The 55,932-nt window shown below is 73.9% G+C and carries 51 protein-coding genes and 1 pseudogene (2 of these 52 cut by a window edge); 30 read left to right on the forward strand and 22 right to left on the reverse strand.

Annotation, left to right across the window (positions count from 1 at the left end; genetic code table 11):
• The 4 genes in view from ACFY93_RS21475 to ACFY93_RS21490 are tightly spaced (each overlapping or abutting the next) and all read right to left on the reverse strand, a layout consistent with a single transcriptional unit that may run on beyond the window.
• Window positions 1-537: the 5' portion of an ATP/GTP-binding protein gene (locus tag ACFY93_RS21475; RefSeq protein ID WP_391361344.1), read on the reverse strand. It extends 126 nt beyond the left edge of the window; the window shows 537 of its 663 coding nt (coding positions 1-537); it begins with the start codon at window positions 535-537; its stop codon lies beyond the left edge, outside the window.
• On the reverse strand, window positions 518-865 hold the full coding sequence (locus ACFY93_RS21480) for a DUF742 domain-containing protein (RefSeq protein ID WP_391361346.1): 348 nt from the start codon (window positions 863-865) through the stop codon (window positions 518-520). The genes ACFY93_RS21475 and ACFY93_RS21480 overlap by 20 nt, the downstream gene beginning before the upstream one ends.
• Window positions 862-1,269 (reverse strand): roadblock/LC7 domain-containing protein, encoded by a 408-nt coding sequence (locus ACFY93_RS21485; protein WP_391361348.1) that lies wholly within the window; start codon window positions 1,267-1,269, stop codon window positions 862-864. Before ACFY93_RS21485 ends, ACFY93_RS21480 begins: the two co-directional genes overlap by 4 nt.
• Window positions 1,266-3,020 carry an ATP-binding protein gene (locus tag ACFY93_RS21490; RefSeq protein WP_391361350.1) on the reverse strand — a complete coding sequence of 585 codons (1,755 nt, stop codon included), beginning with the start codon at window positions 3,018-3,020 and terminating at the stop codon, window positions 1,266-1,268. The genes ACFY93_RS21485 and ACFY93_RS21490 overlap by 4 nt, the downstream gene beginning before the upstream one ends.
• A gap of 235 nt (window positions 3,021-3,255) precedes the next feature.
• Between ACFY93_RS21490 and ACFY93_RS21495 the strand changes: the two genes are divergently transcribed.
• The 11 genes and pseudogenes from ACFY93_RS21495 (at window position 3,256) to ACFY93_RS21545 (ending at window position 18,849) form a co-directional block, all read left to right on the forward strand.
• Window positions 3,256-6,159 (forward strand): FAD-linked oxidase C-terminal domain-containing protein, encoded by a 2,904-nt coding sequence (locus ACFY93_RS21495; protein WP_391361352.1) that lies wholly within the window; start codon window positions 3,256-3,258, stop codon window positions 6,157-6,159.
• Between the two features lie 127 nt (window positions 6,160-6,286).
• Window positions 6,287-6,855, forward strand: a pseudogene (locus ACFY93_RS21500) (hypothetical protein).
• Window positions 6,856-7,210: 355 nt separating this feature from the next.
• Window positions 7,211-8,221 (forward strand): EamA family transporter, encoded by a 1,011-nt coding sequence (locus tag ACFY93_RS21505; RefSeq protein WP_391361353.1) that lies wholly within the window; start codon window positions 7,211-7,213, stop codon window positions 8,219-8,221.
• A 173-nt stretch (window positions 8,222-8,394) separates the two neighbouring features.
• Window positions 8,395-9,309, forward strand: a complete 915-nt coding sequence (locus ACFY93_RS21510; RefSeq protein ID WP_391361355.1) for a TIGR03084 family metal-binding protein — start codon at window positions 8,395-8,397, stop codon at window positions 9,307-9,309.
• Window positions 9,306-11,090 carry an acyclic terpene utilization AtuA family protein gene (locus ACFY93_RS21515; RefSeq protein ID WP_391361357.1) on the forward strand — a complete coding sequence of 595 codons (1,785 nt, stop codon included), beginning with the start codon at window positions 9,306-9,308 and terminating at the stop codon, window positions 11,088-11,090. The genes ACFY93_RS21510 and ACFY93_RS21515 overlap by 4 nt, the downstream gene beginning before the upstream one ends.
• Window positions 11,087-12,685 carry a carboxyl transferase domain-containing protein gene (locus ACFY93_RS21520; RefSeq protein ID WP_391361358.1) on the forward strand — a complete coding sequence of 533 codons (1,599 nt, stop codon included), beginning with the start codon at window positions 11,087-11,089 and terminating at the stop codon, window positions 12,683-12,685. The genes ACFY93_RS21515 and ACFY93_RS21520 overlap by 4 nt, the downstream gene beginning before the upstream one ends.
• A gap of 11 nt (window positions 12,686-12,696) precedes the next feature.
• Window positions 12,697-14,559, forward strand: coding sequence for a biotin carboxylase N-terminal domain-containing protein (locus ACFY93_RS21525; protein WP_391361360.1), 1,863 nt, complete (start codon window positions 12,697-12,699; stop codon window positions 14,557-14,559).
• Window positions 14,556-15,746, forward strand: a complete 1,191-nt coding sequence (locus ACFY93_RS21530) for an acyl-CoA dehydrogenase family protein (RefSeq protein WP_391361363.1) — start codon at window positions 14,556-14,558, stop codon at window positions 15,744-15,746. Before ACFY93_RS21525 ends, ACFY93_RS21530 begins: the two co-directional genes overlap by 4 nt.
• 108 nt (window positions 15,747-15,854) lie before the next feature.
• Window positions 15,855-17,420, forward strand: a complete 1,566-nt coding sequence (locus ACFY93_RS21535; RefSeq protein WP_391361569.1) for an AMP-binding protein — start codon at window positions 15,855-15,857, stop codon at window positions 17,418-17,420.
• A gap of 50 nt (window positions 17,421-17,470) precedes the next feature.
• A complete protein-coding gene (locus tag ACFY93_RS21540) occupies window positions 17,471-18,196 on the forward strand; it encodes an enoyl-CoA hydratase family protein (RefSeq protein WP_391361572.1) in 726 nt (241 codons plus the stop codon).
• Complete coding sequence (locus ACFY93_RS21545) at window positions 18,184-18,849, forward strand: TetR family transcriptional regulator (protein WP_391361365.1); 666 nt, start codon at window positions 18,184-18,186, stop codon at window positions 18,847-18,849. The genes ACFY93_RS21540 and ACFY93_RS21545 overlap by 13 nt, the downstream gene beginning before the upstream one ends.
• 16 nt (window positions 18,850-18,865) lie before the next feature.
• Here the strand turns inward: ACFY93_RS21545 and pdxH are convergent, their stop codons facing one another.
• Entirely contained in the window at window positions 18,866-19,504 is a 639-nt protein-coding gene (gene pdxH, locus ACFY93_RS21550) for a pyridoxamine 5'-phosphate oxidase (RefSeq protein ID WP_391361575.1), read from the reverse strand.
• 485 nt (window positions 19,505-19,989) lie between these two features.
• Here pdxH and ACFY93_RS21555 point away from each other — a divergent pair, with 485 nt between their 5' ends.
• Together ACFY93_RS21555 and ACFY93_RS21560 are read left to right on the forward strand one after the other, a co-directional pair.
• Entirely contained in the window at window positions 19,990-21,090 is a 1,101-nt protein-coding gene (locus ACFY93_RS21555; RefSeq protein ID WP_391361368.1) for a citrate synthase, read from the forward strand.
• 573 nt (window positions 21,091-21,663) lie between these two features.
• The gene (locus tag ACFY93_RS21560; protein ID WP_391361370.1) at window positions 21,664-23,082 is read left to right on the forward strand and encodes a PAS domain-containing protein; all 1,419 of its coding nucleotides are present in this window, start codon (window positions 21,664-21,666) and stop codon (window positions 23,080-23,082) included.
• Window positions 23,083-23,168: 86 nt separating this feature from the next.
• On the opposite strand, the gene ACFY93_RS21565 is transcribed toward ACFY93_RS21560, so the two are convergent.
• Window positions 23,169-23,924, reverse strand: coding sequence for a sugar isomerase domain-containing protein (locus tag ACFY93_RS21565; protein ID WP_391361374.1), 756 nt, complete (start codon window positions 23,922-23,924; stop codon window positions 23,169-23,171).
• Window positions 23,925-24,140: 216 nt separating this feature from the next.
• Between ACFY93_RS21565 and ACFY93_RS21570 the strand changes: the two genes are divergently transcribed.
• Complete coding sequence (locus ACFY93_RS21570) at window positions 24,141-24,833, forward strand: iron dependent repressor, metal binding and dimerization domain protein (protein WP_391361376.1); 693 nt, start codon at window positions 24,141-24,143, stop codon at window positions 24,831-24,833.
• A 594-nt stretch (window positions 24,834-25,427) separates the two neighbouring features.
• Complete coding sequence (locus tag ACFY93_RS21575; RefSeq protein ID WP_391361379.1) at window positions 25,428-26,384, forward strand: alpha/beta fold hydrolase; 957 nt, start codon at window positions 25,428-25,430, stop codon at window positions 26,382-26,384.
• 69 nt (window positions 26,385-26,453) lie between these two features.
• Here ACFY93_RS21575 and ACFY93_RS21580 read toward each other — a convergent pair whose 3' ends face one another.
• A complete protein-coding gene (locus ACFY93_RS21580; protein WP_391361382.1) occupies window positions 26,454-27,134 on the reverse strand; it encodes a bifunctional DNA primase/polymerase in 681 nt (226 codons plus the stop codon).
• A 399-nt stretch (window positions 27,135-27,533) separates the two neighbouring features.
• On the opposite strand from ACFY93_RS21580, the gene ACFY93_RS21585 reads away from it, so the two are divergent.
• Together ACFY93_RS21585 and ACFY93_RS21590 are read left to right on the forward strand one after the other, a co-directional pair.
• Window positions 27,534-28,919: a transcriptional regulator gene (locus ACFY93_RS21585; RefSeq protein ID WP_391361385.1), complete on the forward strand. Its 1,386-nt coding sequence runs from the start codon at window positions 27,534-27,536 to the stop codon at window positions 28,917-28,919.
• A 240-nt stretch (window positions 28,920-29,159) separates the two neighbouring features.
• Window positions 29,160-30,782: a hypothetical protein gene (locus ACFY93_RS21590; RefSeq protein WP_391361386.1), complete on the forward strand. Its 1,623-nt coding sequence runs from the start codon at window positions 29,160-29,162 to the stop codon at window positions 30,780-30,782.
• Window positions 30,783-30,828: 46 nt separating this feature from the next.
• Here ACFY93_RS21590 and ACFY93_RS21595 read toward each other — a convergent pair whose 3' ends face one another.
• Window positions 30,829-32,127, reverse strand: a complete 1,299-nt coding sequence (locus ACFY93_RS21595; protein WP_391361389.1) for an ABC transporter substrate-binding protein — start codon at window positions 32,125-32,127, stop codon at window positions 30,829-30,831.
• Window positions 32,128-32,244: 117 nt separating this feature from the next.
• On the opposite strand from ACFY93_RS21595, the gene ACFY93_RS21600 reads away from it, so the two are divergent.
• Both ACFY93_RS21600 and purU read left to right on the forward strand, forming a co-directional pair.
• Window positions 32,245-32,745 (forward strand): hypothetical protein, encoded by a 501-nt coding sequence (locus tag ACFY93_RS21600; RefSeq protein ID WP_391361391.1) that lies wholly within the window; start codon window positions 32,245-32,247, stop codon window positions 32,743-32,745.
• Between the two features lie 46 nt (window positions 32,746-32,791).
• A complete protein-coding gene (gene purU, locus ACFY93_RS21605) occupies window positions 32,792-33,673 on the forward strand; it encodes a formyltetrahydrofolate deformylase (RefSeq protein WP_391361393.1) in 882 nt (293 codons plus the stop codon).
• Window positions 33,674-33,704: 31 nt separating this feature from the next.
• Here the strand turns inward: purU and ACFY93_RS21610 are convergent, their stop codons facing one another.
• Entirely contained in the window at window positions 33,705-34,919 is a 1,215-nt protein-coding gene (locus tag ACFY93_RS21610) for a zf-HC2 domain-containing protein (RefSeq protein WP_391361396.1), read from the reverse strand.
• The gene (locus tag ACFY93_RS21615) at window positions 34,916-35,506 is read right to left on the reverse strand and encodes a sigma-70 family RNA polymerase sigma factor (protein WP_391361398.1); all 591 of its coding nucleotides are present in this window, start codon (window positions 35,504-35,506) and stop codon (window positions 34,916-34,918) included. Before ACFY93_RS21615 ends, ACFY93_RS21610 begins: the two co-directional genes overlap by 4 nt.
• Window positions 35,507-35,868: 362 nt before the next feature.
• On the opposite strand from ACFY93_RS21615, the gene ACFY93_RS21620 reads away from it, so the two are divergent.
• The 3 genes from ACFY93_RS21620 (at window position 35,869) to ACFY93_RS21630 (ending at window position 37,945) form a co-directional block, all read left to right on the forward strand.
• Window positions 35,869-36,252 (forward strand): anti-sigma factor antagonist, encoded by a 384-nt coding sequence (locus tag ACFY93_RS21620; protein ID WP_391361400.1) that lies wholly within the window; start codon window positions 35,869-35,871, stop codon window positions 36,250-36,252.
• 92 nt (window positions 36,253-36,344) lie between these two features.
• Window positions 36,345-36,857 carry an EF-hand domain-containing protein gene (locus ACFY93_RS21625; protein ID WP_391361403.1) on the forward strand — a complete coding sequence of 171 codons (513 nt, stop codon included), beginning with the start codon at window positions 36,345-36,347 and terminating at the stop codon, window positions 36,855-36,857.
• Between the two features lie 545 nt (window positions 36,858-37,402).
• A complete protein-coding gene (locus ACFY93_RS21630; protein ID WP_391361406.1) occupies window positions 37,403-37,945 on the forward strand; it encodes an ATP-binding protein in 543 nt (180 codons plus the stop codon).
• 642 nt (window positions 37,946-38,587) lie between these two features.
• Here the strand turns inward: ACFY93_RS21630 and ACFY93_RS21635 are convergent.
• Entirely contained in the window at window positions 38,588-39,601 is a 1,014-nt protein-coding gene (locus tag ACFY93_RS21635; protein ID WP_391361409.1) for a helix-turn-helix domain-containing protein, read from the reverse strand.
• Window positions 39,602-39,671: 70 nt separating this feature from the next.
• On the opposite strand from ACFY93_RS21635, the gene ACFY93_RS21640 reads away from it, so the two are divergent.
• A complete protein-coding gene (locus ACFY93_RS21640; protein WP_391361411.1) occupies window positions 39,672-41,027 on the forward strand; it encodes an MFS transporter in 1,356 nt (451 codons plus the stop codon).
• Window positions 41,028-41,040: 13 nt separating this feature from the next.
• Here the strand turns inward: ACFY93_RS21640 and ACFY93_RS21645 are convergent, their stop codons facing one another.
• Window positions 41,041-42,309, reverse strand: coding sequence for an NAD(P)-binding domain-containing protein (locus ACFY93_RS21645; RefSeq protein ID WP_391361413.1), 1,269 nt, complete (start codon window positions 42,307-42,309; stop codon window positions 41,041-41,043).
• A gap of 245 nt (window positions 42,310-42,554) precedes the next feature.
• On the opposite strand from ACFY93_RS21645, the gene ACFY93_RS21650 reads away from it, so the two are divergent.
• A complete protein-coding gene (locus ACFY93_RS21650; RefSeq protein ID WP_391361415.1) occupies window positions 42,555-43,157 on the forward strand; it encodes a GNAT family N-acetyltransferase in 603 nt (200 codons plus the stop codon).
• Between the two features lie 35 nt (window positions 43,158-43,192).
• On the opposite strand, the gene ACFY93_RS21655 is transcribed toward ACFY93_RS21650, so the two are convergent.
• Window positions 43,193-43,849, reverse strand: a complete 657-nt coding sequence (locus tag ACFY93_RS21655) for a pyridoxal 5'-phosphate synthase (protein ID WP_391361418.1) — start codon at window positions 43,847-43,849, stop codon at window positions 43,193-43,195.
• Between the two features lie 157 nt (window positions 43,850-44,006).
• Window positions 44,007-44,642, reverse strand: coding sequence for a TetR family transcriptional regulator (locus ACFY93_RS21660; protein ID WP_391361577.1), 636 nt, complete (start codon window positions 44,640-44,642; stop codon window positions 44,007-44,009).
• A gap of 239 nt (window positions 44,643-44,881) precedes the next feature.
• Between ACFY93_RS21660 and ACFY93_RS21665 the strand changes: the two genes are divergently transcribed.
• Window positions 44,882-45,787: a VOC family protein gene (locus tag ACFY93_RS21665; protein WP_391361421.1), complete on the forward strand. Its 906-nt coding sequence runs from the start codon at window positions 44,882-44,884 to the stop codon at window positions 45,785-45,787.
• Between the two features lie 172 nt (window positions 45,788-45,959).
• Entirely contained in the window at window positions 45,960-48,320 is a 2,361-nt protein-coding gene (locus ACFY93_RS21670; RefSeq protein WP_391361424.1) for a PQQ-binding-like beta-propeller repeat protein, read from the forward strand.
• Between the two features lie 34 nt (window positions 48,321-48,354).
• Here ACFY93_RS21670 and ACFY93_RS21675 read toward each other — a convergent pair whose 3' ends face one another.
• From ACFY93_RS21675 to ACFY93_RS21695, 5 genes are all read right to left on the reverse strand, one after another.
• On the reverse strand, window positions 48,355-49,353 hold the full coding sequence (locus tag ACFY93_RS21675) for a hypothetical protein (RefSeq protein ID WP_391361427.1): 999 nt from the start codon (window positions 49,351-49,353) through the stop codon (window positions 48,355-48,357).
• 137 nt (window positions 49,354-49,490) lie between these two features.
• Window positions 49,491-49,904, reverse strand: coding sequence for a PIN domain-containing protein (locus ACFY93_RS21680; protein WP_391361430.1), 414 nt, complete (start codon window positions 49,902-49,904; stop codon window positions 49,491-49,493).
• Entirely contained in the window at window positions 49,904-50,224 is a 321-nt protein-coding gene (locus tag ACFY93_RS21685) for a type II toxin-antitoxin system prevent-host-death family antitoxin (protein WP_391361433.1), read from the reverse strand. The genes ACFY93_RS21680 and ACFY93_RS21685 overlap by 1 nt, the downstream gene beginning before the upstream one ends.
• Window positions 50,225-50,336: 112 nt before the next feature.
• Window positions 50,337-50,615 carry a DUF397 domain-containing protein gene (locus ACFY93_RS21690; protein WP_391361436.1) on the reverse strand — a complete coding sequence of 93 codons (279 nt, stop codon included), beginning with the start codon at window positions 50,613-50,615 and terminating at the stop codon, window positions 50,337-50,339.
• Window positions 50,596-51,450: a Scr1 family TA system antitoxin-like transcriptional regulator gene (locus ACFY93_RS21695; RefSeq protein ID WP_391361438.1), complete on the reverse strand. Its 855-nt coding sequence runs from the start codon at window positions 51,448-51,450 to the stop codon at window positions 50,596-50,598. The genes ACFY93_RS21690 and ACFY93_RS21695 overlap by 20 nt, the downstream gene beginning before the upstream one ends.
• Before the next feature lie 228 nt (window positions 51,451-51,678).
• Between ACFY93_RS21695 and ACFY93_RS21700 the strand changes: the two genes are divergently transcribed.
• The 4 genes from ACFY93_RS21700 to ACFY93_RS21715 are packed head-to-tail and all read left to right on the forward strand — an operon-like array spanning window position 51,679 to window position 52,945.
• Window positions 51,679-52,005 (forward strand): ATP-binding protein, encoded by a 327-nt coding sequence (locus ACFY93_RS21700; RefSeq protein WP_391361579.1) that lies wholly within the window; start codon window positions 51,679-51,681, stop codon window positions 52,003-52,005.
• Window positions 52,002-52,301, forward strand: a complete 300-nt coding sequence (locus ACFY93_RS21705; RefSeq protein ID WP_391361441.1) for a hypothetical protein — start codon at window positions 52,002-52,004, stop codon at window positions 52,299-52,301. The genes ACFY93_RS21700 and ACFY93_RS21705 overlap by 4 nt, the downstream gene beginning before the upstream one ends.
• A 27-nt stretch (window positions 52,302-52,328) precedes the next feature.
• On the forward strand, window positions 52,329-52,571 hold the full coding sequence (locus ACFY93_RS21710) for a type II toxin-antitoxin system prevent-host-death family antitoxin (RefSeq protein ID WP_391361581.1): 243 nt from the start codon (window positions 52,329-52,331) through the stop codon (window positions 52,569-52,571).
• On the forward strand, window positions 52,571-52,945 hold the full coding sequence (locus ACFY93_RS21715) for a PIN domain-containing protein (RefSeq protein ID WP_391361443.1): 375 nt from the start codon (window positions 52,571-52,573) through the stop codon (window positions 52,943-52,945). The genes ACFY93_RS21710 and ACFY93_RS21715 overlap by 1 nt, the downstream gene beginning before the upstream one ends.
• Before the next feature lie 104 nt (window positions 52,946-53,049).
• Here ACFY93_RS21715 and ACFY93_RS21720 read toward each other — a convergent pair whose 3' ends face one another.
• From ACFY93_RS21720 to ACFY93_RS21730, 3 genes are all read right to left on the reverse strand, one after another.
• The gene (locus ACFY93_RS21720; RefSeq protein ID WP_391361446.1) at window positions 53,050-53,196 is read right to left on the reverse strand and encodes a hypothetical protein; all 147 of its coding nucleotides are present in this window, start codon (window positions 53,194-53,196) and stop codon (window positions 53,050-53,052) included.
• A gap of 128 nt (window positions 53,197-53,324) precedes the next feature.
• Window positions 53,325-53,537 carry a hypothetical protein gene (locus ACFY93_RS21725; protein WP_391361448.1) on the reverse strand — a complete coding sequence of 71 codons (213 nt, stop codon included), beginning with the start codon at window positions 53,535-53,537 and terminating at the stop codon, window positions 53,325-53,327.
• A gap of 214 nt (window positions 53,538-53,751) precedes the next feature.
• Window positions 53,752-55,932, reverse strand: partial view of a BTAD domain-containing putative transcriptional regulator gene (locus ACFY93_RS21730; RefSeq protein WP_391361451.1) — the 3' portion only. Its footprint extends 768 nt past the window's final position; the window shows 2,181 of its 2,949 coding nt (coding positions 769-2,949); its start codon lies beyond the right edge, outside the window; its stop codon occupies window positions 53,752-53,754.

Consider the following 55,932-nt stretch of genomic DNA (forward strand, 5'->3'; position numbering starts at 1 on the left):
CTTGCTGGACTCGCGCGAGCGGGCGTCGCAGTCGAGCAGCGGGACGTGCGGGTCGAGGTCGAGCGCCTCGCGGATCTGCGCGTGGGTGTGGGCGGGGCCGCCGAAGTCGTTGCAGGCCACGATGAACGGCGTGCCGTGGTGCTCCAGGCGGTCGATGGCGTACCAGGAGTCGTCGATGCGGCGGGTGTCGACGAGGACGACGGCGCCGAGCGTGCCGGAGAACAGCCGGTCCCAGAGGAACCAGAACCGTTCCTGGCCGGGCGCGCCGAACAGGTACAGCACGTTGTGCGCGTCGAGGGTGATGCGGCCGAAGTCGAAGGCGACGGTGGTCGCGGACTTGCCGCGCACCTCGCTGATGTCGTCGATCGCCTCGCCGGCCCGCGTCATGGTCTCCTCGGTGTTGAGGGGACGGATCTCGCTCACGGAGCGGACCAGGGTCGTCTTGCCGACGCCGAATCCGCCGACGACGACGATCTTGAGACCGTTGTCGGCGGTGGCCCCCAGCGGGGTTCTCGCGTCAGAGGTTGCGGAGTCCAACGAGCACCTGCTCCAGGATGTCGGGGTCGGGAAGAGCGGCCTTGCGCGGGTGGCGTGCGCTGACGCGGCCCGCGGCGAGGAGGTCGGAGAGCAGGATCCTGGTGATGCCGACGGGCAGCCGGAGTTCGGCGGCGATCTCCACGACCGCCGTCGGCCGCTCGCACATCCGCAGGATCGCCGCGTGCTCGGACTGCATGCCGACCGTGGGATCGCACTCGGCGACCACGAGGGTCACCAGGTCGAAGGGCGTGTCGGGGCCGGACCGGCTGCGCCCTCCGGTGAGGGTGTACAGGCGGTCGGGCGCGTCGTCCCTGCCCGGACGGCTCATGACGTACGGGGTTCGGCGCGCAGGTGATCGCCGAGTTGCTCCACGAGTTCGCTCATGTTGTGGCCGACCAGGCCGGCGTCGGCGTCCTCGGCGGTGACGACGGCGAGGTGGGCGCCCTCACCGGCCTCCACGATGAACAGGACCCCTCCGTAGAACTCGGCCATGGCGGAGCGCACGCCGCCGCTGCCGTCGCCGAACTCCACGGAGGCGCCGTGGGAGAGCGACTGGATGCCGGCGGCGATCGCGGCGAGCTGGTCGGCCTGGTCGACGGAGAGCTCCGGGGTACGGCACAGCTTCAGGCCGTCGCGGGAGAGCACGAGCGCGTGCCGGGCGCCCGGGGTGCGCTCAAGGAGGCCCTCGATGAGCCAGGAGAGCTTCTCGTCGGCGGTGGTGGTGCCGGTCATGGGGTGGTGTCGCCTTCCGGGTGCGAGGGGGTGGCGGGTGCGGGGGGCGCGGCGCCGGGGTCGGGGGTGGTGTCGTGTGCGGGGCCCTGGCCGCTGGTGGTGCCGCGGACGGCCTGGCGGAAGCTGCCGAAGCGGGAGGCGGTGGTCCTGGCTCCGTCGGCCGGGGCGGCGTTGAGCTCCTCGGGGGCCGTGGTGCGGGGGCGGCCCCGCTCGGCCTCGGCGAGGGTGCGGCCGCGGCGGCGCTTGGGCAGGCCGCCGGTGGAGGACGGGGGCGCCTCGGCCGTGCCGTCGTGCGGGGCGGGCTCCGGGGCCGGTGTCTCGTGGGTGGGGACCGGGTCGGGGTCGAGGTCGCCGGTGGCGCGGGCGGCGGCGTAGGAGGGGCGGCCGGTGCCTCGGGCCGCGCCCTGGCCGGCGTCCTCCTCCGCGTCCCGCGGGGTGCCCTGGCCGGCGTGCGGTGCGGCGTCCGCCGGGCGGTCCGTGTCGTGGGCGCGGGGGGCGTCGTACGGGGCGTCGTACGAGGCCGGGACGGCGGCCGGGGCGGAGGCGCTCCCGTCGGCCGGGGCGGCGCCGTGCGCGGCCGGGCGGGTGAGGAGGTCCTGGGGGATGAGGACCAGGACGCTCGTGCCGCCGCGGGCCGAGGGCCGGAAGGACACCGTCAGCCCGTGCTTGCGGGCGAGGCGGCCGACGACCGCGAGGCCGAGCCGGGTGCCGGTGAGTCCGCCGAGCTCCGCCTCACCGGCGACGGCCGCCTCGGCGCGGCGCAGCTGGACGTCGCCCATGACCAGGCCGCTGTCCTCGACGGAGACGATGACTCCGGCGGGGACCTCCTCCACGTAGACGTGGACCTCGGCGGTCGGCGGGGAGAAGTTGGCAGCGTTGTCGAGGAGTTCGGCCAGGGCGTGCATGACGCCCTCGGCGGCGTGCCCGGCGACGGCGGCCTCGCTGGCCGAGTGCACGCGCACGCGCTGGTAGCCGCCGATGCGGCCCATCGCGCCGCGCAGGATGGACTCCATCGCGATGGGGCGGGCCCAGCGGCGGCCGGAGCGGGCGCCCGCGAGGACGGCGACGGAGTCGGCGAGGCGGCCGGCCTGCGCGGTCCGGTGGTCGAGGTGGAGCAGGTCCGCGAGGACCTCCTCGTCGGAGTGCTTCTCCTCCATGGCCCGCAGGTCGGCGAGCATCCCGGTGGCCAGCGCCTGCATCCGGCCGGCGGCGTTGGCGGTCGCGGCGACGGCGGAGTCGCGTGCACCGGCGGCCTGCCGGGCCTGGGCGGTCACCCGGGCCTTCTCGGCGGCGAGAGCGGCGTACTTGCGGCGCTCGGCGTCGAGTTCACCGGTGAGGTGCTGCCGTTCGGCGTCGTGCTCGTCCGTGAGGCGACGGCGCTCGGCGGCGAACTCCTCGGTGAGACGCGCTCGTTCGCGGTCGGCCAGCGCGGTCAGGCGCTGCCGTTCCTGGGTCAGCTCCTCGGCCAGCCGGGCGCGTTCCTGGAGGAGGCGGCCGGCGTCCCGGGTGACGCCGTCCAGCCGGTGGCGGGCCAGTCGGGCCGCGTGCACGCCGTGCGCGGCGACCGCGACCGCCGCGCACAGCAGCAGTGCGGCGGTGCCCGCGCCCCACGCCAGGGGCGTGCGGGCCGAATCCGGTGCGAGCCGGACGGCGACGGCGACGGCGATCGCGGCCACCAGGGCGGTGAGAAGGAGAGCGGGCGCCACGGCGCGAAGGGTGGGTCGGTCGCCGGACGGTATGGGCGCGGTCATGAATCGTGTCCTCGGTCGTGTCCTGGGCGAGTAGCGACACCTGAAGCTCAACTGACGGTCACTATATGAGAGTTCGTGATCGAAATGGAAAGGTTGTGTTCCCGGTCTCACCATATGGTGGTGTGCCCGGTGGACCGGCACGCGGTTTCGTCCGGGCACGCGCCCAAATGCCCCACCCGCCGTGACGTGGCCCGCCCTCACCGCCTCGTCGGGGGCCAGGGGGCATCCTGGGAGCATGACTGAGGGAACGGCCGGCCCCGGCGGGCAGGGTGACGGGCTGCGGGAGGCGCTGCGGGAGGCGTTGCGTTCTGCCGTCCGTGGTGAGGTCGCCTTCGACGCGACCGCGCGGGCGCTCGTCACCATGGACGCGTCCAACTACCGCCGCGTCCCCCTCGGTGTCGTCGCGCCGCGCGACGCCGACGACGTGGCGGCCGTACTGGAGGTGTGCCGCTCCCACGGCGTCCCGGTCGTGCCGCGCGGCGGCGGCACGTCGATCGCGGGCCAGGCGACCGGAACGGGCGTGGTCCTGGACTTCACCCGCCACATGCACCGCGTCCTGTCCGTCGACGCGGAGGCCCGTACCGCCGTGGTCCAGCCCGGAGCCGTGCTGGACCGGCTCCAGGAGGCGGCCGCCCCGCACGGCCTGCGCTTCGGCCCCGACCCCTCCACCCACAGCCGCTGCACCCTCGGCGGCATGATCGGCAACAACTCCTGCGGCGCGCACTCGGTGGCCTGGGGCACGACCGCGGACAACGTCCAGGAGCTGACGGTGCTCACGGCCCGCGGGCGGACGCTGCGCCCCGGCCGGGACTGGGCGGGCGCCCCGGACGGTCTGCGCGCCCTGGTGGACGCCGAGTTGGCGCGGCTGCGCACCGGTTTCCCCGAGCTGCCCCGCCGCATCTCGGGGTACGCGCTGGACGCCCTGCTGCCCGAGAGGGGCGCCGACGTGGCGCGCTCCCTCTGCGGCAGCGAGGGCACGCTGGGCGTGCTGACCGAGGCGGTCGTACGGCTGGTCCGGGTGCCGGGGGCGCGGGCGCTGGCGGTGCTGGCGTACCCGGACGAGAGCGCGGCGGCACAGGCGGCGGCGGGTCTGCTGCCGTACGGGCCGCTGACCGTGGAGGGGATGGCGGCGGACCTGGTGCCGCCGGACGCGGGGCTGCCGGCGGGCGGCGCGTGGCTGTTCGTGGAGACGGGCGGCGAGAGCGCGGCCGAGGCACGCGCGCGTGCGGACGCGGTCGTGCGGGCCGCCGGCGTCCTCGACTCCCTCGTGGTGACCGATCCGGCGGGGCAACGGATGCTGTGGCGCATCCGCGAGGACGCGAGCGGTACGGCGACCCGGATGCCGGACGGGAGCGAGGCGTGGCCCGGCTGGGAGGACTGCGCGGTGCCGCCGGCCCGCCTCGGCGCGTATCTGCGGGACTTTCGCGCCCTGTTGACCGCCCACGGCCTGCGCGGCACGCCGTACGGGCACTTCGGCGACGGCTGCGTCCACGTGCGCGTCGACTTCGACCTGATGAGCGGGGAGGGGGTCGGCCGGTTCCGGCGGTTCTCCGAGGAGCTGGCCGGTCTGGTCGTCGCCCACGGCGGCTCGCTGTCCGGCGAGCACGGGGACGGGCAGGCGCGGGCCGAGCTGCTGCCGCGCATGTACGGCGCCGGGATGGTCCGCCTGTTCGAACAGGTGAAGGGCGTCTGGGACCCGGACGGCCTGCTCAACCCCGGGATGCTCGTGCGGCCGGCCCGGCTCGACGAGAACCTGCGGTTCGCGGTGCTGCCGGGGCGGCCGGTGGACGTGGAGTTCGGTTACCCGGCGGACGGCGGCGACTTCTCGGCGGCGGTGCGCAGATGCGTGGGCGTCGCCAAGTGCCGTACGACGGAGGCGGGTTCCGGGGTGATGTGCCCGTCGTTCCGGGCGACGGGCGAGGAGGAGCACTCCACGCGGGGCCGGGCGCGGCTGCTGCACGAGATGCTCGCCGGGGAGGTGGTCACCGACGGCTGGCGCTCCCCGGAGGTCAGGGACGCCCTCGACCTGTGCCTGTCCTGCAAGGGCTGCCGCTCCGACTGCCCGGTCGGCGTCGACATGGCCACGTACAAGGCGGAGTTCCTCCACCACCACTACGCGGGACGCCGCAGGCCCGCCGCGCACTACTCGATGGGCCGCCTTCCGGTGTGGCTCGGCCTGGCCGCCCGGACGCGCACGGCGCCGCTCGTCAACGCCCTGGCGCGGGTACGGCCACTGGCGGGCCTGGCGAAGCGGCTGGGCGGCGTCGCGGCGGAGCGGGAGATCCCGGCACTGGCCGGGGAGACGTTCACCCGGTGGTGGCGGAGGCGGTCCCCGCGAGCGGCGGGCGCCGGCCGGACCGTGGTCCTGTGGCCGGACACCTTCACGGAGCACCTCTCGCCGTCGGTCGGCCGCTCGGCCGTACGGGTCCTGGAGGCGGCGGGGCTGACCGTGGCCCTCCCGCCCACGCTGCGCGGCACGACGGCCCGGGTCGCCGACGGCCGCTCCCGGGCGCCCTGGGCCCTGCTCGGCGCCCGCCGGTCCCGGGTCTGCTGCGGCCTCACCTACATCTCGACCGGCCAGCTCGACCGCGCCCGCGCGGTGCTGCGCCGGACGCTGGACCTGATGGAACCGGTGCTGGAGAGCGGCGCCCCCGTGGTCGTCCTGGAACCGAGCTGCGCGGCGGCCCTCCGGGCGGACCTGCCCGAACTTCTCCACGACGACCCACGGGCCGCGCGCCTCGCCGCCCGCGTCCGCACCTTCGCGGAGACCCTTGCGGAGTACGCCCCCGACTGGACCCCGCCCCGCCTCGACCGCCCGGTCACCGGCCAGACCCACTGCCACCAGCACGCCGTCCTCGGCGACGCGGCCGACCGGCGCCTGCGCGAGGCGGCGGGCCTGACCGGCACCCTCGCGGGCGGCTGCTGCGGCCTGGCGGGCAACTTCGGCTTCGAGAAGGGCCACTACGCCGTCTCGGTGGCCTGCGCCGAGGACCAGCTCCTCCCCGCCGTCCGCGCCACCCCACCCGGCACCCTCCTCCTGGCGGACGGCTACTCCTGCCGCACCCAACTGCGACAACTGACGCCCCGCGAGGGACACCACCTGGCGGAGGCGCTGGCGGAGGGGCTGGAAGTCCGGTAACCCCACCAGCGGCCCCGCCCGTCCCGCCCGGGGAGTGCACGTGAGTGGCCCGCGTTGTCATATGCCGGTGGTGCGTGACCTCCCCCATGGCCGGCTCGTTGACCGGGTCGGATGGGAAGGAGAGCGGATGGTCGGCTCGTCACATGAGGCACTGCACCGGATCTGTCAGAAGGAACCAGCGGGCTTCACCCGTACGTTGCAGCGTGTGCTGCACGTCCCGTTTCCGGAGCCGCGTGATTTCGCGATCCTGAACGCTGATCTGACGGAGATCGAACCGGTCGAGCGACGCGTGGACACGTTGCTGCGCGCGGAGACGGACGAGGGAACCTACCTGCTCGTCATCTGATCGATGCGCAGGCGAGGCAGATCTGGAAGGAGCTGATGATGCCGGTGAACTACTTCTTCCGGCACGAGGTCGCCGAGAAGGTCCGGAACGAAGGCCGTGAGGAAGGCCGTGAGGAAGGCCGCGAAGAAGGGCTGGAAAAGGGACTGGAGCGGGGGCTCGAGAAGGGGGTCGGCCGGGAGCGCGTGGTGGGGATTCTGCGCACCCTCGACCGGCGGGACGTGCCGGTTCCGGACGCGGTCCGTGAGCGGCTGGAGGCCTGCTCCGATCTCGACCGGCTGGAGACCTGGGCCTGGCGGGCCTTCGACGTGACGTGCGCGGAGGATCTGTTCGACGACCGTCGGGCCGAGTAGGCCGCGGTCCGAGCGGGCGCGAGCCGGGCAGACGCGAAACCCCGCACCCGGGGATCCGGGAGCGGGGTTTCTGTGGAGCGCCGGGCAGGCCTTGCACCTGCATCTCCCCGCAGGAAGCGGGGCGTCTTTCCTTGGACCACCAACGCGTGGCTCACCACCGGGAGTTCGGTGACGTGCACGAGAAGAAGTATATGCATGGCTGTGGCTGGTGCGACAGCTGAGGCGGGTGGGATCTCACCGGTGGCGGGCGGGGGACGCGCGCGGACCCCGGCGACGTAAGCTGCTAAAGGCGTTTACAGTACTGGAATAGTTCATTATCGTAGACGGTGTAGTACAGCAGAGTGCACATGAAGGTATGAACGCGATCACTTTGGACGGCCCCGTGAACCTCCCCCGCGCAGACCGGTCGCCCTCGGCCGACGCCGCAGCCGCCGCAGTCGCGGCCGGTGCGTCGGTCGCTCAGCCGGAGGCGGTCGCGGTACCGGGCGGACCCTCGGGGCGCCCGGGGCGGGCCGCGCTCGGGCCCGTCGGACTGGTGCTCGCCGGAGGCGTTTCCGTGCAGTTCGGCGGGGCGCTCGCCGTGACCCTGATGCCGCGCGCCGGCGCCCTCGGCGTCGTCACGCTGCGGCTCGTCGTCGCCGCGATCGTGCTGCTCGTCGTGTGCAGGCCCCGGCTGCGCGGGCACTCGCGCGCCGACTGGGGGACCGTCGTCGCCTTCGGCGTCGCCATGGCCGCGATGAACGGCCTCTTCTACCAGTCCGTCGCCCGCATCCCGCTCGGCCCCGCCGTCACCCTCGAAGTGCTCGGTCCGCTCGCCCTCTCCGTCCTCGTCTCCCGCCGCCTGGTGAACCTGGTCTGGGCCGGTCTCGCGCTCGCCGGTGTCTTCCTGCTCGGCGGCGGGGGCTTCAGCGGCCTCGACCCCGCCGGAGTCGCCTTCGCGCTGGCGGCGGGCGGGATGTGGGCGGCGTACATCGTCTTCAGCGCCCGTACGGGACGCCGCTTCCCGCAGGCCGACGGGCTCGCGCTCGCCATGGCCGTGGCCGCGGTGCTCTTCCTGCCGCTCGGCGTCGTCGAGTCCGGGTCGAAGCTGCTGGTGCCCACGACGATCGGCCTCGGCGCCTGCGTCGCCGTGCTCTCCTCCGTCCTGCCTTACACCCTCGAACTGCTCGCCCTGCGCCGCCTGCCCGCCTCCACCTTCGCCGTCATGATGAGCCTCGAACCGGCCCTCGCCGCCACCGCCGGCTTCCTCGTCCTCGACCAGGCCCTCTCCCTCACCCAGTCCCTCGCCATCGCCCTGGTCGTCGCGGCCAGCATGGGCGCGGTGCGGACGCAGGTGGGGCGGGGGCACGCCCCCGGCGCGCAGTAGCCCCCACCGGGGAGCCTGCGCGCACGTACCCCCGGTCGACCCGGCCGGTCTCCGGTCCCCGTCCCGCCCCGTCGTGCGGGACGCCCTGACCAATTCATGCAAGCGCGCTTGATTGTTTCTGGCTCCGCTGCCATGCTCCGGGGCACGCCGTCGTGCCCCGAGGGGAGCGCATCGTGTCCGATCCGTCGTCCGTGATCGACGATCTGTGCCGGGAGAGTGCGGAGCTCGACCTGCTGGTGGGGGAACTCGAACCGGGCCGGTGGGCCCGGGACACGCCCGCCGCCGGGTGGAGCGTGGCCCACCAGATCGCCCACCTCGCCTGGACCGACCGGGTCGCGCTGCTCGCCGTGACCGACGCGGAGGCGTTCGGGGGAGAGGTCGAGAAGGCGCTCGCCGCGCCCGGCACCTTCGTGGACGTGGAAGCGCAACGCGGGGCCGCCCTGCCGCCCGCGCGCCTGCTCGCCGAGTGGCGGGAGGGGCGCACGGCGCTGGAGCGGGCCCTGCGGGGCGCGCCCGCCGGGACGCGGGTGCCCTGGTACGGGCCGCCGATGTCGGTCGCCTCCATGGCCACCGCACGGCTCATGGAGACCTGGGCGCACGGCCAGGACGTCGCCGACGCGCTGGGGGTGCCGCGCACTCCCACGGACCGGCTGCGGCACGTGGCGCGGATCGGGGTGCGCACGCGTGACTTCGCCTACGGGGTCCGGGGACTGACCCCGCCGCAGGAGGAGTTCCGCGTCGAGCTGGCCGCGCCCGGCGGGGGCCTGTGGACGTACGGGCCCGAGGACGCCGCCCAGCGGGTCACCGGGCCCGCCCTCGACTTCTGCCTGCTGGTCACCCAGCGGGCCCACCGCGCCGACCTCGCCCTGCGGGTCCGGGGCGCCGACGCCGACCGGTGGCTCGACATCGCCCAGGCCTTCGCCGGACTCCCCGGGCCGGGCCGCCCGCCCGCGGGGACCACCGGGACACCCGGGACGGCCGGGACGGCCGTGGCAGACGAAACGGCCGGGGCACCCGAGGTGTCCGGGGCACCCGAGGCGTCCGGGGCACCCGAGGCCGACACCGGCGCCCCCAGGCCCACCCGGTGAGCCCCGCAAGCCCCGCGACCCCGACCCCCGCGAGCCCCGCGTTCCCCCCGGACCCCACCCGTCCCCTCCGCATCGGCAACGCCTCCGGCTTCTACGGCGACCGCTTCGACGCCCTGCGCGAGATGCTCACCGGCGGGCCGCTGGACGTCCTCACCGGGGACTACCTCGCCGAGCTGACCATGCTGATCCTGGGCCGGGACCGGCTCCGCGACCCCTCGGCCGGGTACGCCCGCACCTTCCCGCGCCAGCTGGAGGAGTGCCTGGGCCTCGCGCACGAGCGGGGCGTGCGGATCGTGACCAACGCGGGCGGCCTGAACCCCGCCGGGCTCGCCGGCGCCGTGCGGGAGCTGGCCGGGCGGCTCGGCATCCCCGTACGGGTCGCGCACGTCGAGGGCGACGACCTCACCGCGTACCCGCCCGGGAGCCCCGCGCGGGACGCCGTCGCCCCGGGCAGCCTCGCCGCGCACGCCTACCTCGGCGGCGCCGGGATCGCCGCGTGTCTGCGCGAGGGAGCGGACGTCGTCGTCACCGGCCGCGTCACCGACGCCGCGCTGGTCACCGGGCCGGCCGTGGCCCACTTCGGCTGGGGCCCGGGGGAGTACGACCGGCTGGCGGGCGCCGTCGTCGCCGGGCACGTCCTGGAGTGCGGCACCCAGGCCACCGGCGGCAACTACGCGTTCTTCACCGAGCACCCCGCCGGCCGCCTGAGCCACCCCGGCTTCCCGGTCGCCGAGCTGTACGAGGACGGCACGAGCGTCATCACCAAGCACGACGGCACCGGCGGGACCGTCGACGTCGGCACGGTCACCGCGCAGCTCCTGTACGAGACGTCCGGCGCCCGGTACGCGGGCCCCGACGTCACCGCCCGGCTCGACACCGTACGGCTGACGCGGGAGGGGCCGGACCGGGTGCGGATCGACGGGGTGCGCGGCGAGGCCCCGCCGGCGGATCTCAAGGCCGGGCTCAACCGGCTGGGCGGATACAGGAACGAGGTCGTCTTCGTGCTGACGGGGCTGGACGTCGAGGCCAAGGCCGCGCTCGTGCGGGAGCAGATGGAGTCCGCGCTCGCCTCGGCCGCGTCCCCTCCGGCGGAGGTCCGCTGGGACCTCGCCCGCACCGACCGGCCCGACGCCGGAACCGAGGAGACCGCGAGCGCCTTGCTGCGTCTCGTCGTCCGGGACCCGGACCAGGACGCGGTGGGCCGCGCGCTCGGCGGGGCCGCCGTCGAACTCGCCCTCGCCAGCTACCCCGGCTTCCATGTGTCGGCGCCGCCCGGGAAGGGAGCGCCCTACGGCGTCTTCGAGGCCGCGTATCTGGACCGGGGCGCCGTGGAGCACACGGCCGTCCTGCACGACGGCCGCCGCCTGACCGTGCCCCCGGCCGCGGGCGCCCGCGTACTGGAGCCGCTGCCCGCACCGCCGCTGCCCGCACCGCCTCCCGCCGCCGTGCCGGTCCGGCGGGCGCCGCTCGGGCTGGTCGCCGGGGCCCGCAGCGGGGACAAGGGCGGCGACGCGAACGTCGGCGTGTGGGTGCGCACCGACGAGGCGTGGCGGTGGCTCGCCCACACCCTCACCGTCGACCGCTTCCGCGAACTCCTGCCCGAGACCGCGTCACTCGCCGTCGTCCGCCACGTCCTGCCGAATCTGCGGGCCCTGAACTTCGTCGTCGAGGGGATCCTCGGCGAAGGCGTCGCCGCCCGGCACCGCTTCGACCCGCAGGCCAAGGGGCTCGGCGAGTGGCTGCGCTCCCGTCACCTGGACATCCCGGAGGAACTCCTGTGACCGTCCTCGCCTCCGCCCTGGACACCGGCGGCCTCGACTACACGGCCAACCGCGAGGCCATGCTCGCCAAGGTCGCCGAACTGGAGGCCGAGCACGCCAAGGCCCTCGCGGGCGGCGGCGAGAAGTACGTCGAGCGCCACCGGAAGCGCGGCAAGCTGCTCGCCCGCGAGCGCATCGAACTGCTGCTCGACCCCGACACGCCGTTCCTCGAACTGTCGCCGCTCGCCGCCTGGGGCAGCGAGTACGCCGTCGGCGCCTCGCTCGTCACCGGCATCGGCGTCGTCGAGGGCGTGGAGTGCCTGATCACGGCGAACGACCCGACCGTGCGCGGCGGTGCCACCAACCCGTGGAGCCTGCGCAAGGCGCTGCGGGCCAACGACATCGCCCTCGCCAACCGGCTGCCCTGCGTCAGCCTCGTCGAGTCCGGCGGCGCCGACCTGCCCTCCCAGAAGGAGATCTTCATCCCCGGGGGCGCGATCTTCCGCGACATCACGCGGCTGTCGGCGGCCGGCGTCCCCACCGTCGCCGTCGTCTTCGGCAACTCCACCGCGGGCGGCGCCTACGTCCCCGGCATGTCGGACCACGTGATCATGGTCAAGGAGCGCGCCAAGGTGTTCCTGGGCGGGCCGCCGCTGGTGAAGATGGCCACCGGCGAGGAGAGCGACGACGAGTCGCTGGGCGGCGCCGAGATGCACGCGCGCGTGTCGGGTCTCGCCGACCACTTCGCCGTCGACGAGCGGGACGCGATCCGCCAGGCCCGCCGCGTCGTCGCCCGCCTCAACCACCGCAAGGCGTACGCCGATCCCCCGCACGCCGCACCGCCCGAGTACGACGGCGACGAACTCCTCGGGGTCGTGCCCGGCGACCTGAAGGTGCCGTTCGACCCGCGCGAGGTCGTCGCCCGGATCGTCGACGGCTCCGACTTCGACGAGTTCAAGCCGCTCTTCGGGACGAGCCTGTGCACCGGCTGGGCCCGGCTGCACGGCTACCCCGTGGGCATCCTGGCCAACGCGCAGGGCGTGCTGTTCAGCGAGGAGTCCCAGAAGGCCGCCCAGTTCATCCAGCTCGCCAACCAGCGCGACATCCCGCTGCTGTTCCTGCACAACACCACCGGCTACATGGTCGGCAAGGAGTACGAGCAGGGCGGCATCATCAAGCACGGCGCGATGATGATCAACGCGGTGAGCAACTCGAAGGTCCCCCACCTGTCCGTCCTGATGGGCGCCTCCTACGGAGCCGGCCACTACGGCATGTGCGGCCGCGCCTACGACCCCCGCTTCCTCTTCGCCTGGCCCGGCGCCAAGTCCGCCGTCATGGGCCCCCAGCAGCTCGCAGGCGTCCTGTCGATCGTCGCCCGGCAGTCGGCGGCGGCGAAGGGGCGGCCCTACGACGACGAGGCCGACGCCGCGCTGCGTGCCATGGTCGAGCAGCAGATCGAGTCCGAGTCCCTGCCGATGTTCCTGTCCGGGCGGCTGTACGACGACGGGGTCATCGACCCCCGCGACACCCGCACCGTCCTCGGCCTGTGCCTGTCCGCGATCCACACGGCCCCTTACGAGGGCGCCCGCGGCGGCTTCGGCGTCTTCCGGATGTGAGGTCCACCCACGTGATCACTTCCCTGCTCGTCGCCAACCGCGGCGAGATCGCCTGCCGTGTCTTCCGCACCTGCCGGGAGTCGGGCATCCGCACGGTCGCGGTGCACTCGGACCCCGACGAGAACGCGCCGCACGCGCGCGTGGCCGACGCCTCGGTACGGCTGCCGGGCGCGACACCCGCCGAGACGTATCTGCGCGGCGACCTGATCGTGAAGGCCGCGCTCGACGCCGGAGCGGACGCCGTGCACCCCGGCTACGGCTTCCTCTCCGAGAACGCGGACTTCGCGCGCGCCGTCCTGGACGCGGGCCTGACCTGGATCGGCCCGTCCCCGGAGGCGATCGAGGCGATGGCGTCCAAGACCCGCGCCAAGGAACTGCTGGGCATCGAGCCGCTGCGCGAGGTCACCGAGGCCGACCTGCCGGTGCTGGTGAAGGCGGCGGCGGGCGGCGGCGGACGCGGGATGCGCGTCGTACGGGACCTGGCGGACCTCGACGCGGAGCTGGCCGGGGCACGGTCCGAGGCCCTGAGCGCGTTCGGGGACGGCGAGGTGTTCGTCGAGCCGTACGTGGAGGGCGGCCGCCACGTCGAGGTGCAGATCATGGCCGACGCCCACGGCACGGTGTGGCCGCTCGGCACCCGGGACTGCTCGCTGCAGCGGCGCCACCAGAAGGTGATCGAGGAGGCCCCGGCGCCCGGACTCGCGCCCGGCCTCACCGAGGAGCTGTACGGCCTGGCCGTACGGGCCGCCCGCGCGGTCGGCTACGTCGGCGCGGGCACCGTCGAGTTCCTCGTCGCCGACGGAACCGCGCACTTCCTGGAGATGAACACCCGCCTCCAGGTCGAACACCCGGTGACGGAGGCCGTGTTCGGAGTCGACCTGGTCGCCCTGCAGATCCGGGTCGCCGAGGGCGCCGCACTGGAGAAGGACCCGCCGCCCGCCCGCGGGCACGCGGTCGAGGCCCGCCTGTACGCGGAGGACCCGGCGAACGGCTGGGCCCCGCAGACCGGCACGCTGCACCGCCTCGCCGTACCGGACGGCGTCCGCCTGGACACCGGCTACACCGACGGCGACCTCATCGGCGTCCACTACGACCCCATGCTCGCCAAGGCGGTCGCCCACGCCCCCACGCGCGCGGAGGCGCTGCGCAGGCTGGCCGGCGCGCTGGAGCGGGCGGCGGTCCACGGCCCGGTCACCAACAGGGAGCTGCTCGTACGGTCCCTCAGGCACCCGGAGTTCACCGCCGCCCGCATGGACACCGGCTTCTACGGGCGCCACCTCGCCGAGCTGACCGGCGCCGCCCCGGATCCGTACGCGCCCCTGGCCGCCGCGCTCGCGGACGCGCACGGACGCTCACGGTTCGGCGGCTGGCGCAACGTGCCGTCGCAGCCGCAGACCAGGCGCTACCGCGACGAGGCGACCGGCGACGAGCACGAGGCCCGCTACCGGCACACGCGCACGGGCCTGACCGCGGAGGCCGAGGGAGTACGCGTCGTGCGCGCGGACGCCTCCCTCGTCGTCCTCGAAGTGGGCGGAGTACGGCGCCGGTTCGAGGTCTCCCGGTACGGCGACCGGGTGTACGTGAACGCGGCGGCGCTCACCGCGCTGCCCCGCTTCCCCGACCCGGCCGCCCAGCGGGCCCCCGGCTCGCTGCTCGCCCCGATGCCCGGCACGGTCGTCCGGGTCGCGGAGGGCCTCGCCGTGGGCGCCGCCGTGACCGCCGGGCAGCCGCTCGTCTGGCTGGAGGCGATGAAGATGGAGCACCGGATCTCCGCGCCCGCCTCCGGCACGCTCACCGCCCTGCACGCCGCCCCCGGCCACCAGGTCGAGGTCGGGTCCCTGCTCGCCGTCGTACAGGAGGACCAGCCCGTATGAGCGCCACCCTGGAATCCGAGGAGCACAAGGCACTGCGTGCCGCCGTCCGAGCACTCGGCACGCGTTACGGACGCGACTACGTCAACGCAGCGATCGCCGAGGGCCGCCAGCCCGACGAGCTGTGGGCCGAGGCCGCCAAGCTCGGCTATCTCGGCGTCAGCCTGCCCGAGGAGTACGGCGGCGGAGGCGGCGGCATCGCCGAACTCTCCATCGTCCTGGAGGAACTGGGCGCCACCGGCTGCCCGTTGCTGATGCTGGTCGTCTCCCCGGCGATCTGCGGCACCGTCATCGCCCGGTTCGGCACCGAGGAGCAGAAGCGGGCCTGGCTGCCCGGACTCGCCGACGGCAGCCGCCGCATGGCGTTCGGCATCACCGAGCCCGACGCGGGCTCCAACTCCCACCGCATCACCACCACCGCGCGCCGCGACGGCGACGACTGGGTGCTCAGCGGGCGCAAGGTCTTCATCTCGGGCGTCGACATCGCCGACGCCACCCTGATCGTCGGCCGCACCGCGGACGCCCGTACGGGACGCCTCAAGCCCTGCCTGTTCATCGTCCCCAGGGACACCGAGGGCTTCGGACGGCGGCGGATCGACATGGAACTGCACAGCTGCGAGAAGCAGTTCGAACTCACCCTCGACGACGTGCGGCTGCCCGCCGACGCGCTGGTGGGTGGGGGCCCCTCCCACGCTTTCGGCAGTGGGGGAGAGGACGCGGGACTGCTCCAGCTCTTCGCCGGGCTCAACCCCGAGCGGATCATGACCGCCGCCTTCTCGATCGGCATGGGCCGCTACGCGCTCTCCAAGGCCGTCGCGTACGCGCGCGAACGCACCGTCTGGAAGGAGCCCATCGGCGCCCACCAGGCCATCGCGCACCCGCTCGCACAGGCCCACATCGAGCTGGAACTCGCCCGCCTGATGATGCGCGAGGCCGCCCAGCTGTACGACACGGGGGACGACATCGCGGCGGGAGAGGCCGCGAACATGGCCAAGTACGCGGCCGCCGAGGCCTGCGTGAAGGCCGTCGACCAGTCGGTGCACACCCTCGGCGGCAACGGCCTGACCCGCGAGTTCGGGCTCGCCTCGCTGATCACGGCGTCCCGGGTGGCCCGGATAGCACCGGTCAGCCGCGAGATGATCCTCAACTACGTCTCCCACCAGACCCTGGGCCTGCCCAAGTCCTACTAGGCACGGCACAATCCAGTCCACCGACAGACGGCCGTCGCCCGGCCGCGCACCGGTTCAGCCGTTCGAGCACCGTCCAGGAACCAGGCACCGTCGAAGGAGACCGTCATGGTGTTCCGCAGTGCGTACGAGGACGTCCAGGCCGTCGACCAGCCCATCCACGACGCGGTGCTCGGGCACGCCGCCGGCTTCGGGGACACGCCCGCGCTCGTCGACGGGGTGGACGGCACCACCCTCACGTACGCCCAACTGGACCACCTGCACCGGCGGCTGGCCGCCGCGCTCGCCGGGGCGGGGGTCCGCAAGGGCGACGTCCTCGCCCTGCACAGCCCGAACACCATCGCCTACCCGACCGTCTTCTACGCGGCCACGCGCGCGGGCGCCTCGGTCACCACCGTGCACCCGCTCGCCACCCCGGCGGAGTTCGCCAAGCAGCTGCGGGACAGCCGCGCCCGCTGGATCGTGACCGTCTCCCCGCTCCTGGACAGCGCCCGCGAGGCGGCCGGACTCGCGGGCGGCGTCCAGGAGATCCTCGTGTGCGACAGCGCGCCCGGACACCGCTCGCTGACGGACATGCTCGCCACCACCGCGCCCGAACCCGAGGTCGCGATCGACCCCGCCGAGGACGTCGCGGCCCTCCCGTACTCCTCGGGCACGACCGGCGTCCCCAAGGGCGTCATGCTCACCCACCGGTCGATCGCCACCAACCTCGCCCAGCTCGCCCCCGCCATACCCGCGGGGCCCGGCGACCGCGTCCTGGCCGTCCTGCCCTTCTTCCACATCTACGGGCTCACCGCGCTCATGAACGCGCCGCTGCGCCTCGGCGCCACCGTCGTCGTCCTGCCGCGCTTCGAACTCGACACCTTCCTCGCGGCCATCGAGAAGCACCGCATCACCTCCCTCTACGTCGCCCCGCCGATCGTCCTCGCCCTCGCCAAGCACCCGGCCGTCGAGCGGTACGACCTGTCGTCCCTGAAACACATCGTCTGCGCCGCCGCACCCCTGGACGCCGCCCTCGCCGAAGCCTGTTCGCGCCGCCTCGGCCTGCCCCCGGTCGGCCAGGCGTACGGCATGACGGAACTGTCCCCGGGCACCCACGTCGTCCCCCTGGACGCGAAGGACGCGCCCCCCGGAACCGTCGGCAGGCTCATTGCGGGCACCGAGATGCGCATCGTCGCCCTGGACGACCCCGCCCGCGACCTGGCCGTCGGCGAACCCGGCGAGATCCTCATCCGGGGACCCCAGGTCATGAAGGGCTACCTGGGCCGCCCCGACGCCACCGACGCCATGATCGACCCGGACGGCTGGCTGCACACCGGGGACGTCGGCCATGTGGACGCCGACGGCTGGCTGTTCGTGGTGGACCGCGTCAAGGAACTCATCAAGTACAAGGGTTTCCAGGTCGCCCCCGCCGAACTCGAGGCGCTCCTGCTGACCCACCCCGGCATCGCCGACGCCGCCGTCATCGGCGTCTACGACGACGACCACAACGAGATCCCGCACGCCCACGTCGTCCGCCAGCCGTCCGCCCCGGACCTGACCGAGAACGAGGTCATGATGTACGTCGCCGAACGCGTCGCCCCCTACAAGCGGGTCCGCCGGGTCACCTTCACCGACGGCGTGCCCCGCGCGGCCTCCGGCAAGATCCTCCGCCGGGAACTGCGGGAGCGCGTGTGAGCACGCGGCCCCCCGGCCGCGCGGGGACCCCCGGCGGCCCGCAGAGCCCGCTGAGCCGCGCCCACGACCGCGGCGTCACCACCCTCACCCTCGACGCGCCCGCCCGCCGCAACGCCCTGTCCGCCACGCTCGTGGCCGCCCTCGCGGACGCCCTCGCCGAGTGCGGCGAGGACGACGGCGTACGCGCGGTGGTGCTCACCCACACCGGGAACACCTTCAGCGCGGGCGCCGACCTGCGCGACCCGCCGCACCCGGACGCCCTCGTCGGACTGCTGCGGCGGATCGTCGAGCTGCCCCGGCCCGTCGTGGCCCGGGTGACCGGCCACGTCCGGGCGGGCGGGCTCGGGCTGCTCGGCGCCTGCGACATCGCCGTCGCCTCCCACGACGCCGACTTCGCCCTCACCGAGGTGCGCATCGGCGTCGCCCCCGCCGTCATCTCGCTGCCCCTGCTGCCCCGTGCGGACCCGCGCGCGCTCGCCCGGTACTACCTGACCGGCGAACGGTTCGACGCGCGGGAGGCGGTGCGCGCCGGGCTGCTCACGGCGGCGGGCGAGGACGCCGACGCCGTCCTCGCCCCCGTGCTCGACGGACTGCGCCGCTCCTGCCCGCAGGCCCTGGCGGAGACGAAACGGCTGCTCACGGCTAGGGTGCTGGAGACCTTCGACCGGGACGCGGCCGAACTGACCGCGCTCTCGGCCCGGCTGTTCGCCTCCCCGCAGGCCCGCGAGGGGATGACGGCCTTCCTCGAACGACGGGACCCCGCATGGGTGGTGTGAGCACCGACGGCACGACGGGCACGGCAGACCCGGCGGGCGCGGCGAGCCGTGCCGGGGCGGCCGGGGCACGCGCCGGGCACGCGCCCAAGCAGGACCGCAGCCGGGCCACCCGGCAGCGGCTCCTGGAGGCCGCCGTCTCCTGCCTCGCCGAACACGGCTGGGCGGGCTCCACGGTCTCCGTCGTCGCCGAGCGGGCCGGCGTCTCGCGGGGCGCCGCCCAGCACCACTTCCCGACCCGCGAGGACCTGTTCACCGCCGCCGTCGAGTACGTCGCCGAGGAACGCTCCACCGCCCTGCGCGCCCTCTTCCCGGACGGCCCCGCCGACCGCCGGGCCGTGCTGCGCGCACTCGTCGACCTCTACACCGGCCCGCTCTTCCGCGCCGCCCTGCACCTGTGGGTCGCCGCCTCCAACGAGGCGCAGCTGCGGCCCCGGGTCACCGAACTGGAGGCCCGCGTCGGCCGCGAGAGCCACCGGATCGCGGTGGAGCTGCTGGGCGCCGACGAGTCCCGTCCGGGGGTGCGGGAGACGGTGCAGGGCCTGCTGGACATGGCACGCGGGCTCGGCCTGGCCAACCTGCTCACGGACGACGCGGGCCGCCGGGAACGGGTGGTCGCGCAGTGGGCCGCCGTGCTGGACGGGCGGCTGGGCTGAGCGCCTGCCGCGCCGGTCAGGGACTGAGCCGCTCCACGCGCCAGGAACCGTCCGGGAGGGCGACGTAGCGCAGCCGGTCGTGCAGCCGGTTCAGGCGGCCCTGCCAGAACTCCACGGTCCGCGGCGCGATCCGGAAGCCGCCCCAGTTCGGCGGGACCGGGACCTGCTCGCCCTCCGGGTAGCGCGCGCTCAACTCCTCGTAGGACGCCTCGAGTTCCGTACGGGAGAGGATGACCGAGGACTGGGCGCTGGCCCAGGCGCCGAGCTGGGAGCCGTGCGGGCGGGTGCGGAAGTACGCGGCGGTCTCGTCGCGGCCGGTGCGCCGGGCCGTGCCGGTGACGATGACCTGGCGGGCCATCGGATGCCAGGGGAAGAGCAGCGAGACGTACGGGTTCCCGGCCAGCTCGCGGGCCTTGCGGGAGTCGTAGTTGGTGTAGAAGACGAAGCCCTGCTCGTCGTACTGCTTCAGCAGGACCGTGCGGGAGCTGGGGCGGCCCTCGGCGTCCGCGGTGGAGACGACCATCGCGTTGGCCTCGTGGACGAAGCCGTGCACGGCGGCCTGCGCGGCCTGCTCGAACCAGCGGCCGAACTGCTCCATGGGATGCGCCGCGAGGGCGGCCTCGTCGAGGCCCTCGGCGCGGTACTGCGCGCGCATCGCCGCGGGGTCGGAGGCCGGCGGGTCCACGGCCGGATCGACGGCGGCGGCCTCGGCGGCGCGCTCGATGAGCGCGTCGACGGCGGGTTCGTCCGGGGAACTCTCGTTCACGCTGTCGTTCACCCGGTCATCCTGCCGTATCCGGGGCCGCGCGGGCGGGGACGGGGCGGCCGGCCGCGCGGCCCCGGCCACGTGTGCTTCGTCACTGCGTGGCACTGAGTGCCGCGAAGCCTCCCCAAAGGTGGCACTCATCGCTATCGTGCTGATGCTGTCCGCGTCCCGTCCCGGCCGCCCGTCCGGGGCCGGGATCCGGTGGGTGAGTACCCGCCGGACGGGGCATCACCGGAGAGACCGCAAGGACCGCGAGTCTCCGAGGACCGTGGAACCGGGCGGGAACCGAACAGTGAGCGCTGATTCCCGCCCCCGGATACCTGGTACCCGGGAGTCGCACACGCATCTGTCGTACTCATCCGAGGAGCCGCCTGATGTCCGACTTCGTACCCGGACTCGAAGGAGTCATCGCTTTCGAGACGGAGATCGCCGAACCGGACAAGGAGGGCGGCGCCCTGCGGTACAGGGGCGTCGACATCGAGGACCTGGTCGGCCACGTCTCGTTCGGCAACGTCTGGGGGCTCCTCGTCGACGGAGCCTTCAACCCCGGCCTGCCGCCCGCCGAGCCGTTCCCGATCCCCGTGCACTCCGGCGACATCCGCGTCGACGTCCAGTCGGCGCTGGCGATGCTCGCCCCGGTGTGGGGCCTCAAACCACTCCTGGACATCGACGCCGACCGGGCCCGCGACGACCTCGCCCGCGCCGCCGTCATGGCCCTGTCCTACGTCGCCCAGTCGGCGCGTGGCCAGGGGCTTCCCATGGTCCCGCAGCGCGAGATCGACAAGGCGGACACCGTCGTCGAGCGCTTCATGAAGCGGTGGCGCGGCGAGCCCGACCCCAAGCACGTCGCCGCCGTGGACGCCTACTGGACGTCCGCCGCCGAGCACGGCATGAACGCCTCGACGTTCACCGCGCGGGTCATCGCCTCCACCGGCGCCGACGTCGCCGCGGCGCTCTCCGGTGCCGTCGGCGCCATGTCGGGACCGCTGCACGGCGGGGCGCCCTCCCGCGTGCTCGGCATGATCGAGGAGATCGAGCGCACCGGCGACGCGGAGGCCTACGTACGCCGCGCCCTCGACAACGGCGAGCGCCTGATGGGCTTCGGCCACCGGGTCTACCGCGCCGAGGACCCCCGCGCGCGCGTGCTGCGCCGCACGGCCCGTGAGCTGGGCGCCCCCCGCTTCGAGATCGCGGAGGCGCTGGAGAAGGCGGCCCTGGCCGAGCTGCACGCCCGCCGTCCCGACCGGGTGCTGGCCACCAACGTCGAGTTCTGGGCGGCGATCGTCCTGGACTTCGCGGAGGTCCCGGCGCACATGTTCACGTCCATGTTCACCTGCGCCCGTACGGCCGGCTGGTCCGCGCACATCCTGGAGCAGAAGCGCACCGGCCGCCTGGTCCGCCCCTCCGCCCGCTACGTGGGCCCGGGCACCCGCGACCCGCGGGACGTCGAGGGCTTCGGCGACATCGCGCACTGAGCCGGTACCGCCGCGCGTTCCCGCCGGCCGTCCTCGGCGGGGGCGCGCGGCGGGGGCGCGCGGCGGGGGCGCGGGGCGGGTCGTGCGGCGGGGAGACGCAGACGACCCGCGGGCTCAGGTTCCCCTCCGTTGCACGGCGGGGAGCCGGCCGGACGTACCGGCGAGCTCGCGGGTCGGGTGACTGCTGTGGATTGGGCCGACTGCGTGTACATCACCCACGCCGGTCCGGCGCCGAATCGAGTACGGCGACGGGCCGCTAGCCCGCAGCCACCTCTTCCGTCCGGTAGGAATACATCTGCCGAACCACCTCCTCTCCGAAGTACCGCCAGCCTAAGAAACCGGCCGGCCCCGCTCAACCGATTTTCCGCACCGATTTCCGACCGATTCACCGCAGGCAACGATTTCGTCGAATCTTCGGGGAACCCGATGTGTGCTGGGTCACGTTCGAGTTGAATGATGTCCAGTGAACCGACGGTCGCCCGGTCCATGTGCCGTACATGTGCCGCGCAACGGCCCGCGGTACCCGCCACCCGAAATCGGCGGGTGCCCGGACGCAGCCTGCAGGGGGTCCAGGTGAGTGCTTCCCGGCGTAGTGGGACCACCGACGAGCTGGGGCCGGACGAGCCCGAGCCCGGTGGCTCGGAGCTGCTGGCCGCCCTGCTGGACGGCATGGACGCGGCACTGTGCGCCTTCGACGCCGACGGCGTGGTCACCCACTGGAACCGCGAGGCCGAGCGCATCCTCGGCTGGAGCGCGGACGAGGCGGTGGGACGGCAGGGGTTCGCCGGGTGGGCGGTGCGGACGGCCGACGCCGAGGAGGTCGAGGAACGCCTGATGTCCTCGATGCGGGCGCCGGGGCGGCAGGTGCACGAGTTCGCGCTGCTGACCAAGGACGGCGGCCGGGTCCTGGTCCGCACCCAGTCGGCCGCGGTGCGCGGGACGGACGGCAAGCCGGCCGGGGTGTACTGCGCGTTCAGCGAGGTGCACACGCAGATCGACCTGGAGCGGTCGATCGCGCTCAGCGAGGCGCTGTTCGAGGACGCGAGCTGGGGGGTCGTCCTCGTCGACGCCGATCTGCGGCCCGCCGTCGTGAACGCCCACGCGGCGCGCGCCCTCGGCATCGGGCGCACGGCGGTCCTCGGGCGGCCGCTCGGGGAGATGCTCTCCCAGGGCGTCGAGGAGCTGGAGAGCGCGCTGACCCACGTGCTGGGGGAGGGCGCGCCGCCCGCTCCCGCCGACATGTGGGTGAGCGTGCGGACGCCGGAGGGCGAGCAGCGGCGGTGCTGGAGCAGCGGATTCCTGCGGCTCGCCTCGCCGCTGGCGGAGGAGCCGGTCCCGCTCGGCGTCGGCTGGCTCTTCCAGGATGTCACCGAGGCGAAGCAGACCGAGCAGGAGGCGGCGCTGCTGCGGTTCCGGGCCAACCAGCTGCACCGGGCCGCGCGGGCCGCCGCGGAGTGCGAGGACCCGGGCGAGGCGGCGACCGTCCACCTCGACTTCGCGCTGGCGGGCTTCGCCGACCATGCGCTGATCGACCGGGTCGCGGGCGGCGGGTCGCGGGACGCCCTCGACGGGGCGGACGGCGCGCCGGGCCCGACGCGGCTCGTCCGGTCGGCGGCCACGCCCTCCGGAGCGCCGGGTCCGTCCCGGCTCGCGGGGAAGGCGGGACTGCCCGTGCCGTACGGGGAGGGGCACCCGGCGGTGCAGTGCGTCGAGCGGGCCGGTTCCGTACGGGCCACGGCGGGCGCGGTCGGCCCGGAGCGGGCCCGCGTGTGGGCCGAGGGCCGCCAGTGGCCGGCGGACTCGGTGCACGCGCTGTGCGCGGTCCTGCGCAGCCGGGGCCGGACCCTGGGCGTCGTCACGTTCCTGCGCGCCGCGGGCCGCAGCCAGTTCGACCGCACGGACGCGGTGTACGCGGAGGACGTGGCGGTCCGCATCGCGACGGCCCTGGACCTGGAGGAGGCGCTGAGGAATTCCGGCGCCTCCGGGGCCTGAAGCTCCGGCCCGCCTCACCGGACGGCGCCGCACCCCACCGGCGGATCCGCCGTGCCGGCCCGTCGCCAGGTGCCCGCCGCGTCACCTCACCGGCGGTAGAAGATCCGGTCCCCGTACTCCTCCATCACCCGCCCGTTCCACTCGTGCCCCCCGTCCACGTTCCCCGACCGCAGCAGCGGGGGCTCGATCCCCCGGCCGGCCAGGACGCACGCCGCCGTGGCCATCACGGCCTGGAGCAGCGCCGACGTGACCACCGTCGACGCGGGGGCGAACGGCGCCGCGACGGTGTCCACGGTGATCTCCGCGTCCCCGACCGCGATCTTCGAGTCGAGCACGACGTCGCAGTGGTCCTTGAGGAACGTCCCCGACACGTGCCGGGACGTCGTCTCCGCCGCGTAGGCGACCGACGTCACGCCGATCACCCGTACGCCGAGCGCGCGGGCGTTCATGGCCATCTCGACGGGCAGCGCGTTGCGTCCGGAGAGCGAGATGATCACCAGGACGTCGCCGGCCCGCAGCGGGCTGGTGTCCAGGACGGCGCTCGCGAGGCCGTCCACCCGCTCCAGGGCGGAGCCCAGCGTCGCGGGCATGACGTCCACACCGACGACGCCGGGGACGGTGAGCAGGTTCATCAGGGCGAGCCCGCCCGCGCGGTAGACGACGTCCTGGGCGGCGAGCGAGGAGTGACCGGCGCCGAACGCGAACAGCCGGCCGCCGCCGGTGACGGTGTCGGCGATCAGGGTGCCGGCGGCGTCGATGGTCTCCGCCTCCTCGTCCCGCACGCGGTGCAGCAGGCCGATCGCGGCCTCGAAGAACTGCTTGGCCGGCGTGCTGTCACTCATCTGCGAAGCCCCCTGGACGATGGCTGCCGTGTCACTCCGTCGTGTCGCGGGATCACGGTGCGGTCTGGACCACTGCGCTGTCAATACGGCCGAGCGGCGTCCGGGGTTCCGCCGGTGAGGCACGCTTGTCAGTGCTATGCGTCAGTATTGAATCCAGGGCCAGCGCACGCGCCGGTGGGCCGTCCAGCTCCCGGCAGAGCAAATCGAGGGGCACGAATGTCCGGACTGATCGACACCACGGAGATGTATCTCCGCACCATCCTCGAGCTGGAGGAGGAAGGTGTGGTCCCCATGCGTGCCCGGATCGCCGAGCGCCTCGACCAGAGCGGTCCGACCGTCAGTCAGACCGTGGCGCGCATGGAGCGCGACGGACTGGTCGCGGTCGCCAGCGACCGTCATCTGGAGCTCACGGAGGAGGGCCGCCGCCTCGCCACCCGCGTGATGCGCAAGCACCGGCTCGCGGAGTGTCTGCTCGTCGACGTGATCGGGCTGGAGTGGGAGCAGGTGCACGCCGAGGCGTGCCGCTGGGAACACGTGATGAGCGAGGCCGTCGAGCGCCGTGTGCTGGAGCTGCTGCGTCACCCGACCGAGTCGCCGTACGGGAACCCGATCCCGGGCCTCGAGGAGCTGGGCGAGACGGACGGCGCGAACCCGTTCCTGGACGAGGGCATGGTCTCGCTGGCCGAGCTGGACCCGGGCACCGACGGCAAGACGGTGGTCGTGCGCCGCATCGGCGAGCCGATCCAGACGGACGCCCAGCTGATGTACACACTGCGGCGGGCCGGTGTGCAGCCCGGTTCGGTGGTGAGCGTGACGGAGGCGGCGGGCGGTGTGCTCGTGGGCAGTGGCGGCGAGGCCGCGGAGCTGCACGCCGAGGTCGCCTCGCACGTGTTTGTCGCCAAGCGCTGATCCCGTCCCGGGCGGGACTGTTCCGCCGCGGGGCGGCCCCGGAGGGCCGCCGACCTGCGGTCCGGGTGCGGGCAGGCCAACTACCGGGACGTGAGGGGCAGTTGTGCCGTTCCGGCCGATCGGGCCGAATCCAAGATTCAGTGCGCCGAATCGCAGCGGTCCGGCCGTTCGCGTGCGAGGCTGTCGCGTGAGGCATATGACCTGAGGGGCTCTTGGCCGCGTACGACAGCGATGTCACGGCGGCCGGGAAGGGGACGGGGATGATGTGCCGTAGAGACGTGGAGGGCCCCGGCGCCGTGCGGCGCCGGGGCCTGTCCTCCCCTGTGCTGACCCGGAGCCCCGAGCTCCCAGGGTCACTCCCCGCGGACCGATTTCCCCGAGCGGTCCGCCCCCCGCTGAAGATCTCCCCTGAGGGACGGCGGTCAATCCTTGAGCACGGTCACTCGAACGAGGGGTGTTGCCGCCAAGAAGCACACCTTCGGATACACGTTCGATAGCGTGCGGGTGCAGCGGTGAACGACGGGTACGAGTGACCGGCCGGACCGGGCGGAGGCGTGCGGTCCGAACGAGAGGCCCCAGGGGGGTGCCAGACCTATGGTGCGGCGCATCGACGTGACCGGTACGGGGGGCGTACGCCTCGCTGCCTGGGAGTTCGCCGACCCGCCCAAGGGCGACCCGGCGACGGTCTCCGCCGCGGCGGGCTCGACGGCCGCCGGGCCCCGGGCGGCCGGCGGACGCGGCGCCGAGGGGGCCGGGTCCGCCGCCGCGCGCGAGGACGAGCGGGCGCCCGGCGTGCTCTTACTGCACGGGCTGATGGGACGGGCCTCGCACTGGGCGAGCACCACCCGCTGGCTCTCCGAGCGGTACCGCGCCGTCGCGCTCGACCAGCGGGGCCACGGCCGCAGCGAGAAACCGCCCAAGGGCGCCTACACCCGCGAGGCCTACGTGGACGACGCCGAGGCCGCCCTGGAGCAGCTCGGGCTCGCCCCGGCCGTCGTCATCGGCCACGCGATGGGCGCGCTGACCGCCTGGCAGCTCGCCGCCAAACGCCCCGACCTGGTGCGCGGTCTGATCATCTGTGACATGCGGGCCTCGGCGCTCGGGGCCGCCTCGCAGCGCGAGTGGGAGGACTGGTTCGAGGCGTGGCCGGTGCCGTTCGCCACCCTCGCCGACGTACGCAAGTGGTTCGGTGAGGACGACCCCTGGGTGGAGCGCCCCAACCCGGCCCGCGGCGAGTTCTACGCCGAGGTGATGGCCGAGTCCGCCGACGGCTGGCGCCCCGTCTTCGAACCCGAGCAGATGCTCACCTCCCGCGAGACATGGGTCTACGACGCCCACTGGGAGGAGCTGGCCCAGGTCCGCTGCCCCGCCCTGGTCGTCCGCGGCCTCGACGGCCAGCTCGGCCGCGCCGAGTCCCAGGAGATGGTCCGTGTCCTCCCGCACGGCCGGTACGCGGAGGTGGCCGACGCCGGCCACCTCGTCCACTACGACCAGCCGGACGCCTGGCGCACGGCGATCGAGCCCTTCCTGGACGACGTGTTCAAGGGCTGAGGCCCGGGGCCGGGGGTGCGCCCTCGGCCCCGGGACACGCCCCGGTCCGCCCGCCCCGCGGCCGCGGGCTCAGCGCCGGTTGTCCCGCCCGCAGGCGTAGGCGAGGGGGGAGATCAGCTCCTCCGCGTCGGGCAGCCAGCGGTTCGCGGGAGTGGGGCGGCAGGCCCACTGGACGGCACCCCGCGAGCCGTACCGGGTGGGCGGCGCCGCCACGTACGCGCCCTCGCCGAGCACGACGAGGCCGAGGGAGGCGAGCGGCCAGCCCAGCTTCCGTACCAGCTCCGGGATCTTCGCCGCGGCGCCGGGGAGCACGAAGAACCGCATGCGCCCGTCCGGAGTGCAGGTGACCGGTCCGAGGGTCAGCCCCATGCGCTCCATCCGGGCGAGAGCGAGGAACCCGGAGGTCTCGGGCACGTCGAGCGCGTCGAACGTCCGCCCCGTCGGCAGCAGGACCGACGCCGTCGGCTGCGCCGACCAGAGCCGGCGGGCGGCGGTCGCACTGCCCGTCGCCTGTGTCGCCCAGTCCTCGCGCGCCGCGTGCGCCCCCGGCAGCGGGCACGCGGGCTCGCCGCAGGAGCAGCGCGGCACCCCGTCGACGGCCTCGAGCCAGGTGCCGGGGAACACGTCCCAGTGGCGTTCCTCGGTATAGCGCACAGCGGCGTCCATCAGTGATTCGCCCCGCTGCGTGGGGATTCGGGCGGTCTCGGTGCCTGTCTCGGTGCCTGCGATCGTCTCTTCCACGATGAACACAACTACTGCCGTCAACTCGGGTTACGGCCGCGCCCCTTCGTCCGGACGGCGGCGTCCGCCGAAGTGCGGCACCGGGGCGGACGGGCACGTGGGGCCTGCGCGCGCGGGGGAGGAGCACCGTTTCCCCGGCCGGGGCGCATGGGTGCATGGGCGGGGGCGCGCGGGAGGAACGGGCTCGGGGGCGGGTAACCAGGGTGAGGGGCCGGGCATCCGCCTTCACCCCGGCAATCCTCACATGTCTCGCATTGTCGGTATGTCCGCGGGGCATTGATCTCCGAGGCCGGATCTTCCGGATCGTCCTCCGGAACCTCCCGGCCGCGTGCGCGGATCCGTCCGCCGAGCCGCTGAGAACCGACAACCCGGTGCGTGGGCAGGCACCGCAGCCACAGGGGGTACGTCATGGCCGCAAGGCCTCTCGTCGCGCGGCAGCCGAACGAACGGCTGCAGGCGCTCATCCAGGAAGCGGGCTGCTCGAACGCCGGACTGGCCCGCCGGGTCAACATGTGCGGCGCGGAGCACGGCCTCGACCTGCGCTACGACAAGACGTCCGTGGCGCGCTGGCTGCGCGGACAGCAGCCGCGCGGACGGGCGCCGGCGATCATCGCCGAGGCGCTCGGCCGCAAGCTCGGCCGTACGGTCACGATCGACGAGATCGGCATGGCCAACGGCAAGAACCTCGCCTCGGGCGTCGGGCTGCAGTTCTCGCCGACCGTGCTGGGCGCCATCGAACAGGTCTGCGAGCTGTGGCGCAGCGACGTAGGCCGCCGGGACTTCCTGTCCGGCTCCTCCGTCGCCGCCTCCGCGCTGGTCGAGCCCAGCCGCGACTGGCTGATCTCCGCGCCGGACACCCAGGTCTCGCGGGCCGGCGGCCCACGGGTCGGGCTGTCGGACGTGGCGGCCGTCCGCGCGATGACCCAGGCCCTGGTCGACCTCGACCACCAGTACGGCAGCGGGCACGTCCGGCCCGTCGTCGTGCACTACCTCAACAGCGTCGTCTCCGGGCTGCTGGCCGGCTCGTACCGGGAGGCCGTGGGCCGCGAGCTGTTCGCGGCGGTCTCCCGGCTGACGGAGCTCGCGGGCTACATGGCCGTCGACACCGGGCAGCCCGGTCTCGCCCAGCGGTACTACATCCAGGCGCTGCGGCTGGCCCAGGCGGCCGGGGACCGCGCGTACGGCGGGTACGTGCTCGCCGCGTCCATGAGTCACCTGGCCGCGCAGCTCGGGAACCCGCGGGAGATCGCGCAGTTGGCGCGCGCGGCGCAGGAAGGAGCGCGAGGGCGCGCGACGCCGCGCGCGGAGTCGATGTTCCACGCCGCCGAGGCGCGCGGGCACGCCCTGCTGGGCGACGCGCGGGCCGCCCAGGCCGCGTCCGGGCGCGCGCTCACGGCCCTGGAGGCGGCCGACCCGGCCGCCGGCGACGACCCGGTGTGGATCGCGCACTTCGACCACGCCTATCTGGCCGACGAGTTGGCGCACTGCCACCGGGACCTCGGACAGGCGCAGGCGGCCGCACGCAGCGCGGAGGAGTCCCTGGCCGGGCACCCCGCCTCGCGGGCCAGGCGGCGGGCCATCGGCTACGTCCTGCTCGCCACGGCCCAGGTGCAGCAGCGCGAGGTCGAGCAGGCCTGCCACACCGGTCTGCGGGCCGTCGAACTCCTCGGCACGCTGCGGTCCAACCGGGGCGCCGAATACCTCGACGACCTCCAGCAGCGGCTCCAGCCCTACCGGGAGGAGCCGGTGGTACGGGAGTTCGGGGCACGTCTCGATCTCCAGGCGGCGGCCTGAACGCCCGGAACCCGCACCGGCCTTGAGCGTCCGGAAGGTGGCCGCGGCCCGAACGCGCGGCGAACCGGAGGCCGGTGAGGGAAAGGGGCCCTATACAGCGCCCGGCGGGCCGGTTCTGTTACCGCTGTCACCGGAGGCGGCGTCCTGGGACGTCACCTCCGGTGCTGCGTGGCACGGGGTCGTGGGGACCCGGTAGCGTGAGCCGACGATTCCGAAGGTCCCCCATTCGTAGGAGTCCCGGTGACGCAGAGTGGACAGGGCGAGGAGCCCTCGGCGCAGCCCGCGCGCGAAGGCATCGTGCTGCCCTCCGACGGCAGTGCGCCCCTGCTGCCGGGCACGGCGGGCGACCGCCCGGCGGACGGCCACGCCGTCCCGGCGGGCGGCCAGACCTGGGGTCAGCCCTGGGGGCCGGGACAGCCGCAGCAGCCCGAGCGGTCCGACCCGTCGGCGCAGGCCCCGCAGCCCGCGTACGGCTGGGGCACGCCCGGGGACGGCTGGGGCGGTCAGGGCGGCCAGGGCGGCGGCTACGGATACCCGCCGCAGCAGACCGGCGGTGCCGGCCCGCTGCCGCCCGAGGGCGCACAGCCCTCGTCCTACGCCCCCGGGGGCTACCCGGCGCACCCGGGAGCCGGTGCGCCGGGGCATACGCCCGCGCACTCGGCGCCGCTGCCGCCGGCCGCCGACGAGGGCGCCACGCAGTTCATCCCGCCGGTCGCCGCGGGGGGGCCCGAAGGGGCGACGCAGTACCTGCCGCCGGTGCCCCCCGCGCCCGACGAGGGGGCGACCCAGTACATCCCGCCGGTGGGCCCCGGAGCGCTGCCGCCCGAGACGCCGTCCGACGCCACCCAGTACCTCGGCCGGGGGCCGCAGGGCGCCGCGGGACCGCTCCCGCACACCGCGGACCACGCGCCGCACCCGGCCTCCCACCCCGATGCCGAGGCGACCCGGTTCATGGCGCCGGTGCCGGGGCAGCCGGGCGGGGGCCGGCCGTACGGCACCGCGCCGGGCGGCCCGGACGACCGGCAGCCGCCCGCCGAGTTCGACAACCTCTTCCGCGACGGCTCCGGCCCCGCCGGCGGAGCCACCCAGCAGATGCCCCGCTTCACCGGCCCGGACCAGGCACAGGCGCAGGCCGCTCCCGCCCCGGCTCCGTACGCGCCGCAGGGTCCCGGAGGCCGGGCCGCCCGGCGCACCGGCTCCGCGTCCGACGGCGGCGGCCGCGGCGGCCGCACCGGTTCGCGCGTCCCGCTGATAGCCGCCGTGGGCGTCGGCATAGCCGTGCTCGGCATCGGCGCGGGCGCCCTGCTCAGCGGTGGCGGCGGAGGCGACGGCGACCAGGACGACGACAGCACGACGGTGTCGGCGACCGCGCCCGCGTCCGAGGAGTCGGCGTCGCCGTCGGCCGACCCGGCCAAGGAACAGGCCGTCGCGCTGGACAAGCTCCTCGCCGACAGCAACAACAGCCGCGAGTCGGTGGTCAACGCCGTCACCGATGTCCGCGCCTGCAAGAACCTCGGCACGGCCGCCGCCGACCTGCGCAACGCCGCCGAGCAGCGCGGCGGCCTCGTCACCCGGCTCACCACGCTCTCGGTCGACAAGCTCCCCGCCCACGCGGAGCTGACCGCCGCGCTCACCAGCGCCTGGAAGGCCTCCGCGTCCGCGGACAACCACTACGCCGCCTGGGCCGACCAGACCGCAGGCAAGCACGGCTGCAAGAAGGGGCACGCCCGCACCACCGGCCAGACCGCGGCGGGCAACAAGGCCAGCGGCACGGCGAGCGCGCAGAAGGTCAAGGCCGCGAAGCTGTGGAACGCCATCGCGGCCAAGTACGGCCTGACCCAGCGCCAGCCCACCCAGCTCTGACCCCGGCGCGCGGCCCGGTCCGGCGCGCCGCCCCGGCGCGCGGCGCTCAGTCCGCGTCCTCCAGCGTCTTCGACACGTTGATGAACCCGCGCCGCACCGCCACCAGCCGCCCGTCGCGGACGACCTGGAAGGTGACGTCGGCGTTCATCAGCCGGGGGAAGTCGACGGCGGCGATCAGGTTCTCGAAGCGCCAGCTGAGCTTCGGCGTGAGGCCGCCCGTGCGCACCTCGAGGCCCTCGTCGAGTGCCTTGCGGATGGTGCGGGCGGAGACCTCGCCGCCGCCCAGCGACTCGACGACCGCCTTCAGCACGGTGTACGCGACGTACGTGGTCTGCACCCCGGCGTCCCCGGGGTCGATCCGGTTGTCGTTGAAGGCCTCCTTCTTGATCACCTCGCGCATCGGCTTCCAGCGGGCGTCGCTCGCCACCGGGTACCAGCCGGTGACGTACGCCCCCTCGTACGGCCCGGCCGCGCCGCCGGCGGCGTCGATCCCCGACTGGTCGACGCTGCCCAGCACGGTCGCCGTGCGCACCTCCGGATAGTCCTCGCGGGCACGCCGGAAGGAGTCCATGAAGGTGTCCGTGCGGTCGCCGAGCGCGGTGACCACGCAGCCCCGCTTGCCGGGCTCGGACGTCGCCCCGCGCAGCGCCCGCTGCGTCTGGTCCCCGTACTCGGTCGCGTCGTCCGGGGCCAGCAGGTCGGCGGAGGCGGCGTGCCCCGAGGACCGCAGACCCGCGTTCAGCAGCACCGGGAGCTGGTCGCCTGCCACGGTGTCGGGCCGGATCAGGGTGACGGGGCCGCACGCCCGGCCGAGCTGATGGCCGAGACCGGCGAGCAGGGAGGGCTGGCCGCCGTTGACCGGATAGGAGAGCGGGTTGGTGAACTCGTCGTCCGTGACGCCGTACCCGCCGATGTAGGGGATGCCGACGGAGCTGATCGGGGCGAGGAACGAGCGGCCGTACTGGCTGTAGGAGCCGACGACCGCGTCGACGTCCGCGTCGACCGCGCGCCGGGCGCACGCGACGGCGCCGACGGTGTCGTTGTGGTCGTTGCAGGTGAGCACCTTCAGCTCGCGTCCGCCCAGGCCGCCGTGGGCGTTCACCCAGCGCGCGTACGCCTTGGCCATGGCGGGCATCCCGGGTTCGTTGGTCGAGGCGGTCCCCTCGGGTGCCCACGTCATGACGGTGACGGGATCGTCCCCGGTGCCCCCCGTGACACCAGGGATGATCCCGCACCCGGTGAGGAGCGACGCACATGCCGCCAGGGCGCCCGCGGACAGCGCGGTGGCCCTGGCGGCGGGGTCGAGGGCGGGGAGGAGCCTGCGGATGAGTCGCCTGCCGGTCATGTGACCGCACCCTTCCTTCACAGACCCAACCCGTGCGTGACCAGTGGCCAACAGAAGGTGACGGACAGGTGAATTACGGGGGCCGGGCGATCCCTGGGAGCGAGGAACGTACGATCGGTGACCGTGCAAGGTACGGAGAACTCTTCCCGTCGCGGGCGTCGCTCATCCACCATGGGCGGCATGCCACTCAACGACATGCCGTGGTGGCGCTGGCGCAGCAATGTGCGCTCCGCGCTGCACATGCTCTCCGACCCGGTCTTCCAGCGGGACGTCTGGCTCGCCGGCGTGGACGGGTACGGGGACGTCACCGACGCCGTGTACCGCCTGGTCGAGGACACCTGGCTGGACAACTGGTCCGCCGAGAAGTACGTCGGGACGATCTTCCGGGACTCGCAGGAGGCGGCGCTCGTCGACAGCGCGGTGCTCCGCGTCCTGCGGATCATGCACCAGGTCGGGCCGGACGCGCCCGTCTCCGCGTACCTCGACCACCAGGCGTGGCCGGAGGCGGTCCGTGCCGCGCGCGACGCCCATCTGCGCATGGCGGCCGGCGACGGCGAGAACCCGGACACCCCGCCCAGCACGCTCGAGGTGCTGCGCATCGTGACGCGGTCCGCCTGACGGACGGCCGTGTGCCGGTCCGGCCCGGTATGGGACCCTGGCGTGCATGAACGAGCAGTCCGTCCGCGCCGACGCGCCCGCCGAGCAGTACGTCCTCACGCTCTCCTGCCCGGACAAGCAGGGGATCGTGCACGCCGTGTCGAGCTACCTCTTCATGACGGGCTGCAACATCGAGGACAGCCAGCAGTTCGGCGACCACGACACCGGACTGTTCTTCATGCGCGTCCACTTCTCGGCCCAGGCCCCGGTCACCGTGGAGAAGCTGCGGGCGAGCTTCGCGGCGATCGGCGACTCCTTCCACATGGACTGGCAGATCCACCGGGCCGAGGACCGGATGCGGGTCGTCCTCATGGTCAGCAGGTTCGGCCACTGCCTGAACGACCTGCTCTTCCGGGCCCGGATCGGCGCGCTGCCCGTCGACATCGCGGCCGTGGTCTCCAACCACACCGACTTCGCCGAGCTCGTGGCGTCGTACAACGTGCCGTTCCACCACATCCCGGTCACCAAGGACACCAAGGCGGAGGCCGAGGCGCGGCTGCTGGAGCTGGTCCGCGCCCAGGACGTCGAACTGGTCGTCCTCGCCCGCTACATGCAGGTCCTCTCGGACGACCTCTGCAAGCAGCTCAACGGCCGCATCATCAACATCCACCACTCGTTCCTGCCGAGCTTCAAGGGCGCGAAGCCGTACCACCAGGCGCACACGCGCGGGGTGAAGCTGATCGGCGCCACCGCGCACTACGTGACCGCCGACCTCGACGAGGGCCCGATCATCGAGCAGGAGGTCGAGCGCGTCGGACACGGCGTGACCCCGGACCAGCTCGTCGCCATCGGCCGGGACGTCGAGTGCCAGGCGCTCGCCCGCGCCGTGAAGTGGCACGCCGAGCGCCGCATCCTGCTCAACGGCCGCCGCACGGTCGTCTTCGCCTAGCCCCCGCTCGCCCGCCCTCGTGCGGCCGGGGCTACATCCGGCTCAGTGACGCCGCCGCGTACAGCACGTCCCTGATCGCCTCGCGGTCGCCGTCCTGACCGGCGGCCGCCTCACGCGGCGACACGTGCCCCGCGGCCAGCCGGCAGAACTCGACGCCGTCCAGCGCGACATGGGCGACCTCGTGCTCGGCGGAGGCGGCCGCCCCCGGCGAGTCGAGCGGGATCAGCCACTCCCCGCCGCCCGAGCCCTCGATCTCCAGCCGCAGGCTCCGCCCCGGCGCGCCGGCCGTGACCAGGTGCCGGGCGCCGTGCGCGGGCGGCCCGGCCAGCCCGGCTCGGCGCCGCCGCGCCAGCGAGGCGGGCAGCATCCGCGCCGCCAGGTCGATCATCCGGTGCAGATGGCGCGGCGCTGGCGGCTCGTACGGGTAGTCGACCGCCTCCGCGATGTCGCCCGCGTGCACCCAGCACTCGAAGGCGCGGTCCAGCAGCGCGTCCCGCAGGGGCAGTTCGAAGTCCCCGTACGGCACCGGGAGTGCCCCGGCGCCCGCGCCGCCCGACCGCGCGCCGCTCTCCCGCGCGAACGACGCCGTCCGCACCAGGAGATGGCTCTGCTCCCGCCACGGCTCGCGGACGGAGCGGGTGGGCGGGACGGCGGCGGCCCGCCAGTACGCCTCCGTGCGACGCCCCGGGGTGCCGTCCCCGGACGTCTCGCGCAGCGGGTCGTCGAGGCCCAGGGCGAGGGCGACCAGGCCGTCGACCGCGAGCAGATGGGCGATGACCCCGGCGACGGTCGTGCGGCGGCTCGCCGGCTCCTCCCCGTCGAACCAGCGCAGCCGTACGGGCGCGTGCCACTCCGCGTCGCCGATGTCCTGCAGCAGCGCGTCGAGGCGGGCGGCCTCCGCGTCGTACGGGGCGGCCCAGCCGGGCACCGGGATGCGCGGCGGACGCCGGTCGAGGCAGCCCTCGAGGACCCGGGTGCGCAGCGCCGGATCGAGGTCGAGGCTCTCCGCCGGGTGCAGCAGGCCGACCGCCTCGCGCAGCCGCAGCGCCTCGTCGGCGCACGGGCCGCAGCCGCCCAGGTGCTCCTCGACCGCGGCCGTCTCCTCGGCGGAGCAGGCGGCGAGCGCCCACGCGCCGAGCAGCGACTTCAGCACGCGGTGCTCCCGTACGAGGGGTGCGGCGGACGGGGGAGCCGGGGGCCCGGGGGCCGGTGCGGCGGTGGCGGACGGCGGGCCGGTGTCGGTCACGGCGCACCCCCGGGCTCGGACGATGTCTCCGGGGAGCCGGTGTCGTGGGCCGTGGACAGCAGCTGGAGTCCGAGGCGGAGCCGGCGGCGGGCCTCCTCGGCGGTGATGCCCAGGTCGGCCGCGGTCTGCCGGTAGTCGCGGCGCTGGAAGTAGGCGCGCTCCAGGGCGGCCCGCAGCGGCGTGGGCATGGACGTGACGATGTAGTCGGCGCGGGCGGCCACCGAGGCGCTGCGCACCTTGCGCTCCAGCTCCTCCGCCGCGCTCGGCCCGGTCCCCTCGGCGCGGGCGAGCGCGGCCGTCTCGGTCTGCCGCAGCCGCCGCACGGCGAGACGGTGCGTCAGCGTGGCGACCCAGGAGCGCAGCGGGCCCTGCCCGGGGTCGTAGGCGCCGGGGTTCTCCCAGACGTAGGCGAAGACCTCGCGGGTGATCCGGTCGGCGGCCCGCTCGTCGTCGAGCACCCGGTGGGCGAGACCGTGCACGAGCGAAGCGAACCGGTCGTAGAGCTCGCCGAGGGCCGCCGCCTCGCCGCGGGTCAGACGCTGCTGCATCCTGCGGTCCCAGCGGGCCGGAGCGTCCTTCGCCGCCATGCGTGCGTGCCCCCTCGCCCCTGTTCGTGTCCAGGCCCGTCCGGGCGCCCGTGGGTGTGCCGTCGTCCAGTCGAATGTAGTGGGCAGTTCGGCCATCGCACGCCCCTTTGCGTCAATGTGCGCCCCCCGGAGGCCCGCGAGTGGTAAGGGAAAGCTTCCCTCCGCAGGTCGCCCACACTGTGCGATTCGGATCAGAACTGCCTACTTCGGACTGAAGTCCCGGTGAATATGACCGAAACACGATCGGAATGGCTCGACAGCGTCACGTCAGCGTCGGAGGTCCGGTGTTTCATGGAAGGGCGGTTGGGAAGGCGCGCACGAGGAAGCGTAGGGTCTGCTTCCGTTTCCGGCGAGCGAGAGGCATGGCGGTGACAACGCTCAAGGTGACCGACGGCGACCAGGGCGAGTGGGCCGTGCTGCGCGTCTCCGGCGAGATGGACCTCATGACGTCGCCGACCGTGCGGCAGCGCGTGCACGACGTGGTGGCCGACGGCCGGCACAGCCTCGTCCTCGACCTCTCGGAAGTCCTCTTCTGCGACTCCAGCGGCGTCGGCGTCCTCATCGCCACCCGCAGGCTCATCCGCTCCTGCCAGGGACGGCTCCGGCTGATACTCCCCGCACGCGGCGCCGAGGACGGTTCCCACGTCAACCGGGTGCTCTCGGCCCTCGGTGTGCGCCGCCTCTTCGACGTCTACCCGGACGTCGGCACGGCCCTCGACGAGGAGTCGCGCCCCCTCTCCGCGTGAACGGCACCCCTTCCGCCCCCGCCGGGTCCTCCCACGTCGTACGCTCCGTGCCAGACGCACCCGACGCAGAGGTAAGGCGGTCCGAAGACACCATGGTCAGCACCGAGTACGAGCGGAGGATCGCCGCCCGGTTCGCGACCTTCGACCAGGACGGCAACGGCTACATCGACCGGGAGGACTTCAACGCCGCGACCAAGGCGGTCCTCACCGAGTTCGGCGTCAGGGCCCGGTCCGACAAGGGCCAGGCCCTGTACATCGGCGCCGAGGCGTTCTGGCAGGGCATGGCCGGCATCGCGGACCGCGACGGCGACCAGCGCATCACCCGGGACGAGTTCGTGGGCGGCGCGGTGAAGCGGCTGCGCGACAACCCCGACCGGTTCGCCGAGATCGCCCGCCCCTTCCTGCACGCGGCCCTCGCCGTCGCGGACACCGACGGGGACGGCGCGGCCACGGTCGACGAGACCGCACGCGTCCTGCGGGCCCTGGGCGCGCCCGGGGAGGTCGCCGCGGCGGCGGCCGCCTCCCTCGACACGGACGCGGACGGCCGCATCGGCGAGAAGGAGGTCGTCGGCGCGTTCGCGCGCTACTTCACCGTCCCGGAGTGACCCGGCCCCAAGTCGCCCGCCACGGAGGCGGGTTGGCCGGGAGGCCGACGCCGTGATGCCCGCCGGAGCCCTCGTTCCGCACGCGGTTCGAGGGCTCCGCGGAGGAGATGTCACGGAACGTGGCACACCGTCATTACAGAGCGTTGATACCGGGTTGTGTCCTACGCGTGACTTGTCACGGACTGGAGTCGGCGTCCGGCTCGGGTACCTTGTGTGGGATGCGAGTGGTTCTGATGCCGAGCCATCCCGGTGCCGCCCCCGAGGCGACTCCGGGCCGGGCGATGTGCGCCGCTCGCGGGGCAGGGCGAACCTCCGCCACTGCCTGTTCGACTCCCCGCGGCGAGCGTCGCACAGTATGCCGTATGCGTACTCCTTCGCGCTGGAATATGCCCGAAGCGCTTGTTGGGGTGACTGTACGTCAACCATGCTGTCCCGTAAGGGGATCACGTTCCGTGATCCTGTGTCTGGCCATGCAGTCGATGGCCACGTTCGTGGCCCTTGTGAGGCGCGAGGCGATGTGTCCGCCGGTTCGGATGGTGTGAGCGGTGCAGGTGCTTCAAGTGCAGCTGGAGATCCGGCCCGACCCCGCAGAGGTGGGGCGAGCCCGCAGATGGGCGCGGTCGAGGCTCGTGGGATGCGGCATAGGAGTCGATGAACCGCTCGCCGAGACGTTGATCCTGCTCGTCTCCGAGCTGGTCACCAACGCCGTGGTCCACACGGGCTGCCCGGCCGTGCTGCGGCTGCTGCTGCCCGGCGGACGGGACGACGCCGCGGACCCGTCCGGCCCGTCCGGCGCCCCGGGTCCCGCGGAGGCCGTCGCCGGCACCGTCCGCCTGGAGGTGGCCGACTCCAGCGCCCGTCCCCCGGCCCCCCGGCACGCGGACGGCGACGAGACCAACGGGCGCGGCCTGGAGCTGGTCGACGGGCTCGCCGACCGCTGGGGCTGGAGCGTCGAGGGCACCGGCAAGAGCATCTGGTGCGAGCTCGACCGCTGCGCCTCCCGGTCCCCGGCACCCGCCCCCGCGCCGGCGACGGCGTACCGGGGCGGGCCGACGGCGTTCGAGGACCTGGCGCGGGCGGCGGTCTGAGGGCACCGGGGCCCACCGGTGCGGGCGGGCCCGGAGTCGATCCGGGCCGCCTCCGCCGCGTCCGCTCCGCGCCCCGTCTCCCGCCCTGCGCCGCGGTGCCGTCCGGCCCGCCCTCCGGTGCGCCGGGGCACCCGCCCGGGTACGCGTGCACGAACCCCCTGCCCCCGCGTTCCGGCCAGAGCCGAATGCGCCGGGTGATGCCTCCATGCGCGCGGCCGCAAAGACGTCAGTAAGCGACAAATCACACGATCGGGTGTTGACGGCGAGTATCCGTTTGATCACGCTGTTGTTCAGCGATTCGCCGTGAGGGGACGGCGAGGGTTCCGGTGACGGGACCCCCGGCGAGTGTGGGTCGCGATTCGGCGTCGGCTCCTCGCCCGGCCGGGGGGGTAGGGCGAGGCGGACGCGCCGGAGCCGGATGGCGGCGCGCGACGCCGCGCCCGGGGCGGGGGTGGGGACCTTCCGTCCGGGCGCAGTCGGCACTGGGGGAGGCGCGCCGCCACCCGACGCCCTCGTCTGTCCACAGCCTGTGGACAGTTTTCCGTCACGCGACGGAACCCTCCTTCGCCGGACCGCCGGACCGCCGGACCGCCGGACCGTCTCCGGCCCGTCGCGCGAGCGGCTCCTCGCGGACGGCCTCCGTCACGCCGCCCGGCCGTCCGCTCCCTCGCCCCTCGTGCGGAACGTCCGCCGGTACACCGTCGGGGTGACCCCGAGAGCGGCCTGCAGATGCTGGCGCATCGACTGGGCCGTGCCGAACCCGGCCTCCCGGGCCACCTGGTCGATCGAGAGGTCGCTGGACTCCAGCAGATGCCGGGCCCGGTCGACGCGCTGCCGGGTGAGCCACTGCCCAGGGCTGACGCCGACCTCCTCACGGAAGCGGCGCGTGAACGTCCGTACGGACATCGACTCCTGGGCGGCCATGTCCCGCAGCTGGACCGGCTCGGCGAGCCGGTCCAGCGCCCAGGCGCGCGCCGCGGCCGTCGTCGCCACCTGCGGTTCCGGCACGGGCCGCTGGATGTACTGCGCCTGCCCGCCGTCCCGGTGCGGCGGCACGACCGTCCACCGGGCGACGTCGTTGGCGACGGCGGTGCCGTGGTCGCGCCGTACGAGGTGCAGGCACAGGTCGATCCCGGCCGCCACGCCGGCGGAGGTCAGCACGTCCCCGTCGTCGACGAACAGCACGTCCGCGTCGACCCTGACAGTCGGGAAGAGCCGCTGGAAGTGCGCGGCGCTGGCCCAGTGCGTGGTCGCGGGGCGGCCGTCGAGGTATCCGGCGGCGGCGAGGACGAAGCCCCCGGTGCAGATCGCGGCCAGCCGGGTGCCGGGCCTGATGTGGGCCAGGGCGGCGGCCAGTTCGCCGGTGAGCACGCCCTCGTCGTACACGGGGCCCAGCTCGTACGAGGCGGGGACGACGACCGTGTCCGCAGTGGCCAGCGCCTCCGGGCCGTTCTCCACGAGGACCGAGAAGTCGGCGTCGGTCGCGACCGGGCCCGGCGGCCGGACCGAGCACGTGACGACCTCGTACAGCCTGCGGCCCTCGGGGCCCCTGGCGCGGTTGAAGATGCGCTGGGGGATGCCGAGTTCGAAGGGGAGCAGGCCGTCCATCGCGAGGACGGCGACGCGGTGCCGGCGAGGGGCGGGGGCAGAGGTCATGGCCTGATCCTAGCGAACACTGTCCTTCCGGCCACTCGTCCGCCGTGACCGCGGGCCCGAAGCTCTAGGCGTGACCCAGACAAGCGACGCCATCGACTCCACCCGGGGCCCGGAGGACTCCGGTCCGGCCACCCGTCGGCCGGACGGCCCCGCCCGCGTCCGCGGCCCCCGTGTCCACCGTGCCTGGTTCGTCGCCGCCGTGACCTTCGTGACGATCATCGGCGCCGCGGCCTTCCGCTCGCTGCCGGGCCTGCTCATCGACCCGTTGCACGAGGAGTTCGCCTGGTCGCGCGGCACGATCGGCGCCGCCGTCTCCCTCAACCTGGCGCTCTACGGGCTGACGGCGCCGTTCGCGGCCGCGCTGATGGACCGCTTCGGCATCCGGCGGGTCGTCGCGGTCGCCCTCCTGGTGATCGCGCTCGGTGCCGGAGCCACCGTCTGGATGACCGCACCCTGGCAGCTCATGCTGTGTTGGGGCCTGCTCGTCGGCCTCGGTTCCGGCTCCATGGCCCTCGCCTTCGCCGCGACGGTCACCAACCGCTGGTTCACCGAGCGGCGGGGCCTGGTCACCGGCATCCTCACGGCGGCGTCCGCCTCCGGGCAGCTGATCTTCCTGCCGCTGCTCTCCTGGATCGTCTCGGAGCACGACTGGCGCCCGGCCGCGGTCACGGTCTCCCTCGCCGCCCTCGCGGTGGTCCCCTTCGTCTGGCTGCTGCTGCGGGACCACCCGGCGGACGTCGGCCTCACGCCGTACGGGGCGACCGAGTACGTCGCCAAGCCCGCGCCGGTGCCGGGCGCGGCCCGGCGGACGGTGCGGGTGCTCCTGTCGGCGGTGCGCACGGGCCCGTTCTGGCTGCTCGCCGGGACGTTCGCGATCTGCGGCGCCTCGACGAACGGACTCGTCCAGACCCACTTCGTGCCGGCCGCCCACGACCACGGGATGCCGATCACGGCGGCGGCCTCGCTCCTCGCGGTCATCGGCGTCTTCGACGTGGTCGGCACGGTCGCCTCGGGCTGGTTCACGGACCGCTTCGACTCCCGCCGGCTGCTCGCCGTGTACTACGCCCTGCGCGGCGTCTCGCTGCTCTTCCTGCCCGTCCTGCTGTACCCGACCGTGCACCCGCCGATGATCTTCTTCATCGTCTTCTACGGACTCGACTGGGTCGCCACCGTCCCGCCCACCCTGGCCCTGTGCCGGGAGCACTACGGGGAGGACAGCGCGATCGTCTTCGGCTGGGTCCTCGCCTCGCACCAGGTCGGCGCCGCCGTCGTCGCCTTCCTCGGCGGCGTCGCCCGGGACGCCTTCGGCTCGTACGACGTGGTCTGGTACGCCTCGGGCGCGCTGTGTGCGGCGGCGGCGCTGATGGCGCTGGTGATCCGCCGCCGCCCGGCGGGGAACCTGACGCCGGTGCCCGCGACGGCCTGACGCGGTGTGGGTGCTACTCGGCCCCGGCGGTGACGCCGGACCCGGCCTCCCCCTGCGCCCCCGTCTTCGCCTTTGCCGCCGTCTTCGCCTTCGACTTCGCCCTCGTCTTCGCGCGCGACCGCGTGACCGCCTTCGCGATCTTCTCGGCGTCGAGGGCGAGTTCGCGGAGCATGCCGCTGATCGGGTTGGTGAAGCCGGTGAAGTACAGGCCGGGCGCGCTCCTGGGGGTGCGGCCGCCGTGGACGACCGGCCGGCCGCGCCCGTCCAGGACGCCGAGGTGACCGACGAGTCCTTCCAGGGCTCGCCGGTAGCCGGTCGCCGCGACGACGGCCTCCGGGGCGACGCGGCTCCCGTCCGCGAGGAGGACCTCACCGCCCTCGAAGCCCTCGACGGCGGCCACGATCTCCACCCGCCCCGTGCGGACCGCCTTGATCAGGCCGACGTCCTGCACCGGGATCGCCCCCTCCCTGACCCGTGAGTAGAGGCCGGTGCCGGGCCGGGGCAGCCCGTGCGCCGACAGGTCGGGGACGCTGACCCTGCCCACCGGCCCCGCGAGCCGGTCGACGAGGCCGACGGGCAGCCGGCGGACCAGGATGCCGGTGTACTGGGCCGCCCACCCGGCGGTGGACCGGCGCAGGATGTGCGGCGCCGTGCGCACCGCGAGCCGCACCCGCGAGGCCCCGCCCTCGACGAGGTCGACGGCGATCTCGGCGCCGGTGTTGCCGATGCCCACGACCAGCACGTCACGGCCCGCGTACGGCCCGGCGTCGCGGTACTCGGCGGCATGCGTCAGCTCACCGGTGTAGGTGTCGCGACCGGGCCAGTCGGGCACGCGGGGCGTGTGGTTGAAGCCGGTGGCGACGACCACGGCGGCGCCGGTCAGCTCCCGGCCGCCGGTGGCGCGCAGCAGCCAGTCGTCGCCGGACCGCTCCACCCGGGACACCTCGACACCGGTGACGACCTCCAGCTCGTGGTGGTCGACGTACTTCTCCAGGTACCGGACCACGTCGTCCCGCGCCACCCACCGCCCGAACGAGCGGGGCATCGGCAGCCCCGGCAGCGAGGACAGCCGTCTCGTGGTGTGCAGCCGCAGCCGGGCGTAGTGCCGCCGCCAGGACGCCCCGACGTGCTCCGACCGCTCCAGCACGACGGCCCGTACGCCCCGGGCGCGCAGGGCGTACGCGGCGGCGAGCCCGCCGGGACCGCCGCCGATGACGTACACGGGGCGGTCTTCGTGGGCCGGCACCGAGCGGCGCGCCGGGGAAGCTGTCGAGTCGACCATGAGCGCGAGCGTAATCACGTCCTCCATTGATGGGTCTCGGTCAAGACCGGAATCGGTTGCGAATCGATCACGGGTGTGAGGGGAGTGGACGGACCCGGTGCGGTGGCCGACCGGTTGTGTGCGGCCGGTGGCGTCCCGGACGGGGTGTGCGGGTGCCGCCGGTGTCCCGCCCGCGCGGGCGCGGGCGGTGTGGCCGCGGCCACCCCTGCCGACAGCACCGGGGCGGGAGGGGATTCAATGGACGGATGTCCGACGCGCAGAAGATGTCCCTCGCCCGTCCCCTTCCCGAGCCCCACGGCCACGGTCTGCGGCTGCGCGCCTGGGACCCGGAGTCCGACGCTCACGTGGCCGCGTGGCTGCGCGGTCTGACCGACCCGGACTTCCAGCGCTGGAACACGCCTCTCGTGGCCGTCCGTGACATCGATGCCGCCCGTGAGTCGCTGCGCTCGCGCGCGGAGAGCGTCGCGAACGGGGAGTCCGCCTCGTTCCGGATCACGGACGCCGAGACCGGTGCCACGCTCGGCCACATCGGCGTCAACGAGATCAACCACGTCATGAGCTACGCCCGCGTCGGCTACTGGGTGCTCCCGGAGGCCCGTGGCCGGCACGTCGCCACCCGCGCCCTCGCCGTCGCGGCCCGGTTCGCCTTCACCGGCCTCGCCCTGCACCGCCTGGAGCTCGGCCACGCCCTCGGCCACGAGGCGTCCTGCCGGGTCGCGGAGCGGTGCGGTTTCCCGTACGAGGGGACGCTGCGGGAGGCGATGTTCGAGGAGGGCCGCCAGGACGCCTTCCGCGACGTGCACCTGCACGCCCGGATCACCTCGGACCCGGAGCCGCGCCTTTCTTAGCTCCTTCGCGGCCCCGCCCGGCCGGCCCCCGCCCCCTACGGCCAGAGCAGCCCGGTGGTCCACCCCTGTTCCGCGCGCCGGTAGGCGAGGCGTACGTGGCGGCGGCGGGCGTCGCCCTGGAAGAACTCCACCTCGTCGGGGCGCAGGCGGTAGAGCGTCCAGCTCGGCGCCGGGGCGTCCGGCTCGCGCCGGGCCCGCTCCCAGGCGGCCTCCGAGGCGTCCGCCAGTTCCCCGGCGGAGCCGAGCCGTTCGCTCTGCCGGCCGACCAGGGCGGCGGCCAGCGCGCCGGTCGAGCGGGCGTGCAGATCGGCCTGCGCCTCCTGCGGCGGCGCCGCCGTGACCGGGCCGCGCAGACGGACCTGGCGCCCCTGGGCGGGCCAGTAGAAGCCGAGGGCCGCCTGCGGGCGGGCGGCGAGCTGGCGGCCCTTGCGGCTGCCCGCGTGCGTCGCGAACGACCAGCCGTCCGCGTCGGCCCCGTGCAGCATCACCGTGCGGACGTCGGGCAGCCCGGCCTCGTCGACCGTCGCCAGCGACATGGTGTGCGGCTCGGTCTGCCCCGCCGCGGCGGCCTCGGCGAGCCACCGCGTGAACAGCTCCAGCGGCTCCGCGGGTGCGGCACCCGGGTCGAACCCGGGCAGCTCCGTGTCCCAGACCCGCAACGTCCTGAGCAGCTCGTGAAGATCGGTTCCCATGCCTGTGAGTATCGCCCCGCGCGGCGCCCCGTACAGCGCCGCGGGCGGCAGCCCACCGGAGTGGACGGCCGCCCGCGTGACAGGACCGACAGGACTGACAGGAAAGGGAGAAGCGAATGCAGGGAGGGTGTGAGGAGAAAGGAGGGAAAGGGGCGCGCTATCGCGTCGGCTTCTTGCCCGTGACGCCCAGATGGACCAACAGGGCGAGACTCGGCCTCAGTTCGGCCTGCTTGACACCCCACGACTGGAAACCCCGCTGGTGCGAGGCCACGGCGGCGAGCATCGCGACGAGGGAACCGGCCATCGCCGCCGGATTCACGTCCTTGTCGACCTTGCCCTTGGCCTGGAGCTCGGCGACCGAGTCCGAAAGGGAGCTGTTCACCGAATTCAGGATCTTCATGCGGAGTTTGTAGAACCGCTTGTCGCCCTCGGCGGCCCCCAGATCCACCACCCGGAGAATGGCGTCGTTGTTGCGCCAGAACTCCAGGAATCCGTCCACGAGTTCCTGCGCGGTCTGCCAGCCCGCCTTGCCGACCCAGGAGCGGCCTTCGAGCAGCTCCGCCAACCCGGCGCCCTCGGCGGCCATTTGCTCCGCGATCTCCAGGACGGCGCCTTCGACGTCCGGAAAGTACTGATAGAAGGTCGCGGGTGAAGTGCCCGCCTTCCGGGCGACATCAATGACTTTGACGTCGCGATAGGGCGACGAGCTGAGCATGTCGCTGAGGCAGTCGAGCAGCTTCTGCCTGGTCGCCTGCCCACGTCGTCCGGCCACACGGCCGTCAACGGTACGCACTTGTCCTGTCATGTCGTCAGCTTACCGACGGGTGAGGGGAGCGCGATTCGGCCGACTGCAAATGGGGAACGGCCCCATTGTGCCCGGCGAGGAAGACCCCGTACGCGAGTCTTTCGCGCCGCGAATGCCGCCTTTCGCACCACTGCGGGATCTCCCCGGAAAAGCCCACGCGAAGACCTCGCGTCCGCCCGGCTTTCGCTCGGCGAGCGCGGAGTGCGGAACGCCGTTAGCTTGGCCCCATGGCCGACTCCCCGGCACCCAGCGACCCGACACCCACCGGTCCGTCGACCGGTGACCCGGCACCCACCGGCCCGCCGCCCCCGGGGCCTGCGGCCGCCGCGCCCCCCGCCGCCTACGCGGAGGGCGTCCCCTGCTGGGCCGACGCCCAGCTGCCCGACGTCGAGGCGGGCAAGCGCTTCTACGGCGAACTCTTCGGCTGGACCTTCGACACAGGCGGCGACGGCGGCGACCGCGGCCAGGACCGGGCCGGGGACCGCGGCGAGGACCGGGCCGGCGGGGACGGCGGCGGCATCCATCTGGGCGACCCGTACGGCCCCTACGTACCGGCGTGGAGGGACGGCCGCCCCGTGGCCGGTCTCGCGCCCAAGCGGGACGGCCGGATGCCCACCGTGTGGACGGTGTACTTCGCCGCCCCCGACCCCGCCGCGCTCATCCGCCGGATCACCGCCGCGGGCGGCCAGGTGATCACCCATCCGACGCCGATCGACGGGCTCGGCACGATGGCGCTCGCCGCCGACCCCGAGGGTGCCGTCTTCGGTCTGTGGCAGGGCGGGAGCCATCCCGGCTTCGGCCGCCGGCACGAGCGTTCCGCGTTCTGCTGGGCGGAGCTGTACGCACGGGACACGGCGCTCGTCGACCGCTTCTACGGCGGGCTGTTCCACGACGCCCTGTTCGGCCCGGACGCGACGCCCGACTTCGGCCGGGTCCCGGTGTCCGACCTCTACCCGGCCGAGATGCCGCCCCACTTCCTCGTCCACTTCGGCGTACCGGAATGTGAGACGGCGCTCTCCACGGTCTCCCGGCTCGGCGGCCGCGTACTGGCTCCGCCCTTCGAGGCGTCGTACGGGCGTGTGGCCGTGGTCACGGACAGTCAAGGAGCGTCGTTCGCGGTCATCGAACGGTGAAGTTATCACCTGTTTTGTCCCAGGACACCCCGTTCCGGCCCCTGGTTAGCCACCGGTGCGAAGGAAAGGAAGAATCAGGGTGCGTGCCGCCTGGGCGGGGCGGTGGTGAGACGCTGCACGTGGCCGCGTCCATGCGTGGGCGACGCGGCCCGTACGGGGAGGTGGCAGGCAAGTGGTGGATCAGCTGACGCAGCACGATCCGCGGCGGATCGGGCCGTTCGAGGTGCTGGGGCGGCTGGGTGCCGGCGGCATGGGGCTGGTCTATCTCGCGCGCTCGGCGTCCGGCCGGCGCGTCGCGATCAAGACGGTCAGGACGGAACTCGCCGAGGACCAGCTGTTCCGGGTCCGCTTCACCCGCGAGGTCGAGGCGGCGCGGGCCGTGTCCGGCTTCTACACGGCGGCCGTGGTCGACGCCGACCCGCGCGCGGCCGTGCCGTGGCTCGCGACCGCGTACGTGCCCGCCCCCTCGCTCGAGGAAATAGTGAACGAGTGCGGGCCGCTCCCGGCCCAGGCGGTGCGCTGGCTGGCGGCGGGCGTCGCCGAGGCCCTGCAGTCCATCCACGGCGCCGGTCTCGTCCACCGCGACCTCAAGCCGTCGAACGTCCTCGTCGTCGAGGACGGGCCCCGCGTCATCGACTTCGGCATCGCCTCCGGCGTCTCCAACACCCGGCTGACCATGACGAACGTGGCCGTCGGCACGCCCGCCTACATGTCGCCCGAGCAGGCGAAGGACTCCCGCAGCGTGACCGGCGCGAGCGACGTCTTCTCGCTCGGGTCGATGCTGGTCTTCGCGGCGACGGGGCACGCCCCCTTCCACGGCGCCAACCCGGTCGAGACGGTCTTCATGCTGCTGCGGGAGGGCCCGGACCTGACGGGGCTGCCCGACGAGCTGCGGCCGCTGATCGAGTCGTGCATGCAGATGGAGGCGACCGGCCGTCCCAACCCGGCCGACCTCCAGTCCCAGCTGGCACCCCACCTCTTCGGCTCAGGCTCCGACGACAGCGGTACGGCGTCGGCGTGGCTGCCGGAGCGGGCGGTCGGCCTGATCGAGACACGCCGCGGCGGCCGTCCCGCCCCGAAGCCCGCCCCCGGACCGGGCAGCCACGGCCACGGTCACGCCGGCGGGCACGGCAGCGGCGGAGGACACGCGGCCGCGTTCCCGCCGCAGCCCTCCCGCGCACCCGCCGTCGTCGGCGCGCCCGACTCCGGCCCGGTGCGGCTCGCCGGGGCGCAGGTGCCCATCGGCCCCGGCCCGCGCGTCGCCGACGCCCGCGCCGCCGCCGTGAAGGCGCCTCCCCCCGAGGCCGGCCTGGCCGCCTCCTGGTCCCGGCCCCGGCCGGGCGTCAACGGCGCCGACCAGGCGCCCGCCGTCGCCCCGCCCATCGCGCCCCCGGAGCCCGCGAGCGGCTGGCGGCCCTGGCGGTTCCGCATGTCGAACGACGTGTGGGGGACGCCGGCGGTCGCCGGCGACCTGGTCTACGTCACGTCCTTCGAGGTCCACGCGCTGGACGTGGCGACCGGCCGGCGCCGCTTCAAGACGCGGGACGTCGCCTGGTCGATGGCGGTCGCCGACGGCCGTATCCACGCCTCCGACGGCCCCACCCTCTTCGCCCTCGAAGCCCGCGAGGGCGGCGACCTGTGGCGGCTGTCCACGGACGCCTGGGTGTACTCCCTCAAGGCTGACCGGGGCACCGTCGTCACCGGCACCCGCGGCGGCGGCGTCCAGGCGTGGGAGGCGGCCAACGGCCAGAAGCTGTGGGAGATCACCGGCGCGCAGACCGACTTCGAGTCCGCCGAGGCGGGCCCGGCCGTCCACGACGGCACGGTGTACGTGTGGAAGGACGCCCGGCTGCGCGCCCTGGAGGCCCGCACCGGCGAGGAGCGCTGGTCGTACCCCATCGGCGACGCGGCGTCCTGCGGCGGCGTCCCGGTCCGCCTGACCCCGGGTCCCGACGGCCACGTGTACGTCTCCGCGGGCACCCGCGTGCTCGCCGTGGACGTGGCGACCGGGCACGTGCGCTGGCACTTCGAGGCCCCGGCGGTCTTCCTGTGCCCGCCCGCCTTCGTCCCGGGCCCGGCGGTCACCGGCGGCGGCGTCTACCTCGCCGACTACCTCGGCACGGTCTACGCCCTCGACGCGACCGACGGCCGCGACCGCTGGCGCATCGCCACGGAGGCCCGCGCCTCGATCGAGCCGGTCCTGGTCGCCGCGGGCCACGTCCACGTGGGCAGCGGCAAGGGGCTCTACACGCTCGACGCGGTCACCGGCACCCCGAAGTGGCGCTTCCAGGCGGGCGGCGACATCGTGGGCGCGCCCGCGGTCGCCGAGGGCCGCATCCACTTCGGCTCCACGGACCACCTGCTCTACACGCTGAAGGCCGACGACGGCCGCCTCCGCTGGAAGCTCGCCACCGGCGGCGAGATCACCGGGGCGCCCGTCGTCACCGACGGCGTGGTGTACGCGTGCAGCAAGGACCGCTGCGTGTACGCGCTGGACGCGGAGAAGGGCACGGGAACGGCCCGCACGAACTGAGCGGGCCGCGTTCCCTCCGGTCGTCGCCGGCCGGTCAGCGCTGGTCGTCCCTGGGCGGGGCCTCGCGCGTCGGCTGGGGCTCCCGGTGCCAGGCGGGGCCTGATGCGTCCTCGTCCTGGGCGGACGGCCGCCGACCGGGCTCACGGGCGGGCGGAGCCGGCGGGCGCCGCCGGGCCTCCGGCCCCGGCCGGTCCGGAACGGGCGGCCGGCCCGAGGTCGCCCGCGGTCCCCGCGGCTGCGTCTGCCCGGGCTGAGCGCCTGCCTGCTCGCCGCCCTGGGCCGGCCGGTCCAGCGGGGGCCCGGAGTATCCGTTGCGCTCCCAGTCGCCCTGCGGCTCCCAGGCGTCCTGCCGGGGCTGCCCGGACGGCTCGTCCTCCCGGCCCCGGCCTCGGTGCCAGGCTTCCGCCCCGGGCTCCGGCTCCGTCCCCCGCCCCTGCTGTTCGCGGGGGTGCGGCTGCCCGTACGGGCTCTCGGACGAGGTGGGCGGCAGGGGCGCGGTATGCCCGGCCTCGTACCCTCCCTCGCCCTCGTAACCCCGCGCTCCCGGTACTCCCTGTGCCTCGGCCTGCCGTTGCGGATAGTCCTCGCGATCCTCGAGCCGCTGTCCCCGCCCGGGCCCGCGTGCGCCCATCATGGCGGCGGAGATCAGCATCAGCGCGCCACCGCCGAGTGCCGCGGCGGTGCCGATGCCCAGACCGGTGCCGTTCACGTTGGCGGTCAGCCCGCCCTCGGCCTGCCCGACGCGGATCATCCACAGGACGGCGAAGGCGAGGGTGATCAGTCCACCCAGCACGAGCAGCAGCCGCGACCGCAGCAGGACGCCGATGACCGCGAGGGCCGCGGCCACGAGGAACGGCAGGAACAGCGAGGCGAACAACTCGGCGCGCGCGTTGGTGACTCCGCCGCCCGAGAAGAGTTCACCGAGGCGGTAGAACCGCCCGTGACGGCCGTCGTACCAGGCACGGAAGGGGCTCCAGACGGCGGCCGCCGCTCCGATGAGCGCAAGTACGGCCGCGACCACTTTGCGGACCATAGGTGGCCTCCTCACAGCTCTCGATCACGACGCTACGCCGGGTGGGGGAGCCCTGCCACGCGACGAGGCGACGCGTGGCACGGCCGCTCTCCCCGAGACTCCACGGACGTGACCCGGAACGGCTCGGCGCGCGGGCGTCAGGGAGAACCGGGGCTCTTCGCGGGTATGCCCAGCGTCTGCGCGGACTCGACGAGCCGTTTGTCGTAGGCCACGAAGGCGATGAGAGCCTGCCCCAGCCCCCTCGCGGCGGCGAGGTGAAGCGCGTCGAGGGAGCGCAGACGCGTACCGGGGCACAATTGCCCGGCGCGGTCGAAGAGCGTCGCCGGAGTACGGATGAGCGCGCTTTCGTCCAGCCAGTCCTCGGCCTCCGCGAAAGTCTCCGGGGTCGCGCCGCTCGCATGCAGGGCTCGTCGGACCTCGGTACGGGTGAGATCGCAGGTCAGCACCGTGGCCGAACCTTCGGTCGACAGCCATGCCTTGAGGGCCGCCGTCTCCTGCTCGGGCTTGAAGAGCTTGAGAGCGGCGGAAGTGTCCAGGTAGATGAAGCGCATCAGCGGTCCGCGTCCTCGTCTCGCAGTTCGGCCAGTGCCTGGCTCGGCGAACTCTCCCCAGGGGCCGGCGGTGTCGTCTTGATGCGCGCGGTCTGGGCTGCGGTACGGGCTCGGGAAAGCTCCGTGAGGTCGATCAGGCCGTCGGCGACGGCCTGATTGATCGCTTCCTCGGCGGGGTCCGGGGGGACTATCCGGGCGACGGTTCGTCCATGACGGGTGACGGTGATCGTCTCACCGTGCTCAAGCCGCTTGATGACTGCGGCGGCGTTGCGTTGCAGATCACGCACAGTGATCTTGACCTCGCGCTCGTCACTCTCCATGTCGCACATGTTAGACGCATGTGCGACATGGGTTCAACGCATGCGACATCTGGCTCTTCCGTGCGCCAGCGTCAGCCGGTGAGAGAACCGCGAAGCGGAGCGGGGCGACGGGTCAACGCCTCACGTCCGCGACGAACACGGCCCAGGCGTCAGCCCGCACCACCAGCACGGGCCCACCGGGCACCTTGGAGTCCCGGACGGGCACGACGCCGGGGAGACCGGCGGCGACCTCGACGCAGTCGCCGCCGTCGCCGTTGCTGTGGCTGCTCTTGCGCCAGAGGGCGGCGCCGGGGAAGTCGGCGGCTACCTCGACGCAGTTGCCGCCACTGCCGTTGCTGTAGCTGCTCTTCCGCCAGTGGGCGGAGGTCAAGTCAAAGGCGCTGCTTGCCATTTCGATAGTCCTCAGCCGCTTCCTCGATCATGGCGAGGGACGCCTCCGGCGGCAGAGCGGCGGCCCTGAGCCGATCGTACGACCTTCGGTAGTCCTTCACGAGGGCCGGATCGTCGATGGTGTCACCGGTGTGCAGGGACTCCGTGTATACCAGTGGCGGCGCGTCAGTGAGGGTCATGACCATCGCGGTGCCGAGCATGAAGGGATGCGCCCCGCAATTCCACGGAAGCACCTGTGGAGTGATCCGGTGCCGCCGGGCCAGCGCGGCGATGTGGCCGAGCTGTTCGGCCATCGCCTCCGGCGAGAGGATCGGGTGACGTAGCAGCGACTCGTGCAGGATCACCCAGTACTCGGGCTTCGTGTGGTCCTCGTCGAAGAGGTGGGCCCGTGCGAGGCGGGCGGTCACCTTGGCGTCGGTCTTCTCCTGCGGTTCGAGGGGGTGCGTGGCCCGGACGACGGCTTCCGCGTACGCCCCGGTCTGCAGCAGCCCGGGGATGAGGGTCGGGCACCACTCCTCGATGACCTCGGCGTGCTTCTCCGCCTCCAGCACCTTCTCGAAGTACCAGGCGTGCCCGGCCCGTCGGGCCTTGCGGACCTCCTCGCAGCGGCGTCCGAAGAAGCCGTCGGTCTTCAGCACCCGGTCCACGTGTTCCGCGAGGTCGCGCGGCATCCGGCGCTCGCCGCGCTCGATCTCGCTGAGGTGGCTCTGTCCGTAGAAGCTGCCCTCGACGAGCTGCAGCAGCGTCAGCCCCGCCTCCTCCCGCTTCCAGCGGAGCTCCTTGCCGTAGAAGCAGGGGACGCTCTCCGAGCCGTCGATGTCCTTGCGCCGCACCATCGCGTACCGCCGATTCCACACGTGCCGGGGCCAGTTCCACAGTCCGGGGCCGGGAGCCCGAACCCCTTCTACGGTAGGCCGACCGGCGCCACTCTGTGACTGATTCGACACGGAGCGCACCCGAACGTGAGGTGCGTGGACGAAAGGCGCCCCTCATGCCCCCAGCGATCCCCCCCACCCCTCGCCGCCCGCCCCCTGGACGTCGAGGTGCTGGCCGTCCCGGAAGCCGTGGCCGAGCTGCGGGATGCCGTACGGGCGCACCTCGGTGAGCCGTGCCCGGAAGTGCGGCTCTGCGTAAGTGGGTTGGTCGGCAACGTCATCCGGCACGTCGGCGACGGGACCCCCGTTCGCGTACGGGTGGAGCGGGGTGCGGACGGCCGGACCCGGGTCGAGGTCACGGACCCCGACCCCCGCGTCCTGCCCGTCCTTCTGGACGCCGCCCCCGACGACGAGTCCGGGCGGGGCCTGATGCTCCTGGACGCGGTGACGCTGCGGTGGGGTGTGGTGCAGGGGAGCGCCTCGAAGACCGTCTGGTGCGAGGTGGGTGAGGCGTGAGGCGCCTGCTCACGCTGCTGCTCACGGCCGCGCTGCCCGGCACCGGCCGCCGCCGCGCCGCCCGCCCCCGGCACCGGGCGCCCCGCCCGCACCGGCTCGCCCCGCCACCGGGACCGCCGCCCCGCCCCCGCAGCCCGTACGCCCGCGAGGCCGCCGCGAACTTCCGGGTCGACGTCACCCACGTACCGCTCACTCGCCCCTACCTGCCCGCCCCACCCCCGGAACCGCCCCGCAGTGTCCAGAGCCACGAACCGTGCGGTTCGGCTAAACTTAGTCCAGTGCTTAGTCCACTCTGAGAAAACACTCAGCACCGTGAGGTCGTGATGGAAGCAGCTCGGCAGTACAACGTTCATGAGGCCAAAACGCACTTCTCCCGCATCCTGGAGCAGGTTGCGACGGGCGAGGAAGTCGTGATCAGCAAGGCGGGCGAGCCGGTCGCCAAGGTGGTGCCACTGCGGCCCAAGGTGAAGCGGACCGGACGTGGGTCGCTGCGGGGGCGGATTCACATCCCGGACGACTTCGACGAGCTGCCCGACGACATCGCCGACGCCTTCGGGATGCGCTGATGAGGCTCTTGCTGGATACCCATGTGGTCCTGTGGTGGCTCGACGACTCCCCGGAGCTGTCCGGTGAGGTGAAGGACCTCCTCGACACCGAGCCCGGTGTCCATGTGAGCGCGGTGTCCGCGTGGGAGATCGCCATCAAGCAGTCCCTGGGAAAGCTCGCCGGTCCCGAGGACCTGGCCGAACGGGTGCGGGACAGCCAGTTCACCGGTCTGCCCGTCACGGCCGGGCACGGTGTCCGGGCGGGGCGCCTGCCCGGACACCATCGGGATCCCTTCGACCGGATACTGATCGCGCAGGCCCAGACCGAGGGCATGACGTTGCTGACGAGGGACAAGTGGATCCCGGCGTACGACGTGCCCGTCATGCCCGTGTGAGGTGGGCTGCCGTGATCGGCGCGCCTCGGGCGTCGCGTCGCTCGCGCTGCCGGGCACGGCGACGGGACCGAGCGGTCGGCTCGGCCCCGTCGTGAGGTGCCGCGTCAGACAGTGTTGGTGTCCGCAGGGGTGGTGACGCTGCCCTGGGGGCTGGTGGGCATGCTGTTGTCCGCCAGGGCCGGGGTCGTCGCGGCGGTGGCGGCGCCGAGTACGAGGGCCAGCGTGGCGAGGATCTTCTTGGCTCGGGTCATTACGGCTCCTGTCGGGGGAGGGGACTTCCGAACGGCAATGCGTGACACCGGTAGACGCATCGGACAGGCCTCGGCCGCGGCGGCTCCCCCTCCGCGCCGCCGCGGCCGATCCCCGTCGGGATGCGGGTCTACTTGCCGCCGAGGTCCAGCGCCGGCGGGGCGGGCATGGCGTTGTCCATGGTCTTGATGGTGTCCTTGGCGGGCTCACCGGGCATGGCGTTGTCCAGCGCGGGTGGCGCGGGCATGGCGTTGTCCAGGGTGGTGACCTCGTCCGTGGTCGGCGGGGTGGGCATGGCGTTGTCCTGCGCCGTGGCCTCGGGGTGCTGCTTCTCGCTGCTCATGGCTCGATCTCCTCTGATTGCGTGACGAGTGAGGAACGCCCGCCCAGAAGCTCCCCCGAGGGCCGCTGGACGGGCGTTCGGAGCCGCACAGTAACCGGTCGGGCTCCTGGTCAGACCGCCTGCCCCCCGACGCGACGGTGTGACAGGTAAGAGAGTGCCGTGTCGAGATAAACGAATGCTGAACGTCCGCGGCCGCTTGGCGGCAGAGAGTCGTTCAGGCTGCCGTGGCGGGTGCGAGCAGTGCGCGTACCTTGTCCGCCTCGACGGAGCCGCTCTGCTCGTAGAGGCCGAGTGCGTCGCGCCAGCAGGCCCTGGCCCGGTCCGCCTGGCTGAGCACGGCGAGGGCCTGCCCCAGAAGCGTAAGGACGTTGCCTCGCATTCGATCACCACCGATGCAGCCCAGCGCCAGAGCTTGCTCGGCGTGTTGCGCGGCTTGTCCGGGGCGATGGGCCGCCAGGTGGACCTCCGCGATCCGGAAGTTGGTCACTCCCTCCCAGAGCCGTTGCCTGTGGTCGCTGAAGATGCGCTGGGCATCGGAGAACTGTTCCAGGGCCTCGGAATGGCGACCGGCACTGGTCAGAGCCACGCCCACCGCGAAGTGACCGTTGGCGAGCCGTACCGTCCGGCCGAACTCCGCGTGTGCGGCGGCGCCCCGCTGGGCGAACTCGACCGCCTTCGTGACGTTGCCCATCCCCAGGTAGGCGCGGGAGAGATTGCACAGGGTGGTCGCCTCGAAGGGGCGGTTGCCCGCGGCACGCAGACCCTCGATGGCCTGGTCGAAGAAGGGCTTGCTGTCCGCGTACCGTCCCTGGTGGAGGCAGATGAGGCCTCGGTTGTTGGCGACCCAGCTGGTGGCGGTGTCGTCTCCCGCAGTCTCCGCCAGTTTCATCGCAAGCCTCGCCTCCTCCTCCGCCTGGGCGATGCGGCCGGAGACCAGGAGGACATCGGTGAGCGTCGTGCGGGCCCTGCCCTCGGCGTGGACGTCGCCGGAGGCCCGTGCGGCGTCGCACATCGCCCGTGCGGTCGTCTCGTACTGGTGGGAGTTGGCGCCGGACTCGGTGAGGTCCTTCGCCGCCCAGAGAAGGTCGACCGCGCGGCGCAGCCGGCCCGTGTCGGCGGACTGGCGCACACATGCCAGCAGCGGCGCGGCCTCGTTGTACAGCCAGTCCAGGGCCGCCGCCCCCTCGGTGAAGCGCAGGCCCGCGTACTCGGTCGGTTCCAGGTGGTCCACCAGGCGGTCGCCAGGACGCTCTGTCGCGTACACCCCCGCCGCCGTGGCCAGGTAGAAATCCAGCAGGCGGGACATCGCCGCGTCGCGTTCGGTGGGCGGTTGTTCGTCGCGTTCCGCGCATGCACGCGCGTAGAGGCGGACCAGGTCGTGGTAGCGGTAGCGGCCCGGGGCGGCGGATTCGAGGAGGGACGTGTCGACCAGGGACTCCAGGAGGTCCTCGGTGTCGTCGGGCGGCAGGTCCAGTACGGCGGCCGCCGCGGCCAGGGACATGTCCGGGCCGTCGGCCAGGCCGAGGAGGCGGAAGGCGCGGGCCTGGGCCGGCTCCAGCTGGCCGTAGCCGAGCTCGAACGTGGCCTTGACGGCGAGGTCGCCCGCCTGGAGTTCGTCGAGGCGGCGGCGCTCGTCGGCGAGCTTCGCGGCGAGCACGGAGACCGTCCAGGTGCGCCGCGCCGCGAGGCGGGACGCCGCGATGCGGATGGCGAGGGGGAGGAAGCCGCACGCGGCGACGACGTCGAGGGCCGCCTTGCGCTCGGAGGCGACGCGTTCCTCACCGACGATCCTCGTGAAGAGCTGGAGGGCCTCCTCGGGGGACATCACGTCCAGGTCGACGAGGTGCGCCCCGGCCAGGTCCACCATCCGTACCCGCGAGGTGACCAGCGCCGCGCACCCCTCCATGCCGGGGAGCAGCGGCCGCACCTGCGCGGCGTCACGGGCGTTGTCCAGGAGGACCAGGACGCGGCGCCCGTCCAGGGTGGAGCGGTACAGCGCGGCCCGCTCCTCCAGGGAGTCGGGGATCGCGGAGTCCGCCGTGCCGAGGGCGCGGAGGAAGGCGCCGAGCACCGTCTCCGGCTCGGCGGCCCGCGAGCCCGCGCCCTGGAGGTCGACGTACAGCTGCCCGTCGGGGAATGCGCCGCGCGCCTGGTGGGCGACGTGCACGGCGAGGGTCGTCTTGCCGACGCCGCCGATGCCGGCGAGCGCGGAGACGGCCATGACCCGGCCCTCGTCGGAGGAGGCGGCGGCCAGCACCTCGCTCAGCTCCTGCACGAAGGCGCCGCGACCGGTGAAGTCGCTGACGGTCGCGGGGAGTTGCGCGGGGCGCAAGGGCGTGGCGGCGGGCTCGTCGGCCGGGGCGGACGGTTCGGCCAGCCCCGGGTCGGCCTGGAG

The sequence above is a fragment of the Streptomyces sp. NPDC008313 genome, from assembly GCF_042956125.1.
GTDB lineage: Bacteria > Actinomycetota > Actinomycetes > Streptomycetales > Streptomycetaceae > Streptomyces.

Excerpts from the sequence above, each read along its gene's own strand:
- ACFY93_RS21480 (WP_391361346.1), bottom strand. The coding sequence starts at position 865 with ATGAGCCGTCCGGGCAGGGACGACGCGCCCGACCGCCTGTACACCCTC.
- ACFY93_RS21485 (WP_391361348.1), bottom strand. The coding sequence starts at position 1,269 with ATGACCGGCACCACCACCGCCGACGAGAAGCTCTCCTGGCTCATCGAG.
- ACFY93_RS21490 (WP_391361350.1), bottom strand. The coding sequence starts at position 3,020 with ATGACCGCGCCCATACCGTCCGGCGACCGACCCACCCTTCGCGCCGTG.
- ACFY93_RS21495 (WP_391361352.1), top strand. The coding sequence starts at position 3,256 with ATGACTGAGGGAACGGCCGGCCCCGGCGGGCAGGGTGACGGGCTGCGG.
- ACFY93_RS21505 (WP_391361353.1), top strand. The coding sequence starts at position 7,211 with ATGAACGCGATCACTTTGGACGGCCCCGTGAACCTCCCCCGCGCAGAC.
- ACFY93_RS21530 (WP_391361363.1), top strand. The coding sequence starts at position 14,556 with ATGAGCGCCACCCTGGAATCCGAGGAGCACAAGGCACTGCGTGCCGCC.
- ACFY93_RS21545 (WP_391361365.1), top strand. The coding sequence starts at position 18,184 with ATGGGTGGTGTGAGCACCGACGGCACGACGGGCACGGCAGACCCGGCG.
- pdxH (WP_391361575.1), bottom strand. The coding sequence starts at position 19,504 with ATGCGCGCGCAGTACCGCGCCGAGGGCCTCGACGAGGCCGCCCTCGCG.
- ACFY93_RS21555 (WP_391361368.1), top strand. The coding sequence starts at position 19,990 with ATGTCCGACTTCGTACCCGGACTCGAAGGAGTCATCGCTTTCGAGACG.
- ACFY93_RS21565 (WP_391361374.1), bottom strand. The coding sequence starts at position 23,924 with ATGAGTGACAGCACGCCGGCCAAGCAGTTCTTCGAGGCCGCGATCGGC.
- ACFY93_RS21570 (WP_391361376.1), top strand. The coding sequence starts at position 24,141 with ATGTCCGGACTGATCGACACCACGGAGATGTATCTCCGCACCATCCTC.
- ACFY93_RS21575 (WP_391361379.1), top strand. The coding sequence starts at position 25,428 with ATGGTGCGGCGCATCGACGTGACCGGTACGGGGGGCGTACGCCTCGCT.
- ACFY93_RS21585 (WP_391361385.1), top strand. The coding sequence starts at position 27,534 with ATGGCCGCAAGGCCTCTCGTCGCGCGGCAGCCGAACGAACGGCTGCAG.
- ACFY93_RS21595 (WP_391361389.1), bottom strand. The coding sequence starts at position 32,127 with ATGACCGGCAGGCGACTCATCCGCAGGCTCCTCCCCGCCCTCGACCCC.
- purU (WP_391361393.1), top strand. The coding sequence starts at position 32,792 with ATGAACGAGCAGTCCGTCCGCGCCGACGCGCCCGCCGAGCAGTACGTC.
- ACFY93_RS21615 (WP_391361398.1), bottom strand. The coding sequence starts at position 35,506 with ATGGCGGCGAAGGACGCTCCGGCCCGCTGGGACCGCAGGATGCAGCAG.
- ACFY93_RS21620 (WP_391361400.1), top strand. The coding sequence starts at position 35,869 with ATGGCGGTGACAACGCTCAAGGTGACCGACGGCGACCAGGGCGAGTGG.
- ACFY93_RS21625 (WP_391361403.1), top strand. The coding sequence starts at position 36,345 with ATGGTCAGCACCGAGTACGAGCGGAGGATCGCCGCCCGGTTCGCGACC.
- ACFY93_RS21635 (WP_391361409.1), bottom strand. The coding sequence starts at position 39,601 with ATGACCTCTGCCCCCGCCCCTCGCCGGCACCGCGTCGCCGTCCTCGCG.
- ACFY93_RS21645 (WP_391361413.1), bottom strand. The coding sequence starts at position 42,309 with ATGGTCGACTCGACAGCTTCCCCGGCGCGCCGCTCGGTGCCGGCCCAC.
- ACFY93_RS21650 (WP_391361415.1), top strand. The coding sequence starts at position 42,555 with ATGTCCGACGCGCAGAAGATGTCCCTCGCCCGTCCCCTTCCCGAGCCC.
- ACFY93_RS21655 (WP_391361418.1), bottom strand. The coding sequence starts at position 43,849 with ATGGGAACCGATCTTCACGAGCTGCTCAGGACGTTGCGGGTCTGGGAC.
- ACFY93_RS21665 (WP_391361421.1), top strand. The coding sequence starts at position 44,882 with ATGGCCGACTCCCCGGCACCCAGCGACCCGACACCCACCGGTCCGTCG.
- ACFY93_RS21675 (WP_391361427.1), bottom strand. The coding sequence starts at position 49,353 with ATGGTCCGCAAAGTGGTCGCGGCCGTACTTGCGCTCATCGGAGCGGCG.
- ACFY93_RS21680 (WP_391361430.1), bottom strand. The coding sequence starts at position 49,904 with ATGCGCTTCATCTACCTGGACACTTCCGCCGCTCTCAAGCTCTTCAAG.
- ACFY93_RS21685 (WP_391361433.1), bottom strand. The coding sequence starts at position 50,224 with ATGGAGAGTGACGAGCGCGAGGTCAAGATCACTGTGCGTGATCTGCAA.
- ACFY93_RS21690 (WP_391361436.1), bottom strand. The coding sequence starts at position 50,615 with ATGGCAAGCAGCGCCTTTGACTTGACCTCCGCCCACTGGCGGAAGAGC.
- ACFY93_RS21695 (WP_391361438.1), bottom strand. The coding sequence starts at position 51,450 with ATGGTGCGGCGCAAGGACATCGACGGCTCGGAGAGCGTCCCCTGCTTC.
- ACFY93_RS21710 (WP_391361581.1), top strand. The coding sequence starts at position 52,329 with ATGGAAGCAGCTCGGCAGTACAACGTTCATGAGGCCAAAACGCACTTC.
- ACFY93_RS21715 (WP_391361443.1), top strand. The coding sequence starts at position 52,571 with ATGAGGCTCTTGCTGGATACCCATGTGGTCCTGTGGTGGCTCGACGAC.
- ACFY93_RS21720 (WP_391361446.1), bottom strand. The coding sequence starts at position 53,196 with ATGACCCGAGCCAAGAAGATCCTCGCCACGCTGGCCCTCGTACTCGGC.
- ACFY93_RS21725 (WP_391361448.1), bottom strand. The coding sequence starts at position 53,537 with ATGAGCAGCGAGAAGCAGCACCCCGAGGCCACGGCGCAGGACAACGCC.